The organism is Enterococcus sp. SMC-9 (genome assembly GCF_021011285.1).
Classification (GTDB): Bacteria; Bacillota; Bacilli; order Lactobacillales; family Enterococcaceae; genus Enterococcus_C; species Enterococcus_C montenegrensis.
In genome coordinates this window covers 1-40,977 of sequence record NZ_JAILYE010000009.1, presented here as the reverse complement: position 1 = coordinate 40,977, position 40,977 = coordinate 1, and the positions used below count along the sequence as shown (strand labels likewise).

Here is a 40,977-nt window from a genome sequence, read left to right as displayed (position 1 = left end):
GCACTTCACCTAGAAATCTTCCCCAAGCTGACTAAGTGTGCTACTCTTTTTATGGAGTATATTGTTGCTAACAGCATTATAGTATATTGTTATTTCAAATATTGCAAAAGATATACTGATTAATGACAAAAAAACCATATCCTTTTAAAAACAAGAATTCTAATATCACTTTATCAAAAACCATGTTAAACTAAGTATGTGGCCAATCCCGTAGTGGACTCCTTTTTTCTAACCTTGGCCATGTGCCTACTCCTTTTTGGGGTAGGTTTTTTTATTTTAAAAAAGACCTTAGCGTGGGCTAGAGGCCTTTTTTTAATTTATTTATGTTGGTCGACTAATTGTTGGGACTTGTTAGCTGTGTCTTTTACATCTTTGTTAGCTTTGTTTAATTTATCAATATAAGATTTTAAATCAGAATTTTCTTTAGTTGCATTTGCTAACTGCTGTTTAGTAGAATCGAGCTCTGCTTGTAAAGAATTTTTTTCACTGTTTAATGTGTTGATTTGGTTATTTAGTGAATCAACGGTATTTCGCAGATCATTCGCTTGATTTAATGCTTCTTGTAGTTTAGAATTCCACTCTTGATTTTTCTGATTGATCTCTTGGTTTTTTTGGTCAATTTCTTTTAATTTATCAGCTATTTCTTGTTGTTTTGCTTGAATTTCTTGCTGCTTAGATTGTAACTCTCCATTTTTACTATTTAATTGAGATTCTAAATTAGTTTTTTCTCCAGCTAGTTGATTATTTTCATTTTTTAAATTCTCTAACTGTTGCCGATAACCGTCAATATCTTTTTGAAACTGATTTAATCGATTCTGTGTACTAGTTGATTCATTGGATAATTGTGCGATTTTCTGTTCCTTGACTGATAGTGAGTTACTCAACTTGTCTAAGTTACTATTGATGGTAGAAATATTTTCTTCCCCACCCCATTTTAAAATGCTATCTGCATAATTTTTACCAGCTAAACCAAAAAATGCTAGTACAACGATGAGTGTTCCGATTACATATTTTTTCTTTTTCATTATTCAATTTTCTCCTTACATATATAAAAGCGACATAGCAGCTTTTATATAATAAAGTTTTATCTATTATTTTTCAATAGCAATGTTTATTTATAATGAAATTTTAATGTAGGCCTACATATTACAAAAAAGTTGTGTTTAAAAAATCAGTAACCGATACCGTAAAAAATACTATATAAGTGTGAGCAGATGACCATTAAAAAAGACCTTAGCTCTCGCTAGGGTCTAAATTATCATTTTAGTTTCATTACCATCACAACTAACCCACTGTTAGTTTCATAATTTTCAATAACCTCAAAACCAAAGTCACTGTAGAAATTTCTTAATTTTGGTGTATTCTCGCATTCGATCCAAACGTATCTTGCGTTGATAAGCTCTTTTGCTTTAAGCACCATATCATAAGCTAAAGTTAGTATTTGTGTGCCATTGATTGCTCTGATTCTACTTGCATGCTCGGAATAATTTTTGCCTACCTGACCTATTAAGTAGCTATTCACTCTATAGCCACCCGATTCAGTCTTAGATCCATTTTGACATAAGGCCCTCTGTTGTCTGTTATTTAAATTATTATAATTTTTCTTACTCATTGTAAGCGGCTTATTTGCCAAAGAAAAATAACCAACTAAAATATTCTTTCCATTACATGGACTAAATAACAGATACGTTGTTGACAAAGCCATTTTTTCAAAACTTATAGCTTTTTCGTGCAAGAAAAATTCCACATCATTCACTTCACCAGTAAGAGGATGTGGAATTGATTTAAAACTTAATAAAATTTTGTTCACTTCATCAATACTTGGCGAAGCCTCTATGAGGTCGCTCAAACGAATTATTTGAATAGCCATTAATTACTTTTCTCCAAAAAAGATTTCTTTTATCTTGTTTTTATCTTTTATACTTGCGACATTAGCAACTACTTGTTTTTTTGGAGATTTGTTATTGTTTAAAGCATTAATTAACGCATTAGCACTCTTGACATTGAACGAATAATCTTCAGTAAAACTTTTAGTAGCCATAAAATCACTCTTTTCTACGTAATATAAATATAGTATGCTGATTACCCCTATAGGTGGAGTGTAGCACATATTACAATATTTTGTAATGCAATTTGGCTTTTTTTAATTAAACAAAATATTCGTCTGAACCCTTTATGTACCCTCCTAAAAAAGTGCAAAAAAAAGAGAGTGCAAAGCATGGTTACCGTCCCATGCAGACCAACGCTAGGCTAACCCGCCTGCTGGGGTGCGTGAGTGCACTCTTCTCGCTTTGACTCTATTGAGCCTTAAGCTAGACAAGACGAGGAATGAGAGCTCTTTTATCCTCAGAGATAATATAACATCAGCTAATAAATTAAGCAACCAAAACCTTTGAATGAGTAATAATAAAACGAAAAACTAATTATATAACAAGCAATAATTAGCTAATAATCTCTTATATTCCATATATAAACATGTTATTAACGAAAAGTTAAATAACAATAACCTATGTACCCTGCGGGACTTGAACCTACAGCTTGATAGTTATGAACCGTCTGTTCTAACCAACTGAGCTAAGTGTACGTGGTATAATACACTTGAGGTGAACCGTGATGAAAAATTTCTTTGATAGCCTATTGTCATTTATCTTATACATTTTACTTTTTGCACTTGTCCTTGGTATTATTTTCCTTATTTTTTGGTTTTCATAAAAAAATACCACCCTCGTCAGAAGGTGGCAGATTCCCAAAAAAGGAGAAAAAATATGGTGTTGATTTTTGTCAGTAAATAAAGCATATACTAAAACTTATTTTTCAGAAACTTTAAATCTTTATTTAGAAAATAAAAAAATATACTTACAGGAATAACAGAAAGAGCTACGATAACAATATTTTGCATATCTCCCACCTTGTTATAATCAAAGATTTCACAGTCATGATAACGCAATTGAGAACTTTTATCAATTACAATTCAAAAATAACCCCGACCTCAATTAAGAAGTCGGGGATTTACTAATTAAACTTTCTTTACATATTCTAAATTAGCTGTCATAAATCCTACTGCTGTTTTGGCCACACGAATGCTACCGTATTTTGGTAATTCTCTAAAATAGATTCTGCTACCTTTCGCAAGCCGAACTCGTCGTTTTGACTTACGACCAACATCATCAAAAAGATATTCATATCCAGCTGATCCAACTTTGATTACCTCATAAGTTCCAGGTTCTGTTGCGTATTTAGCCATAGTGGTAGTTACCTCCATTCCCTTTTCAATATCTTTTGCAAATTGCGCTTTAGAAATTCCCATACTAGCTAAATAGCTATAAGGGTCTTGGTGGTCACCTTCAATATTATCTGATACCCACTTGTGAGATTTAACTCCTTTTGTACCCGCTTTCCCCGCATCGAGCGTTTTAGGAATATTATATTTGTCGCAAGCCCAACGGATTAGCCAGATATAAGCAGCATAATTCTTTCGAAACATCGTTTTATCTTTCGTATGTTGCAATTCAATTTGAACTGGCGAATACGGATTAGCGGACAACGCACCGTAAGCAACATAGCCAGGTTCCCCAATTAAATAGATAATTCCACCATCACCAATAATAAATTGCGTATATGCGTTTCGCCAATTTCGCTTCATAAATGTCGCTTCGTTGCGCCCAGTAGCGGTAGGATTTGCAGTTTCATGAGCAATTACATATAAATTTTGTGCTTTTTGACTAGAACCTTCATTCGCTGCCAAAGCAAACTCTCGATTAAATGTATATGACATATTATTTATCCTCCTTGTTGTAATGGTAGCTTGAAACTCCCATACAAGTACCCATCAATGCAGTAAAAGCGGTCCAAATCGTTAACACTGAATCAGTTAGTTCCCAACCAATGGTTTTACCTACCACACCAATAAATACGCCCAAAGCTGGCATCACAATAGATACCGCCCATTTCAAAATTGCATACTGTTCATCTGTTAATTTAAATTTTGGCATAACTATTTCTCTCCTTTACTATTAAAAAGTGTCTTGATTTGTTCACTGTGCTCTACTAAGCGCTCACTGTGATTGTCTAATCGTTGATCGTGTGCTTTTAGCTCATCATGGATAGATTGGCGGTCATTTTTAGACGATTCCAAATCTTTGTTAATCAAATCTAAGTTATGACTAATCTTCGTTAAATTCTCGGTAATTTTAGTAAAACTACTCATTACTGGTCTAATTACCAACAGAATTAACGCCAATATAGAAGAAATCCACCCCGCCCATGTTGCTAATTCACCTACGTTTACCATTTGCATTCCCTCTTTGCTTCAAAATAAAAGACAACCGGCGATAAAACCGATTGTCCCAATTACCAAATATTTTATTGCTCTGTTTCTTCTGGCTTTTTTGCATTATCCACAATTTCCTGAACATTTGAACGTAACATTGATGGTACATCTTCAATCTCTCGCTTACCTTCTAAAATATGGGTTGCAAATAACATTTCTAAATTTGAGTACATCCTCTTCGCTCCTCTCTATCTGCTTACAAGCATTTCCGCTAAATCTAAAATAGCTCCCTCGGACATCTCCAAGCGAGCTTTCAAAGTTTTGTTTTCTGTTGCCAGTTCTGCTAGCACTTTGTCTTTATCTTCGTGCCACTGCATATCAATATAATCAAACTTTGGATATTTATATTCTTCTGGCGGTGGCACAATCACCCAATCTGGCGACAAAGGAATGTCGTCGGGTACTTCAAAAATGTCATACCACTTATCGTCTTTAAATTCACTTCTTGGCAAATAAATAATCATTTTTCTCCCCCTATATGTCGTAAGTTACCATCGAAATATCAACATAATCAGTTGCAGAGCTACCAATAATTGTGCCAAAATAACCACCCGAAGTAACATATGGTCTCGACCCAGTACCAGTGCTTGCTCCACCATAAGACATAATTGTTGTCGCTGGCGCTAAACTCGAAGGTACATCAAATGGGTGTTGATCGCTACCAGCAACCATCTTACTATTGTCAGATTTCTTGAACTGTCCTCTAAAACTCAAATGTTGGGTACCATCAAGATTGTAAGTTACCCGATATTGTGGCCTGTTATTTTCGGATATTGCATATCCAGTTCTTAAATTCAAATTGATCCAAGGCGTATTGGACAACATAGAAGCCTGTATAATGCCACCAAAATTTTTAGTGTTGTCACGCATAACAATGTTATCATAATTGGCAGCTAAAATATTCCGAATAGTGGTCTTACTGCTGTCTGTATATGTTGTCAGTGTATAGCCAGTACCAGTGTATCGCGTCATAAATGGAAATGTGTTGTCAACTGTACCGGCAATAGTTAACTCACCATTTGATAAGGTTGCACTCCCAGACATTTTACTAGTTCCAGCAAATGGAACGGGTACATCTGTAAACGTTGTGATAAAGTTCGAACCATACATATCTGTACCTGTGATAGTTGAACCAGTAATTGTCACGGCATTTAAAGCAATGATATTTAGCACTGACTGCTGAATAGTTTGACCTTGCCACGAACCAGACTTATAAACGTAAAAATTGGTAACATTCCCGCTCGCGTCTGACTTCCACCACTGTTGCCCTTCTTTGGGGTTAGCTGGTTGTGTCGGCCCAATGTACGGATAGATACCTGTCATGCCTTGTATTAACGCAGGGTTAGTGTAGGTCACTGTTCCGTTAGACATTGTGGTTTTAAGTCTGCGCCAAATGTACTTGTTAGGGTCAGCGTTGTTAGGCACAGTCGTTGACCAGCTACCACCTGCTTGTGACGTCGGAGACGTAGAAACATAGTATTCTTCAACTACGGAAGATACGCTTACGCCATTACTACCGGGTTTGCCATCTGAACCCATTTTTGCGACTGTATAGGCAGTTGAGTTGGTATTATTTGTGTAAGTTGTGACTGTTTTTGTCCATAAAAATTGACCAGCTGGAACTTCAGGAATTGTTGTTGACCAAGTACCAGTTGGCGCTGTAGTTCCGCTTGTTGACGCTTGGTAAGTAATTGCAGTGGAAGCAACGCCAACACCATCTTTACCATCCTGTCCACTTTCACCTAAGATACGTGTCCACGTATAATCAGCAGGATTTTGACTGTCTTGCGCTGTGTAGTCCGTGTAAGTGCCACTATAGGTTGGATAGGCATTTTCAAAGTCATCTGTTGGAGCAGGTGTATACATTGTTGACTTATCTCTGTATTCAAGCTTAGGTGCTGAGAAAATTAAACCATCAGTTGGGTTTAGCGAGTGTAAATATACTCCAAAAGCTTTAGTTTCATCTGTGTTATAGGTCCCAGTAACAGAATAATACTTCCAGTCTCCTGTACCTATTTCATTTATTACTCTCGCGCCACCGCCAATATTGAAATAGATACGTCCAGTTGTTTTTGCATAGAAACTATACGTAAGAGTATCCCCAGCTTTTATTGGATAGTGCTGATATATTCCATTCCAAGTATTGGAAAGATAGTTTAGCTTTATACCACGTAAGCCATTATATCCCTCAACATTACTAGTATCGGAAATATTGCTATAACTCCAATTTCTTTCAAAGTTATTACTATTTTTCAGTAAATTTTCTGCAGGATACGTATCCGTGAATCTATCCGTACCGTCAGTTGACCAAGCGTAAGTATAATGGGTATACGGTGTTTTTCCATCTGGCCCAATTGGTCCAGGAATACCTTGATTACCAGGGTCTCCTTTATCTCCTTTTTTGCCATCATAAACTTTCGTCACAACACCAGAAGCACCACCGATAGATAAACCTTCTTGCAATGTTTCGTAGCTGAATGTAGCTGTATCTTCAAAATCTTCCGGTTTAACAGTTAACGTTTTCCCAAAATTCTTGTGCGCTTCATTCCATGTAGTATCCAGCGAGCCATCTTTTTTCTGTTTGATCCAGTTAAACTTGGTAAATTCATCTGTAAAATCTTGATTGTTTTTCTCGATTTTAGCAGTAAATGTTACTTCACCTTCACCATTTTTAAACATGGGAGAACCAACATTCAAAATTGAAAAAATGTAAGTTCTCGCTACTTGCTGTGCGTACTCTTTCAATTCTGCAACGATTCTATCTAACTCGTTCATATGTGATTCAAGTTCAACATAGTTACTAAATTTATATTCATTTCGTTCTTTGTCGTCATCGTTGAATTTATACTCAACAACACGAGCACCCACCATAACTGGTGGCTTCATTCGATGTGACACAATTTGAATATTATCACCAATCGTGCAATCAATATTTCCTTTTGCGGCATATTCCACAATTGCATGGTCTATTTTTTTAAGCTGTGCTAGCCCTTCTGTCCAAAGGGCGTCTTGCGTTTTAGCTTGTGACGAATAATTTCGATTAATATAGCCATCTAATTCGCCATCAGCTTTCCCAGGTAATTTTACAAAGTAATTGTTACGACCAACAACAGATAAGATATTCGGCTCATCTTTCGGCGAATAATATAGCAGATTTTCGTCAGCGTCTTTTTCTTCAAAATACTTTCCTTTCAAGGTAATCGTGTTGTTTTCACCTTCGCCTTGAGCTGTTGGTAACAAACTGGTACCTAAATCTGTGATGGAGCGTGTTCGATCAAGCTCTGTAAGCGAGTCATCTTCATCAGACAAAAGCGTCTGTGGCTCTTCATGCCCCAGACGCTTAAACACATTGAGTATTAATTTTTGCGGTGCTACACCATCAAACACAACTTCTAACTGTGCCTCTGCACTATCGAAAGCGTTCAATACAAATTGAAGCATTTCGGCATTTGTCGCATTCTGTGATTCAAATTCTAATTTACGCGTTAAATTATCAATCTCGTTAATTCCTAAAACAATTCCCGTATCATAAAAAATCTTATTAAAATACCATTCAAATGGCTTCGCTTCCGGTGCTCCAAAGGGGGGGTATTCTTCGGCAAGAATATCAATGGTGCCAGAATAAGCAGATAGCGATTTGTCGTCACCATCCAATGAATCTTTTACCTCCGAAATCGTAAACCAACGACCTCTACCACTTTTATCGACACACATAATGTAGTTACCTTCAGTCCAAAGTTCAGCCTTTGCACTTTTGACAGCAATATTAATATCCAGCGTTTCGATTATGGATCCAATATATTGACCAATTAAATAATCATCTGTCTGATAGGCATCCAGCGCTTCATAGTCTCGATTTGTCAATGTGAAAATCATACGTAAGCAGCCCTCCCAACTAATTTAACTAATGGTGGATCAGAAAAATCACTGAACGCAATAAATAAATTACTTTTACCTGGAGGAACTGTAATTAACGTACTACCAGGGTCTCGAAATTGTAACCATTGGAAATCATTTAATGTGCAGTAGATATTTTTCCCATTTGCCCCATATTTCAAACTGTCGCCAGAACCAAATTTATTGGGAATATCTTGCCAGTTATCAACATTGTGCTTCCGAACATTTAATGCTCGTAGTAGATTATTCGTCATTGGTGGATAGTCTTTGTACGCAGCAGCGAACCAAGTAACTTCACGCAATGCAACATCAGGGTTTGATAATTTAAATGTTTTTGTCACATTAAAAAAGGCTGCTCGAAATGTAATCTGCGCTCCTATTTTTTCGACAACAAACGCATACTTTCCATCACGCATATTGACGTAGAAGTTTTGCGTATCCATTTGATGCCAAACACGCTTTCCTTCCACGTAAAAAACTAAATCGGAACGTTCTTTTGCTGGATTATTATCTTCTAATACGATAGCAGCTATCACATTTCCGTTTGCATCACTAAACGTCACTGAATTATGCCCGACTTGGCGACTGTGTTCTGGCTTCCCGTCAGTATTAAAATCTGCACGGTATTCAGCTTTCCAATTTACTGGAAATTCGCCATTCTTATCTGCGGGAACATTTTTTGTGATAGAAGGCCCGTGCCACGAAGTACCTGTACCATAATTAGTTGGTTTAACATAGCCCTCGTTTGGATCAATTGGTTCAGGTTGCCAGGGGTCAACTTGATAACTAACAGTTCCCACTTGATCTCGAATAGCAGTTACTGGTGGTGTTATCCCATTATTCAACGACCACCCGCGATCTTGATTAAAATGATCGTCAAATAGTTTAACAGTAGTGTCATAGTGATAGCCGTCAACTTCCTCAACAGAACCAAATAGGGCACTTGTATTCCCATCGTCACTTTGGATACCTAAGAAGCCACAATCAGTGGTGAATGTGGCTTCTAAGTCTAAATCAATTGATTCGGTTCCGGGATTGTTAATTTCAATTAAATTAGGGTTTTGAGTATTATCAAAATTTAGTTCGTCAACGGAATAAGCGACGCCATCTGGAATCTCCCATTTGATTTGTCCTCTTGCTTCAATTCTCTCATCATCAAAATCAAGTTTATCTGAAGGTATTGCTAAATAGTATTTATCGGGTTCGTCGTTAAAAACAAGCTTACTCGGTTTATTAACAGATAAATATTCACTTAACTTTCGACGTTTATAGATTATATCTCCATACATGTAAAAATCCATTGGAATGATACTAAGAGTGGATTCTGTGCCGATCCACGTAACACCAGACATATTTTTTCGTGAAATTGTGGTATTAGTTCTGTTAAGGCCTCCATCACGTATCAAAGAAGTAACCGCAAAAAGTTCTGTCAAATCATGCCCATCAAATATAACTTTAAATTTTCCAGACATTACTTGCCCTCCCTTTTTTTAAAATTTCTTTTCTTTTCGCTTCAGCGTTTTGAAAATCAGTTACAGCTACCCCTAACACTTTATGATCAATAATGAATTTCATATTTTTCAAATCGGAACTAAATCGTCCCATTAATTTGATAATTTGGTTAAGCTGTTCCGAATAATTCTCTTGATCAATGTTTATCTCGGTTTTTGATGAACTATTTTGAGTACGAATATTTTCTAAGTTCCGTACCAATGTAGAGTTCTTAGGAACACCTACACCGTCTTTATAATGCGGCACTAATTTTTTAGTTTGACGAGCTGGAATAATTTTAGAGCCTTTTGGTAAGTTCGGAAGGAAGACATCTCGCCCTTCAGGAATAAACGGGATACCCCCTTTTGGCAATACCAACTCCTTGTAAGTTAGACCTTTCTGGTCATTTACAATCGCCGGGCCTCCCAAATGGTAATTCGTTCCTTTTTCATATTGTGACGGTCCAATGAAATTAACTTTCGCAGTTTTGGTAACTGTGTCAGGGATATTGTTCATAAAATTACGAAATGCATTATAAGCGTCATTTGCCGCTCCTGATGCTCGGTCATGACCAACAGCAGTTTTATCATTAGGAAAAACATTATTGTTATATCGATTTATTGAACTAGTAGCTCCTGATATTGCGTTCTGTAGATCTTTTCCATCTCCAAATAAAATTTTCAAAGCAGGTATAACATTTTTATTGTATGTTTCAACAGATATAGTTCCGTCTTTTACTTTTGCTAAAATGTCCTTATTGTTCCCAAGCATGTTTTTTACTGGTTCTGGTAATTCACCCCACGCTTTGAAAGATTCCGTTGATGAGAATACCTTGTCTAATAAATCAGTGTTATCAGCAAGTATTTTCTTTTGTGAATCCGGCAATGATTTCCATTGATTTAACGCCTCTTCGGACTTAATTAATTTTGAAAGGAAATCAGTGTTGTCAGCAAGTAATTTCTTGTCTGACGATGGTATCGTATTCCAAACATTCAATTTCTCTTCAGAATCTATTAATTTCCAAATAACATCGGCGTTGTCCGCACCTAAAACTTTCCTATCGGTTTTATATTCATTCCAAGCTTTTAACTCATCGATTGTATCGTATAATGCTACTTTTGCTTCGTCACCATTAACCGTTAAAAGTTTGTCAGTCATATACATTGTGTTCCATTTACCAGCCAAGCCCATGGCCACAGCAACTTCTTCTTTTGCATTAGATTCGATATCGGCATTCTTCAACATAAATTTCAGTTGCTGCCAACCTTCATCTGTTTTTGCCATATCAACTAGAGTTTCAGCCATATTCGTTTTAACTTCGCCAGTCTTTGGATCTAACGCTAAAGCGTTCCACGCCATATCAGCTTCACTAGTGCCTTTAGCAAGTAAATCTAAGTTTTCGGAAGAAGCTTTAACAGATGTGTTTACTAGTGACAGCACCTCATCCGTGGTATAGCCATACGCTTTCCACACTTCCGAAAGCTGAGAAATATCTTTACCTTGTGCTTGAAATACTTTTGCTAAGCCTGTTACTAATGTGTCAGTAGATTGCTTGTACTCTTTATTCAATTTATCCATTGAAGCTTTTAGTGCTTGTGGATTTTTAGCGTAAATTGTTTTTAGGCTTTCTACTTGTTTTTCATAGGCTGATTTTTCGTCTTTTAAGGCATTTTGTAACGTTTGCTGACGCTTGGATAAATCTTTATATTGTAATTTCGATAAATCAGCTTGATATGCTGTCTCAATTGCTAAACGTTGTTTTTTACTAAATCCAGCAGCTTTTAACTGATCCTGACTTAACAGCTTATAATTGTTTGCAATAAATTGACGTTCTTCATTTGATAGGTTCCGGTTATTTTTTGACGCATTGGTTAATACCTGATTAATTGCATCAACTTTCTTTTTAGCTTGTTCAACTTCTGCTTTATTAACAGTTTCTTGCCATTTAATATAGTTTTCAGCTTTTTTCTTTTCGGCACTATCTGTGATATTTTCAGCTGCTTTTTTCTTGCGTTCTAATTCTTTATCCAAGACCTTTTGAATAGATTCGACAATTTCTTGATTGGCTTTCTTGGCTTTTTCTGCAGAACCGACAATACCATCCGCATATTCGTTAACGTACGTGGAGGCTTTTTCGTTAAGCTCGTAGGCTTTTTTAATTACTTTATCCTGTTCTTTCGTAACTTTCGTACCCCAACGAGCGCCAGCCAACTGATTTGATTCATATGCTTTGTTTGCTGCATACAACGCAACCCCTACAGCCGCTATACCGCCTACAGCGATAGCAGCTGGAACAGCAACACCCGATAACCCTGCGGTTAAAGCAGCTATTCCACCACTGGATCCACCTACTCCAGCTGCCGTGCTAGCAGCAGTACCTACCTTGGTTACATTCATAGCTAATCCTGTTAATGCTTTTTTTTCAGCGGATTTAGCAGCTAACTCTACTAAACCTTTGGACAACAAGCCCACTCCAGTTTTAGCTTTACCAAAAATCGAAATTCCAGAGCCAATAATTTTTAAAGTAGGTCCTGCTGCCATAGCTAGCGCGCCCCATTTTATAATATTTTGTTGCGTTGCATCATCTAACTCAGAAAATTTATTGACCATATCTGTGGCTTTTTCTATCCACGGAGTTACAACTGGAAGTAGCTTTTCGCCTACGGTAATCGCTAAAACGTTCAATGACTCTTTAAAACGAGCTGCTTTGTTAGCAGGTAAATCGTTCATAGATTTTGCAATATCTTTTGTAGCTCCGCTAGCATTTTTTGTATCTTTTGTTAATCCACGCAAGGCATCTCCGCCTTGATTTACCAGGACGTTCATTGCAGATTGAGATTCCGTACCAAATGCTAATGCAATAGCCGCTGTTCGTTGGGCGTCTGTCCAACCCGAAGTATTCGTCTTAATTTTATCAAGCATATCCGGCAAAGTTAGTGTTCCGTCTTTAAAATCTTTGACAGAAATTCCTAATCGCTCGAATCCTTCAGCATTTTGTTTAGACGGTTTTAGCAAGCGCGTTAACGCTCCGCGTAGTGCTGTTCCAGCTTTTTCTCCGCCCAAACCAGCATCACTAAGCAAACCGACCGCAGATGCAGTTTCTTCAACATCCATGCCCAGACTGTTAGCGACAGGTCCGACATATCCCATAGCAAGCCCTAAATCAGAAAATCCAGCCGATGTTGCATTAGCGACATAAGTCAACGAATCTGTCACGCGCGCTGCATTTGTTAATGTTTCATTATAAGTTTTTCCCTTTAAGCCAAACTGACTAATAACTTCGGTGGTAACATTCATAACATCGTTGAAATCTTCACCGGAAGCCTTGGTTGCATCTAGAATAGATGGCATAACACCCATTGTTTGGTTAGCGTCATAACCTTTACGCACCACTTCTGCTAAACCGTTGTTAATTTCAGTTGTGGATATCCCGTACTGTTTCGCCCATTTTTTTGAGCTGTCAGACATCTGATCTAATTGTTGTCGATATTTTTCTGTTATCGCGCCACCATTTGTTAGTAATGGTCCAATTTCGCCAATCTGCGTTTGAAAATCAGCAGCTTTTTTGGTAGCTAATGTAAATCCAGTAGCCAGTGGTACTGTCAATGCTTTGGTCATCGTTGACCCAACTTTTTGCACGCCATCTCCGAATTTAGTTATTTTCTTACCGGATTCGATCCACTGGTCCCCTTTTTTATTAAGCCAGCCCGTCAACCCTTCGGTTTCTACGCGCATTCTAGCCATTTGCGCAGTAGTCGTTTTTAACTGTGCTTCATAACTAGCTAATTTTGCTTGCGCTTCATTGTACTTTTGAGCAGCTTTGGCTGTTTTAGAAGTTGCGTTCCCTTGTTCATCTAAAGTCTTTTTGTAGGCGTCTCCAAGATATTTCAATTCATTTTTCTGCGCTTGAATTACCTTGGTTAGGCCATCTTGTTTTGCCGCAAGTGCTTTTATTTTATTACCGCCAGCATCTGCTATTTTAAACCCAGCTTGCATTTCTTTTACTGCTGTCTTTGTCGCACGAGCAGCACCGGTCAAAGAATCAGAAAAAGCGGAAGAATCCAAACCAAGTTTAATGACCATATTACCTAGCGGTCTGCCGTTTTGTACCATACATTTACCTCCTTTCCTAAATTTGTCTTATGAAGTCCGCTAACGGGACTGCCTTTTCTTGTTTTGGTTGTTCTTTTTCCGTGTTAAAAAGTATTTTTTGAAGATATAAAGTATCAGTGTCTAGCACATCATTGATTGTCCAACCTGGGAAAGCAGCAATGGCTTTCTTAATTAATCCGAGCTGCAGCTCATGTAATTCAGACCAATCTAAATTTTCGCTTTTGGGTCAGGCTCCACCTCATCTTCTGCGAGTTTTTCGTAACCCAAAACGCGATACAGCACAATATCCATGATTAAGTCTTTGTTTTCGGAATCGATACCGTCGATGATCATATCGCCTGTTAAATCTTGACCTTCAAAAAGACCAGCGACGAAATCCGCGCGATATTTAGCCAAGTCAATAGCTGACGGTTCAACAGTTTCATTTCCTTGTTTCTTCCACAGCTTTGCTTCACCCTCAGAATAGTCTAAAGCCTTTCTGTATGGAACGAAATCCTGTGTATAAGTACGTTTTTTACCTTCAACCATTAAGTCCAATCTAATTTCCGTCATTTCTGTTCCTCCTTAAAATAAAAAGAGACTAGGGTTATTCCCCAGTCTCCGGTTCTGTCAATGTTATCGTGGTTGTTCCTGTAAAATTACCGTCATTTGTTTTTGCTGTAATTGTATACACCCCGGCAGGAACCGATTCATTCCACAACGCCTTACCTAATTGGTCAACACTCAACCCGTTTGTAATTGGTGAAATAGCATACGTCACTTTTTTATCAGTTGCATTAGCCGGAGTTATTGCCGTTGCAAATAATTTATCGCCTGCAGCCCCCGCAACTGCACTATACGTTTCTGGTGTTAATGTGACACCAGTTACGGGGATTGTTACTCCCCCGCTGTTGGAAACACTTGATCAGTTAACGCTTTAATAATTTCGGTTTCACTACCGATATATTTACCCATCGTTTGTCCGTTAGAATCACCATCTTTATCATCGGACATAGCCGCAAATACATAAGATTCAGCTTCCGGTTCAAACGCATCACCATTTAATGTATTTAAGTTGATGGATTCCCGAGAAAATTTGCCTTTAAAGAAACCAAGCATCGCTGTAGTCCCATCCAAGTCTTTTGATTCAAGCATAATAGCAGTGGTAGGTGGTTCTGTATTTTCACCCACATAGCTAATGCTGTTTTTTACTTCATAGCCTAAAATCGCATCGTTACATTCTTCTTCCAAGTCCAATAGACCAAGATTGACAGTTACATCGCCTGTACCTTTTTGAGAGATGTAGTATGCAATATCAGAACCATATACCTTTGTTGCTTCTTTGTTCAAACCTGTAATTTCAGCGGTAGAAGTAGCCCCTTTGTTTGCTTTCCCTTCAACTACCCATTTTTTATCGGCAGTTACTTTGCCGTCTTTATCTAAGACTGCGATCGTTAGTCGTTTAAAACCTACTAAAGTCATATATTTACCCTCTTTCTTTTATTTTCACGGTATTATATTGCCGCGTGATTACCTGCACATTCTCGTATTGGTCATGTGGACGGTCGTCTGCATAAGCTAACGTATAGCCTTCTGCTTCCAGTCCTCTGTCCAATACATCGTTAAATTCTTCGATATCGGTTTCTTCGATATCTAAAAAAGCCATGACTTGGACCCGATACGATCTAGCGCCGTATTGGTCAGAGCCATAGCTTTCATTCATTTCATTCACGCCTTCGACTTTTAAAATCGGTAGCGTTTCTAGCTTTTGATAGTTTTCTGGGATTCTATATGCAAAAACTTGCGCATCGGGAAATAGTTCCGGCAGTATCGTTGCTTTCAAATCGACAACAGGAGTCATAGGCCTAACCCCGATTTCAGCTCGGACATATAGTCTTGCATGACACTTTCTAACTCGGTTTCAGCGGTCTTCTCAACAAAGTGTTGACCAGCTTGGTATTCTGTTCCCATGTTTGGGAAATGTGCCCGATAATAAGCGCCAGAGCCATAACCCACCAGCACCTCGCCGTTTTCATCAACAGCGCCAACCGTGGTAGAAATTTCCAAACCGTGACTATCAACCGGTGTATTTGCTTCTAATTTTTCAGCAAGATTCTGCCCAGCGGTCTTGCCGGCCTTACGTCTGACAGGCCCCTCCACATCTGCAATACATTTTGCGATGTTTTTTTCTAGGTCTCCCCAATCTACAGTGACTTCCATCATTTCACCGCCTTAATAAAAATAATCAAAAACCCATCAGATTCAATGTCCGGATTTAGTTTCACAATGTCGTAATCATCGCCATTAATTCGCACTCGCCAATCAAGCTGTGGCGGTTTCTTTTGATGTTGTCGCAGAATAATCGTCTGCGTATCTTCTAAAACCCCACCGTTTTCTTCCACAATTTGATTGATTAACTTTTGCTTATAAGCAAACCAGCTCTTGAATTCAGGAACATACTCAAACTTATCTGTTCCATTAGGACCGGTTCCGACTTTTTTCTTCACCAGAAATTCAAGACGTTTATTCAACTTCCCTGTTCTGCTAATTGCCATCTACTGGCACCTCCTCAAATAAGAGGTAACTCGCTTTTAATTGCAGAATTAAGCTCGTAAATCCCAAGTCATATTCGCGTAAGGTTCCGTTAGCCGTGGAAGATTCCACAGTAGCAGAACGCGCTTTGTAATAATGGTCAGCCAATTGCAGGATTGACAGGTTAATCAGCTCAATAGTTTCGTTTTCTTGCATATAAAAAGAGGGCTTATCAGTACCGATAGCCCCCTTGACATATGCAATTGCGGCAATAACAGACCGTTTCACTTCTTGGTCGTCATCGTTTGTGTCGATTTTTAGAGCGTTTTTGATTTCTTCTAAATCCGTTTTTGGATCAAGAATCATAGAGCATCAGCTCCTATCCTTCGACTGGTGGCTCTACTGGTGTTTCGTCGGCAATAGCTGTAAATGTAGCTAATACTAACGCTTCATCATCTACCAATTGCACATCGAAACGGTCAATTACTCGAACCTTGGTAGTATCTGTTTCAAACGCACCGCCACCAATGTTAGTAGTCAACAAGCTCATGTTTTCTCGGTCATACAACGTAACGGCTTCTTTCATATCACCGACATAAAGTGGGAATTTAGCCCCTTTGTTTGGCAAGAAACGGGAAGCAATTTTTTTGATTGGTTTGCCCAAGAAAGTATATCCAGTTGCGGACGTCACATCTTTTTGTAACAAGTAAGATCCATCAGAACGTTTTACTTTATCCAAAACATTGTAGCCATCTTGGTTTGTAATAAACATAGAGGTGGCTTCAATAGCTGGATCAAGTTGAACGTTTACGATATCTTTAATGCCGTCAACATCAGTAACATCTTTCTTTTGTGCTGCTTTGATACCGTCAATAGCTGCCAAAATTTTAGTATTACGAGTAACAACGACTTTTTTCGCAATCCATTTGGATAACCAAGTCAAAATGTTTTCGGCAGTGTCTTTTAGCAAGCTATTTGTCACCGTAGAAATACCTGCATAGCGTTTGATTAAGTATTTAATCAAGTAAAGTGCTGGATCATCATTTGCTGGAATTTCACCATCTTCGGTATCTAAAGCTGTTAATGGTGTAATGTCAGACCATTTTTCATAGACGCGAGAACCACTAGCTGTAGTAACTTTTTCGACATTTACATATTCTTGCAAAGAGTCAAATTGGCGAACCAAGGTGCGGATAGTCGTTTGGACATCTACAGGAATAGTCAAGCCAATAGCATTACCAGATTCATCGGTATCGGATGTCAAAGTCGCCATGATGGCAGGGTCACCGTTGACCATTGCTTTAAAGTCCTTGATAAACTTGTTTTTCAAATCTTCGTCTTTTTTGTCCAACGGTTCTTTTTTGACATTCAAGACTTGTTCGGCTTCCATATTGGCTACTTGTTCTTTCAAGCCGTCGCGTTTTGCTCGTGCAGCTTTTACTTGCGCTTGCAAAGTGACTACATCTTCTTCGGTTTTTGCATCGTCTACTAACGCTGCATTAAGTTGTGCATTCAGGTCAGAGACTTTACTTCCGGCCTCAACCCATGCATTTTTTAGTTGTTCTAAATTCATTCGTTTTTCCCTCCGTTTAAGGCTTTCAGTTTTTTTTGTAGAAGCGTTTCTTCTTGCGGTGTTTCCGCTTTTAGAATTAAGTTTTTTAACTTGTTGACTGCGTTTTTCGGAATTAGTGGTTGTGCAGCATTTAATACCGTTACGGATTCTTCCGCAAACATGATTTCATCTGCAAACCCTTCTGCTACAGCCGTTTGTGCGTTTAACCAAGTATCTTTTGCCATCAATTCAGCGAGTTTCCCTCGGTCAAGCCCTGTTTTAATCTCGTAGGCATTGACAATGGATTCATCCACACTGTTCAGCATTTCGGCATCTGCTTTTAGGTCTTCAGCGTTTCCGCTCGTAGAAACCCATGCGTTATGGATCATAATGTGCGCTGTCGGCGAGATTCTAAGCGGTTCACAAGCGCAAGCAATCACACTGGCGGCACTTGCCGCGATACTGACCACATTTCCGGAGACTTTTCCGGGATAGGCACGGATAGCTGTATAGATTTCACTTGCCGCCAACACGTCTCCACCGTTAGACGAGATGTCTAATTCCACTTCGTCTCCTTCCGCTTCTGCAAGAGCGGCAGAAATTTTCCCTGGCGAGATACAATTAATCCCAAACCAGTCATAGAGCCAGGCACTATCGTTATCCACGACATCACCGCTTAACGTCACTTTTTTCATTTTTCCACCCCCTTTCAATGCAAAATAAAAAAGCCTAACCGTTTTCGGCTACGCTCTTAGACGTGGTTGTTTTTCTCAATGTTGGGTCCATATCAATCGGATACAAATCACCGGAAATGTGATAGTCGTCCATACCCGGTTTTTTAATTGGCTGTAAATCCTCAAAGCGACGGACATCATTGGCAGAATAGGCGCCACCTCGACGCATAATCTGATAAAACTGCCCTCTCGCTTGAGTATCAGCCCTAAGCAAACTTGCTACATTAAATTTATAACGATAGCCTTTTTGTTTTTCGACTGTCGTTAACGTCTTCTTGTTAAGCTCTGATTCATACTGATTGACAGTTGGCACAAGATTATAAGTTAAAAACTCCATGTTTAATTGTTCTTGTGACGAATAACTTGATTGGCCACTACCGATAAAGTGCTCTGGTACGTTATACACCATGGCAATGCGTGACCTAGAAACTTTATCAGTATCCAAAAGTTTACTATCCACCAATTCTCGCTGGAGGCGTTCAATTTCTATACCGTTTTCCTCTACTAGCAAGCCGCCGTTTTGGCGATAAAAGTCAGCTATATTTTTAATGACAGCTTTTTTAGACGGTTCATCCATGTTAGCTGCAAACTTAACTTTCAGCCCTTCGTTGCTCCCTTTTAGCTGATTAAGAGAGATTTTCCGGACCTCACGATCATAACCGAGTGTGTTCGTTAAAATCTTGGTTGGGTCAGCGCCCTCTAAACCGCCAAATCTCGGCTGTTTAAAATGCAACATTTCCATGTAATGCACATAAATGACTTGTTTATAGTTACCTTTATCGGTTGCTGTCACTTGGTAATAAAGTTCTCCGCTGTCCATATCAATTACAGGATGACAAGCGCCGGGTTTTACTAATGCCATATCGGCAACTTCACCATTGATATTCCGGAAAATCTGTACATATGCATTTCCTTGATAATTTCGCAAAACTTCCACATCTCGGAAAAAGTCAAACTTCGTAAAATATCTAGGTCCTTCATTTAGTAAGTTGTAAGCCGGACAGTCATTCGGTTGTTCAAATGTAACATCTATCATTTTTAGAGGAAGAGACGCAAAAACATTAGAAACTCGACTAATTACGGAAAAAATCCCTTCGGAAATTTCATCTTTTCCGACTAAATACGGAATTAAACCTGGGTCATTCAAAAAATATTCTTGTTTGCTCGCTTTTGGCTTTGCTCGTCCAAAAGAACGCAAACGGTCTAAAATACTCATTCTTCCACACCTTTCTTTACATATTCATCAAATCGGAAATAGAATAATAGGTTACTTTTCCTGTTCCAACCGGATTTACCAACATATCCAATACCTCAGCATGACTATTTAGCGTTGCTGCAAACCCATCTATTTTCCGGTTCTTAGATTGCTTGGAGGGCATCCAGTTAGAATTACGATCCTTTACAAGCTTAATGTTGGATAAATACCACATAAAGAGTTTGGAATTGTTGAAAATTACCTTTCCGTCTAATAGCATTTCTTTGAAGTTCTGCATCGGCCCGCCTAAAGACAGATGTCCTTGCCGAACCTCAACGGTCTCAAAACCAGTATTTTCCAATTCCTTGTTTAATCTCAACGCCTTGGCCCTGTCGTAATTGATTTGTACAATGTCGTAAATTTTCGAGTTTTCTACAAACCAATCAAGTACATATTCATAATTTACATAGTCGCCAGGGATAATCGTTAAATCTCCTGATTTCTCCCACACTTTTATCCGCTCCTGATTGTTGTCACGGTCATATCTAGCCTGTGGAATCCACGTGTGATGCAAGATAAACACTTCGCCGGTATCGAGCGGAAACTCCAAAACCGCTGCAGTAAAGTCTTCTGTTTCCGATAAGTCAAACCCGCCGACACATTTTTCCCCTACAAGCGTTTCGATATCAATTGTCTTATTATTTTTCTTGATTGTCGGCATATCGACAAAGGAAAGTTCGTCAATATCCGAAAACAGGTTAAATTGTTTGGTAATCCAATCGGCTTTTTCCTGCGGATTTTTCCGCTCAGTCTTCCAATCGGACACTAAATCGACAAACGACATCAAACCGATGTTCGGATTGGCCTTAATCCACATTTTCGGATTATCCGCTTCTTTGACATCATCAATTTTCGCGATATAGTAAAAAACCCGCTCGTCTAAGCCATCATCTAAATGGTCTAAACAATCGAGTGCGTTCTCGTAATATTGCATTAACGGTCCGTCTAATACGTAGCCAGCGGTCGTAATGTAATTAATCAGCGGTTGTTTTCGAGTACCACGTGATTTCTTGATAACGTTAATCAATTTAAAGTCTACAAACTCGTGGATTTCATCAAAAATGGCGAAGTGTGTATTTAAGCCGTCGAGCTTCTTACTATCAGACGCCCGGGCTTCCATTTTTGAAAAGGTCGCTTCGTCCTTAATGACGGAACGTTGTGGTTTGTACTTTTTGTCCAACCTAGGTGACTGCTTGACCATTTCCTTTGTCTTGTCAAACAAGATGGATGCTTGGTCTTTTGCATTTGCTAAAACGTACACGTTGGCCCCTTGTTCGCCGTCGTAACCTAGCATATAAGCAGAGAGCCCGCTAATTAAACTAGTCTTGCCGTTCTTACGCCCTACAAACGTTAACGCTTCCCGAAAACGCCGAATACCCGAATCTTTATGGACCCAACCAAACATCGAACCAATCACAAAATGTTGCCATGGTTGCAAGATAAATCGTTCAAAATCGCCTTCGGTTGGCTTACAGTTATCTTCGATAAAGCGAATTGGCCGGTGGCCTTTTTCCTCGTCAAAAATCCACGGGAATTCATCTGTCCCTTGGCGTTTTAAATCCATCAAATGACGCTTCGCCGTTTGGATATTTTCCTTACTTGCCGGAATACTTCCGTCGACTAACCGTTCCGCATACCACGTTGTTAATAGTTCCGGATAAGGTTCTAGCAAGATTCCACCCCAAGAAGTTTGCTCTTGCTTATAATTCTCCCACCAATCTTGTAATTCCGAATAGGATAGCTCGATTAAGTCCATTCATCATCACCGCCATCATCAGCCATTTTGATTGCTAACTTGGCTCTAGCTGCCGGGGATAATCCTAAATCACTGCCAAAAGAACGGAGATTTCGTGACGCCGTGTCCATCTGTCGAGAGAGTGGGTTTCCTATCAATTCGTTTGGATCGTTAAATGGTTTTCCTTCTGCTTCCGCTTCTCCTTTGGCAATCGCATAATTTAGCTTGTATTCACGTTGTAATTTCCGAAGCTGTTTTTCTAAAGCGACATATTGGGAGTACCAGTCAGCGTATAGCGCCATGGCGTGTACGTCTGGATTACTAACCAACTCCACAGTTAGCAGTTCTTCGGCTATAAATTCAAATGTCGCTTTTCCTAACGGGTCAAGCCATGTCGGCGGTTTGATTTTATCCGTTGCCATTTTCATTTTTTCTTCAGCAGCCGCTCTCTTGCGAAGTTCATCAGTATTTTTCTTATTCGGATTTCCGTTTAACAATTGTAGCTTTGCACTTTTTGCTGGTTGTGGCATATCACATACCTCCTTTCTTTTGGTAAGTACCAAAAAAATTAAAAAGCGGTGTTAGTGTACAGGTGAGACTGCACCGTTCTTTTCAAACCCCACTTTCACATCTTTTAGGGTAGGGGGGTAGTCTCTATCCCCCACTTTCACTCCATATACGCGTTTTTCTCCCACCACTATCTCTCGCTGTTAGCATAGAACTTAACCACACTCGACCTAGGTTTAGACTTCTTAACTCCACCACTCCGCTCTGGATGCTCTGCGTTGTGGCAAGCAGGACAGATACATTCAAGGTTATCTGCTGACCAAAACATCGTCAGGTCTTCCCTCGCTTCTACTATGTGATGGACGATGGATCCTTTTGTAGTTAGCCCTCGACGTTTACACTCTTGGCACATGCCATAGTCTCTGGATATCACTACTGCTCTTAGGTCTCGCCATCGTTTTGTTTTGTAAAGTTTATCTATCTCGTCTCTCAATCGAGGCATTCTTGATGCTCACCTCCTCAAAATAAAAAGACCACTCGCTGTGAGTGATCTAAAATAATTATATTGACGTGGCCGGATTCGAACCGGCGTTAGTCCTGATAACCATCAGCGCTTAAGCCTCTTGCATACACGTCAAGTTTGAAGGAGCTACCTTCAGCACACTTTATGAGATTGACTTGTCCTGACGGCACCTGCTAGACAAGCTCAGCACCTGATGGCTCAGAGTACCGTATCAATCCCACATTTGGGTCAGATACTCCACGCAATGCTATGAAGTCCTCCCAACGTCACTGGAGTGGCACTGCCCCACTCACGATAGTTTTGATCCGGCGTGTGGCGGCTGTCTACTATCAACCGATATGGACTTTCACCATATGTTATTGCATAAGCAATATCCCCGGACTCTCATGCGTCTTCTACTTCCGCCACAGTGACAAAAACGGGAAACCAGACGCCATCATTTAACAATTGATTTCAGGAGGAAATCTCACGTGAGTTGTGTTCCGTCTGTTTCCCGCTTCTTTTGACAATACTATTTTACCACCTTGACACACGTCAAAAGTGCAATGATAGTGCAATAGCTAATTAATTTCTCCAAGCTCTTTGCCTAACTCTTCAACGAATTCATTACGCAAAAGATGACACATTCGCTTTGAATACCCTACTTCTTGAGCAATTCCATCCCAAGTTTTTGTTCGTGGCTTTATCCAGTACCACATCCGAATGATTTTAATCGTCTCCGGTTTAGCTGCGTATACTACTTTATCTAAAGCTTTCTTTCGTTCTCGCAATAATCGCAAGTGTTTATCCGTTGCCAGTTTTAACCCTATACGCTCTGTGGTAGAAGTAGCAGAAGTAGAGCGAGAGCCACCGATATTATCATCTGATTGTTGCCATGGATATTCTATTTCCAACTCCACACGTTTAATATATCTATCCATCGTTGGATAATCTTCAATCAATCCTTCCAACATTTTGAAAGTTCCCTTTTTCAAATGCCTGCCTCCTTGTCCTTATCCCACGAAAATTCTTCCTTTTTGATACTTTTCACAATCAATACGTACACGCCTTAAAAAAGATAATGCTCCTTTGATTGTCCCCCAACCATTGGACGCTTCGTACCGATTGTATTTTTCAGGATATTTTTCTAGTTCGTTAATCCCCTTAGTAACCAGCTGTAGTACATATCCACATGGTTGTAAATGCCACAAACTAGGTCTTGCACCACAAGCCGCATCAAACATATCAGCCAGATTGTAAGTAATATTGTTTCCGTCAGTAACGCTAATCCACTCATCATAGCCTTCTAATTTGCATTCGACATATACGTCATAACTCATTTAGTGTCCTCCATGACAAACCAAGTTGTAGTCAGTAACTTTTCTACGATAGGAAATTGGTAGCCTATGTTATTGACAATATTGGATTCACCAATCTTCCACCAAAGTTTCTTATGCTCACCTTGTTTTATCATTTCTATTGCCTGTTCTGGCTTGATTTGAATTAGATTCATCGTTTTTCCTCCTGTTCCAAATTGAGATCAATAATACGTTTAAAGATTTCCCATTCTGCTTTGCTCATAGAAAAATCATGTTGCTTTATATTTTGTAAATCAGTCGTAGTAATCATGACGTAACCATCTTCTACTTGCGCTGCTAATTCATGTTCATCATTTATTAATTTTTCAATGTACAGAATTTCATTTATATTTAGACCTTTTTTACTCATTTATCGTCCCCCTGTTCCAAAGCCCACTGGCTAAAGGCTTGTAGGACTTGTGCAAAATCTTCCTGCGACAGCTCTTCATAGGCGTTAACCATTTCTTGTATTTCTTCATTTTCTAAATCGCCAATCGCTGTCATATTAACGTAAAAGTACAAATTACTAAGAACGGATTTGATATACGAATCAAAGTGTTCCCTCTTCAACCACTCCAACACGACCTGCTGATCGTCGGTGAGAGAGGGAGATTTAATTTCTTGTAGATACCGTATAGCATTGTTCAAATAAATATCATTAGCGTATTTCGGCTTATTACCAGCCAACGCACGTTCAATTTCTTCGATTGCATTATCAATTTTTAAAGTCATTCCGCTACCTCCTCAATCCCAATCACATACTTAACTGCCGGATATCGTTTCATCTCTGCAACCGCCATGCCGGGTGTTTCGGCTTGCAAAACCATTGTCCCGACCGTCCCATCATCAGATACACATGTCAGTTTGTACGTTTTCATACTTCCTCCACACTCCCATCAATCAATGTGGCTACCGCTTCTGCTGTTTTTTTATCTAGGAAAATCAATGATGGTCGTTTGTTATCACTAAAATCTATCACCTTACTATTGTGTAGATTCGATGTAATACTATTAACCCAATATCCGTCGCTCGTTTTAACTATCCACTTTGGTTCCTGCTTGACGGTGTAGCCGTCTTTCATACGAATAAGTGTTTCAAGTGGCTTATTGTCACCAATATCTATCCATTCATGAAATTCATCATAATCGTCGTTATTCCATTCAAAAATATACTTCCAAATGTTGAACTCCAAATCACCCTTGTTCACTTCATACCAGTCTGCTACAAACTGTGGTACTTCCACTTTTTCTGGCTTAGCAGGTTCATCAAGTTCTTTAGCTAAATCTACTGCAATTCCTTTCATGGTATTAAAACCATTTTTGAAACTATCACTAACAGCTAAATCACATACATGCCTCGCTTCAATTTTTTCAATCAATTCTTGTTTATTCATAATTTCCTCTTTCTGCCATTGCCCAAAATGGAAATGACCACTTAAATATTGTCTGATCAGCGTTTCGTGCACTTTCTGCAGAAAGCCTGCAGATTATCACTCGAATAACTAGTCATAATAACTTTCTAAAATTTCTCCAACTGATTCGTCATTTACGAAAACAGATAAAATACTGAAATAGTAGTCACCGTTTCCGTTATCGGCTCTCAATTGTGCTTGTGCAATAGGATTTTTGTCATGCATTACGACTAACTTTGCAAGCATCTGAGTTTCTCCCCAACTACTTTCATGTTTTTTCACATCAACTAATTGCACATCTGTAATAAGCCCATTAGTTTTAGCTGTCTCCCACACACCGTCAGCAGATGCGCAACAATCCGAATCAGTACATTCAAAATGGATAGTTGTACCATCAGCCAAAACTAGTTGATCGTGGGACAGTTCACTGACCCTTTTAAGCAAAACCTTCTCTTTTAATTTTTCAATCGTCTCTTTGTGATATTCCATTGATATCATTCCTTTCTGTATTGCTATATCTGTTTTCAGCTCATTAAATAGTCAATCCCTCAAAATCCTGCTACAATTTAGCTGTGCTTGGCGGAAAACAAGCACATTGTTCACTGTTAAAGGGGCAGCGAGTGGTCTGCTGCCTCTAATTATTTATGCGTAACCTTGTGTAATTGCATATTTTTGCCACTTGCCTTTACCATAATTATTGCACCGATATATTTCTCCTCTTAATCCTCCATCAGCGACTACGTAAATCAAACCGTCAAACGATTGATATTTTTCATAAACATCGGTTAGAGTAAAAGTTCCTGTGGTTGTTTCGGGATAGTCAGTTCGTATTAAACCCTCTTTTTGTTGTAAATAGATTGATATTCCGTCATCTTCTGAATCAAAAGATTTTCCATTTAGTGTATTAAATTCATCAGCCATTCCGCCTCACTCCTTTGCTAGACAATACTTTCACGTTCTGCTTTGAGATTTTTTAAACTGTATTCCAAACTTTCAATACGCTGATCTAAACACTCCAGTTGTCTTGTCTTATCAGGCATTGCATTCTTTTTAATAAAATAAACTGGATAACTTCTCCATCCAGAATCGCAGGCTTCGCAAAAGCGATCACTGTCTGCATAAATTTCGTAAGCATTTGGTCTTACCTGCTTCACATCTTTAAAATCAAATATAAGCTCAAAATCATTTATATTTTCATCATCAAGGAGATAGTAAATGCTGTTTTGATAGCTTTGATAATAACTATCAATCATTACCACTTCCGATTCACTTACTTGAGGAACAAACGTCCAATTTGTACAACAATAAGCATCATCGTATTTCACTTTTGTCCAATCTATTTTTCGTCTGTACAAACCGTTAGGATTAATTTTCTTTCGGTTTTTTTCTGATAACATGGGCTCACTCCTTTGCGATTACTTTGCAACTTCCTTAAGTAGCGATCTCAATTGATAAGTTGACTTATTGGTTTGGCGATAAACTAAAATTACCAATTTTTTATCTATCACTTTCAAGTCGACATATTCAAACAAATCATCCGGAAACTTCTTGCTTTCTTTTTCTAAAAAATCAGGAATGTGTACGTCGTATGGTTGAGCAGTGAATTCTTTAAATTTAATCATTCTTTTGCTCCTTCCAGCAACTCCGGATTTTCCCAAATGCTACCTAAAACTTCCATGTGCTCGGCCATCGAGCCTGCATTCTCATTCAAAACATAGCTTGGTTTGCCTTTGTATGTCATCTTGAAGCTGGCCCCGTCACGAACTATGCTTGTATATCCATAATTGGGTTCAACGTTTTCGGCAAAACTATCAGTAAACTTGTTAATGTTGGAAAATGTTTTTACTATATCCCCTTCAAAAATCTCCACGCCGTTCTTGTCTTTTAGGCCCGTGGATTGCATGAGGATTAAATCGTCAAAAGATCGCTCAACTGCACCATTCATAAACTCAACATATTCAAGCGACCAGTCAATAGCTGTCACTTCTCGGATTACTTTGTCTTTTTTATCCCACGCTCTATATTTCGGTATCATCACTCAACCTCCCCAGAACTCAACATTTTTGATTGCTTTATATCTAAATTCGCTCTGGTATCGTAAAAACGTTGAGCAGAAAGTACCAAATTCCCAGCATTCACAATTTGATTCGACACAGACACAATAGCTTTACTTCTGTTGAGTTCCATTTCTAATTCTTCTTGTGTTAAATCTGGATCATTAAGCCGCTCTAACTGTTCAAACAAATATCCGTTTAAGTCTCCTAGCGTCTGTTTTTCAAACATTCTTATCACGCTCCAGTTCTGCCGTTTTAGCCATTAGCTTTCCGGTCAATACCGCGGTTTCTCTATACACACTAGCAACATCAAGTAATTTCTTTTTATTGATTATTGCTAATTCACGCCTACTTACAAGCATTAAATTTTCTAAATCAATGTTTCTTTTATCTCCATCTTTAAATATCAAAACGTAGTTGCGAGGGATAGGTCCGTTTTCTTTTTCCCAAATAAATCTATGCTTCGGCTCCCAATGACCACGCTTTGTTTTTACATGCACTACGTCTCTAAAAACGGTCTCGCTGAACAGCGGCAAGCTATTTCGATTTTCCTTTTTTCTAGGCCCTGTTTTTTTACCGCGATTCCAACCACCCATCAAATCGCCTCCAAAACCATTCGATTTCCACGTTCTTCAGTTTGTTTTAACAAATGTCCATAGACACGTTGAATCATGTTTGTATCCGTATGTCCTAGTCGTTTAGCGATTACTTGCAAGGGAACATCTTTAGCAATTAGTAGACTAGCTTGCGTATGTCGCAATTTATGAATCGTAATCGGTTCAATCTCTAAATCTATTAGAAGTTTTGCTAGCATGGAGTTAATCGTTGAATTGTAAACATCCGCTCCAGACACGTTAAAAATAGTTTCTTCTTTCGTTTTAACATGATTCATATCAAGCCAATTAAAATACATTTTTAAAATATCTAATGTCTCTTTATCAACCAAGATTTTACGAATGCTTGCCGTATTTTTTGTTGATTTAAAACTTCCGCCGTTATGTTTTTTATAATCCCAAGACTTATCAATATTGATATATTTTTCATGAAATTCAACGTCGCTGAATGTTATTCCTAAAATCTCTCCTAACCGTGCTCCTGTTTTTAAAGCGACGAATAGCAATACATCTATGATTTGCTTCGTATGCTGACTTACTGCTTCACATTCGACCAGCAGTGATTTTTTTAAATCGAAAAGCAACGAATATTTAAATTTCATATACTCATCTACTTCTAGCCATTTTTTCTTGTCACGCATTGCCTTTTGCTCCGATATGCTTAAGCGCTGTTCTTTATGCACCAGCTGTACATTAACGGCCGGATTAGAGCTAATATGTCCGTCAATTATCGCGTCTTGAAAGGCCGAACGGATAAATTGCATATGATCGTTGACAGTCAATTTCGCGTGGTCTTTACCATACCAATCGACATATTTTTGAGCATCTTCGCGTATGATTTCTTTTAGTTTCTTTTTGCCTAACGCTTGCGAAGCAATTTGGGCTTGCGTTGAACGATACTTCATGCGTGTTTCTTCAGCGAGTTTCCCCATTCGATACGTTTGATACCAATACGTGAACCAATCCGAAAAAGTAATTGTGTCAAAATCAACTTTTAGTTGTTTTTTATCAATGCCACCGTTTTTGTGACAAACATTTGTCTTTAGATCACTAGCAAACCGTATATTATGTTCCTTTCCGTATTGAAAAATAGTCGAATTACTAAATCCCAACTTTTTTGCAACTTCGCCAACTGTCAATTCTGCTTTTGCTAATTTTAAAATTTCATCGTGAAAATCTTTTACTAACTTCTTTTTAGTAAGTTTTAAAACTCCAGCACGAGATTTCACAGCAGAAGCATCTCGCCCTAAAAATTCCGCGATTTCTTCCACGGTTTTCGAAGAATAATTTTCTTTTAGATAGTCAATTTCAGCATTCAACCACTTTTTACCTGCGCGATTCACTAACATCTACCCCCAAACGATTCAATATATCAAAGGAACTTTCGATATGATCAATTTCTGGTTCTACCCACTTTCTGATGTCTAACTCTTGTTCTACAATCATCGAATGTGGCATGATGTTAAGATTACTGAATTCCATAAAGTCGTCATTGTCGTTTTGTACAAAATACACTTGTTTTGCTTCTCTTGTTAATGCATCGCCATGAATGACGATTGCGTTCATGCCACGAATCATAAGATTAAATAGCAAGAATGGCATTGCTCTATCCGATAATTCCTCGCAATGATAAAAATACATTGATGGTTTGTAATCAAACGGCGAATGAGACAATCGATCTTCATGCCATTTTTTTATCACTAAACTTCCGGTGCCACTTGCAACATCCATTCGCATACCTGGTCTATTACCAATTATTTTAGATAGCAACAAAGCGATAGAAGCCGGTGTGAAGTCCTGGGCATATTTCAGCTTATTTGCGTGCTCTTCCTCAAAATAGACGTGAAACCAATCTTTATCTAAATTGCAATCTTTATCTAAAAAAGCTTTAAAAAGATTTTCTCGCTTGTCTTTGTCAAAAAGTATTTTAGTTAGCGCGTCGCTTGCTTGATATGATTCTTTAATGCCTAGCAAGTGATTAATTTGATCTGTTTTTATCATTCTTCCCACCTATCAATTTCGACGACGGATATATTTTTGGTAGGTTGTACATTCAAAGCACGTATATACACTTCTCCGGCTTCTAAACGTCTGGCAATCTTAGGTATAGAGCCTTCAATTCTGCGGTTGCCTTTTTGGTACCGATATTTCTTGTTTCTACGCTCATATTTATAGCCTTGTATTATTCCATTATTTTTTCGTACTTCTTTATTAAAAACACTGGCACTTTTATTCAAAAAAATAGCTGCCGCAATCATTGATTCAAAGAATCGTTCTTCTCCTGTATCGATATCTGTTAGACGTACAGACATATCTTTTGTCTTTTTAGTTTTAGGCTTATTCTGTTTCATTTCTAACTGTTTCAAACGGCTAAATTCTTTAAATAACGCAGATAGCTTGTTTTTCTTGTCATTTTCTGGCAAGTCACTATCAAGCGTCATGCACTGTTGAATTATTATTTGGCGCTTCTGTTCTTTAATCGTCATATTTATTCACCTCAAAACGGCAAATCGTCATCATTAATATCGATTGTCGTAGCTTCAAAGTCATTTATCGGGTTCACGCCTAAATTCGTCTGTGTGGCGTTTTGCTTGTTTGGAGTGTAATTGTTCGTTTGAGTGTTCGAAACGTTTGTAGCACTCGTATTTTGGCTAGAATTATTATTTTTGCTTTCTAGCAGTTGGAAATTTTCAACTACTACTTCTGTCACGTACACTCGCTGTCCTTGTTGATTTTCATAATTTCGTGTTTGGATACGGCCAGTAACACCTAGCAGAGTGCCTTTACGGGCATAATTTGCTAAGGTTTCTGCTGGTTTACGCCAGATTACGCAATTGATAAAATCTGCTTCACGATCACCATTGGCGTTTTTAAAGCTACGATTCACCGCTAAAGTAAAGCTTGCTGTTGCCGTTCCATTATTCGTATATCGCAAATCCGGCTCTTTAGTTAGACGCCCGACCAAAACTACGTTGTTAATCATTTATCTTCCTCCTCGTTATCTGTGAAGAATTCATTCATCATTTTTTCTATTTCCGCTTTTCTTGATGGATCACTTCCTGTTGATCGTGAATTCCAATTTGGCATTTCCTCAAACTTGACTGGCGATTTAGCCCAATTGTTTTGAGCGTTAACTCGTTTTACAGCCTGCTTTTGGTTTAAATAGCTTTCAAATTTCGTACCAAACAACGTCTCTGGCCGAAGATACTGTGACATATTAGCGTCGTCGAGCCATTCAGCGGTTTTGATGTCAATAACTTTCTTAAAATCATCTACCCTGAACCCCTCTGCTAATCTAGCCCTAATCTTAGTCTGTGTTGCTTTTGTGGTAGCTTTAAAATTTGACTTAGCTTTTTGATTTAAGTAGTCAACAACTTCGTTACATAATTTTGTAAAAATGGATGCACTGTCGGATTTATCCGACTTAGTATTCTCTATCTCTTTCTCTATCTCTATCTCTTTCTCTATCTCTGTGTAACTCTGGCGTAACTCTGGTGTAACATTGTTACACTCTGCTTCTATTTCTTTCTTGCCTCTGCTCTTTCTCATCCTTGATGCAGCAGCGGTTTCAGACCCAATCATCTGATGAATGTTTGATAGTTCGACTTCATCATCAGAATTAAATATCAACAATCCTTTCGTTTGAAGATAATTGAAAGTAAGTTGTACGTTTTCAGTCTCCTCGTCAATCTCTAGTGCTATTTCTTCCACCATATTTCGAGCGATCCCGTCGTAATAGACCCTTCCATCATTTTTTAAACTTAGTAGTAATATTTTTAGGTAAATTACTGTGAAAGTATCTCCACCCGCAAGTTTCCTTAACATTTTTATTTCTTTCTGATTGAAAAAATCATCTTTGAGTTTTAGCCAAAAATATTTCTTTGCCACGTTCTACCCTCCTAAATACCCAATCGCTTAATAGATTTGTCATTCAACTTCGTTGGGATAATCCCATATTTATTTATAAAATTTTGCGTTCCTATCCGATGTTCTTCTTGGTGGTGTAAACGGCACCCTGCGTAAAAATAGTGTTTAGTATGGTCTATCTTTTTCCTGTTACGTCCCATACCAACTGTGTCTATGTGACAAATATCCGCATGTTTCCCACAAATACAGCACTTTCGGCTGACTAGACATTTATAAAAGTAATATTCGGCATTTGCTGGTAGAATCTCATAACCTTTTTTAAACGGGATATCCCACTCGAAAATAAAATCTAAGATGATATCAGCCAAAAGTGTCACGTCTGTCATTGTGTTAAGTGACACATCAGCCAAACTCATTTTAAAGCCCGTAAGAGCTTCATAGACGTGGTAAAAATAATCTTTAAGACTTTCTATAGGCTCTCCAGTAAAAGCGTATATATCGCCTAATAATGCATAAACAAATCGTCGCTGTTCTGCGGTGAATCTGCGTGGGTCTGTGAATCGAAATTCAATTTCTCGGTCACCGTCGTAGTCGAAGTACATCGTCTTTAAACGCTCTAAATTTAGCTCTTCGTTTATATCGACAATTAAACGCTGATAGTCTAATTTTTTGACGATAGCTGAATAATTTTCGTTAAACATCTACATCACTTCTTGTCTTTTTTCTTCTTTTCGTAGCCGTTGACCCAACCAGTCAAAGTATTCATTACTAGACCAAAGTCATACCCGCTAAATTCTTCAGTAGTTTTTTTAGGATTAATGTTATTTGTCATTTTTGCCTGTTCTAGGAAAGCGTCTTTTGGCTGTTCAGTCATGTCTGTTAGCTTTTGAAGCTGGATATATATCGCTTCTATTTGTTCTGGTTCTGCCGGAATACGCTTTAGGATTTCTTTTTGAAAAATATCTGGATCCACGTCATCTGCTGGAATATTAAATTCCTTCATGAAGAACGTTTTTTCAGCGTAGGTCAGCGCCTGACCATAGGCATAAGAAGAATTCTCGTCGTCAGCAATTGCCGAAAACGTTACTTCTTCTCTTTCTTTTGGATTATCACCATTAATCCATGTGTATTTCATATCTAATGTGACCAAGTAACTAAAAACATCTTTTTTTGTTTTTTCATTTACTCCAATCTTTTGACGTTCAATTTCTTTGTTCAACACTTCAGTTTTTAGGTAGATATTTAAACTATTCATGTGTGTATTGAATTCCGTTAAAACTGTTTCTGAACTGATAACGGAAAATTTCATATATTGTTTCTGTTCTTTTTTGATATATGGAACTTTTTTTCTTAGCTCTATTAATTTACTAATTAGAGTACGCATCTCGCTCATGCTTCCTTTACCTCCAAATCAAATACTGTTAAAACACCTTGTGCTTCAATCTCGTCAAGTAAGACCTCTGTTAGTATTTTTTCTGTCTGCCCGTTTTTCAAAAGTTCATTTAAGAAAGTCCATTTTTCTGCTAAAGTTAGCTCTTTGACATAATCCGTAGCGTATCTCATTTCATTTGTCATTTTTAAAGGAATTCCGTTATCAGATAGATACTCCTCTTCTGCAAATATGTCTTCACCGTAAATATCAGTGAGGACTACTTTTTCTTCTTCCGGTTCTGTAGGTATTCCAAATTCGTCGTATTTCATGTTATAATCTCCTTGAGAAAACCTTTAATTTGCGACTCATTGCTTCCCGGCGGAGTCGCTTTTTTCATGCGCTCGATATTTTGACGCGTTTTAATCGTTAAGTAGTTTGCTCGCCACCATCGATCTGCGATAATTTTTCCGATTTTTAAAGCTTCGGCTCTATTCATTATCTTCACCTAGTTCTAAACTCATTTGACGTACAACGGTTTTAGTGGCTGTTGATGGTTCCCAGTCGGTGATATAGTCTAATACTGTTTGAAAATGTTTTTGTCTTAGTTGTGTTCGAGTGCTAACCCCAGTAATCTTTTTAACGCCACTATTGATATCTCTGTGAAGCTCTCCACGTTGTTTATTCGTCAACTTTCCAAAACTACGACCTACTTCTGCTACCCGTTGATTAATTCGGCGTGTAACGTAACCATAATCGCCTGCACTCAAAACGATATTTTCTTCAAGGTCTGTCACACGTTCTTCAACTTTTTCTACTTTTTCACTTGTGTTTTCTTGATATTGGAACATTAATCGCAATGCTTCTTGAGGAGACTGCGGAATTTTTAGTGATTGCTCTTTAATAACTGTTTCCATTTCATTAAATCGTTCGATGTAGGCTAAGGCGAATTGCGTACCTTTAGCTCCTGTCATTCGTGTTGAATATAATTCGCAACCTCTTTTTGTTAAAAGATAGCAGGGCAGCTCTCGACCAGATGCGTCTTCATAAGTTGATTCAATAAATAATTCACTCACCACACTTTTGTGGTCAGTAAGATGTTCAATTATTTTTTGGATATCTCGCAAAACTTGGTCGTGTCGTCTCCCAACCATTTCAGCGACTTCTATGCTTGTAATTGTTTTTTCTAAAACTTTCATTTTCATCCTCCTTGTTTGGTATAATGTGTTAAAAAAATGGTGGTGATTTTTTGGAAAATTCTCTAACGAAAATTCAACTCAAAATTTTAAAATCTTTTAGGCAATTCTCCATTGATAAAATAAACTATTCCGCGGATTTGATTTCTAGAGATACTAAGCTTTCTATTTATTTGGTTAAAGAAGAATTACCAGTTCTTCTTAATAGCGGATTAATAGATATTGATCCTTTTGAAGATGACTCAACATATTATCGAATCACTAGCAAAGGGAAAATTGTTTTAATTAATGAAAAAGAAAATCTTAAGGACAAGCTCATATGGTCAATTATCGTTCCACTGGGTACTGCGGTAATTGGTACTCTCATAACGAATCTGCTACTTCCTAATTAAAAGTGTTCCAATAATTGAAATTAATAAGGGAATCACTATGGAAAAGAAAATTCTTTCAAATTTATTATTTTTATTCATTTAGCTAGCCCCTTGCTGGCTTTTTTATTGTCTTCACGCTTAATAAATCCCTTTCTCAACATCGTCAATATGCATACGATAGCCAAGCAGAGCCGAAACGATTAATGCTGCGATAACTGCAATTACTATGAGCGTCACTGTTAAACTAATACTTGCAAACCATGCAAACATCGCCATAACTGTTGAAACAGCTATAGTGAATAGCATTAGCATTGAACATTTATGTTTTGTCATGTTTTCACCTCACTTGGTGTCGGTTTTTTCGACCGATACCGGCTAGCGTCCTTCCACCGCAGATACCAGATAAACGTGCCAATGTGGATGAATGTCACGCCTGGTCGCATAATTCCTTCTTTGAATTCTTCAATACTGTCCATCTCTTTTAAATAGTCGTAGAGTGTGGACTTTTTCAGTCCATTAAACCTTTTCATTAATTCTTCTGGACGATCCCACTCCGCAGCGACTTGTTTCGACTCAACGCTATGGATGAGTTCTTTTAGTGTTGGTTGCATGGTTAGGTCTCCTTTACTTCAGATACAATTCGCTCACGCCTAATAAATCAGCAAGGTTGACAAGCGACTCTTTGTAAAATTCTTGTAAATCCTCCACAGTTGCGATTTTTCCGTTAATTGTAATATTTTTAGCATCGCTCAATTCAAACAAATCTTTTAGAACATCAATTATGTTGTCATGTTCAGTCATTTTGATTCCTCCAATTCCAACACTTTCAAAATCCCTGGTGTTGGCTCTAAATCACGGTTACTAAAACTTACATAAGATAGGCTTTTTAAATACTCTGTGGCTTCGTCATAGTTCACACGTTCAATTGAGGTGTATCGTGCGACGTTCATTCGTTCTTTTAGTTTTGAGTGCATACGACGGACAAACAGCCCTTTCCATGCCTTAAACAGATTGTCGCTAAATGTTTCTTGCAAAACTTGCTCATGCTTGCGAGCTAACTTTCCAGCCATGCGGTGGATAAGCGACGTAATTTCACGCTGTTCTTCATATGTGATTGTCACTTGCTCGGACATCTTATCTAACAACGCTTCGGCTTCGCTAACACGCTTGTCCACTCTGTTCTCAATAGCTCTAACTTCCTTTAAAACAGCAACTAGCGCTTCGCCTTGTTTGTTTTGGCGTTCCAACGTAAAAATAAGTGGGTCACTTTTTATTAATTGATTATCCATGCTACTTCTCCTCCGATTTCTTGTTTAATATCTTTCAGCAGGTTTTCTACTCGTTTGATGCCTTCATCTAGTTTTTGCTTGGTATCTGGGCTTGCGCCAGCGATGGCTTGTGAATCGTACACAGTGACAGCTTGCTCTTTGACAAACTCATTCATGTTGAGAATAAGCTTATGGACGCTGATGTCTGCATCGCGTTGTAATCGTTTCAACTGTGCCTGTTCGAGTTCGTCATTTTCCATCTGCCGCTTGGTGTTTAACTCACGTTTCAAGCGTTCCTGTTCAGCTTTCAACTTCTCGTTTTCGGCATTAATATCGCTAATTAGTTGTGATGATTTTTGATAGTCGCCACTAACTGAGTTCAGTTCTCTTAGCAAAGCCATATTTGATGATTTTAAATCGTGGTAATCATCAGGGATTTTTTCTATCACAACTTCTTTTTCGACAACTTCGGGTTCTTGCTCCGTCAGGTTATCAATCATTTTCGCTTGCGTGGCTATTTGCTCGTCTTTTGCTTTGAGTTGTTTTTTGAGTTCTTGCAACTCACGGACGGTCATTTCATCAGGCGTTTTGATTTCGCCTTTAGAAGTGACGTGTTCTTGCGTTCGTTCTTCTTCTGGGAGTGTGGTAATGAGATAAAGTGCAGTTGTTCCTAAATTCGTCAACGTTGAAGAATATGGAATTTCTTTAGCTACTTTCATCATTCTGTTTGCTTCTGGATGATTTATCCCAACCGTTTCAAGCCATTCCCCAAATTCACCATGCGCCAAGTCGTTTTCTTTTACATAATTTAAACGTCTGCCAATTTCCCAGATTGATTGACCCGCAATCTGCTTGTAAGAATTAATTTCAGCAGTGATGACATTGATATCGCTTGATAGCGATAGTTCGTTCATTGGTTAACCTCCTCACTTAAGTTTCGTTTTCGAAACATTCGAATCAAAAAAATAGTTCGATCTTCTCGTTTAAAATTCGTGCAATTTTTATTGCTTCTTGGAAAGTGAAATCTCGACCGTTTGTTCGATTGATTTTCAAATTGAAAGTCGTTCTGTCCATTTGCATTTTTTTTGCGACTTCAACTTGAGTCATACCTTTTCGCTCAATCAGCGATTTCAAATTATAATAGGGAGACTTAAATTCTGTTGGGGTAACCATATAGACACCTTCTTTCATGTTTCGTTTTCGAAACTTTATATTTACATAATAGCATATTTAGTTTCGAAGTCAACAACTTTGCTATAAAAAAATAAACTGTTGCGTTTTCGAAACTACCCTTGTATAATATAAACATGGAAAGGGGTATTTATATGATAGGAGCTAAAATGAAGGCATTGCGGCTTGAACACCGTCTTACTTTAGAAGAACTTGCCGACACGTTAAATAAGAAATATCCGAATACAGTCAATTTTAACAAAGGTAAATTATCCAAGTGGGAAAACGGCAAAGAAGAACCAAAGTTGTCATCTATTCGAATTCTAGCAGATTTTTATAGTATAAAAATTGATGACTTTTATTCAGAAAACACTTCTTCTTCATCTATTGAAGCAATCTACAACCAACTTGTACCGCCTCGCCAAGAAAAAGTTTACAACTTTGCCAGCGAACAGTTAGAAGAACAGAAGCAAGAAAATATTTTAGATTTTCCTGAAAAAGGAAGAATTCCGACAATTCAAAACTCGGCTTCCGCTGCCAATCCGACGGAGTTGACTTACGGTGATACCGTTGTGGAGGAAGAAGAATTTGAAAGAATTCCAAGTAATGCGGATTTTGCCGTGCCTATTATAGGAGATTCGATGGAACCAGTTATCAGAAATGGCCAATTTGTATTTGTTAAGGAACAGCCAGACGTGGAAGACGGTGAGATTGCTATTGTAGAAATAGACGGCGATGGCGTGACGTGCAAAGAAGTATACAGGGATTATAAGAGTCAAACGATTATTCTGCGGTCTATAAACGGTTTATACGAAGATAGAGTCGTCTCACCGGAACAGATTAGAATAATCGGAAAAGTCGTATTCTAAAAAATACCCCTACCGGAGCCACTAACTCCGGTAAGGGTTTATGAAATATTCGTGTCCTCTAAACTATAACAAAGAAAAGAGGATTTGGAATGAAAAAGTTAGTGTTTGGCTTGATGGGTATTTTGATATTAACTGGTTGCTCCTCCAGAGAAATTGAAGGAAGTATATCCGTGGATAATGATGAAGCAATCTATGCTTATATCGAAGGCTCGGGCAAAAATATTGAATCTTTAGAGGCTAAAACAAGCGACGGTACCATTTTTAAAGGTGAGTTAGATAAAAATGACTTTCAGATTGCTATTCCCTTTTTAGGCGTTGAACAGAATGTCGTTGTGACTTTTAAAAATGAAGACGGAACATTAGACAAAGATGTAACAATCGATGCTAAAAAAGAGATTGATAGCTATGAGAATTTTTCCTACATGATGAATACTGTCATATCAAGCATTAATGCCGATGCTAAAACCTCATTCCCGGAATCAGTCGATGATGGTTTTATGGATGTGGCAAACGAGAATGGTGTGACTACTACCGTTAACGTGTACGATGGAAATATCATTGGATTGGAAATGCGTACAGAAGGTGATGTCAATCAAGAATTGCCTACAATTTTGGCAGCTTTTCAAGGAACTTATGAAGCAGAAAACAAACGTGTGGCAGAAGCTTACAACAATATTTTAGATACCAAAGAAGAAACATCGTTTACATCTAACGGTTATGTATTTAACTTTGAATATAACGGTGATACGTTGTTTGCTGATATTTATAAAAAATAATATGTGGAGGCACCGGAATGAAAAAGTTTGGAATGTCACTATTGGTATTAAGTAGTTTATTAGTTTTAGGGGCGTGTGGGGACAGCGGTGCATCTGCTGACAGCTCCGAAACTATAGCTAAATTGGAAAAGACAGTTGATAGCTTAGAATCTGAAAACAAAGTTTTAAATGACAAAATAAACGAACTGACAACCGCTGGGGACACAAAGGATGAAATTAAGTTTTCTAAGGTTGGAATCGTTGAATATACTGTCACGTCATTAAAAACAGAAGAAGTAGAAAACAAACAAGATAACTATACTAATGCCGAGTATAATTTCCAAGGAATCAATAATATGCCTGCAAAATACTTTCGGACAGTTATCTCTTATCAACTTAAAAATACTGCCGATAAAGAACTTGATTTAAGCACTTATCAGGCTACTATCATCGATGACGACAATATTGAGTATAACCGTAGTAGCAATGATAAATACTTGTTTGACGAAAACTCCAATGGTTTAGTCCAACCAGGGACCAGCACAACCGGCAGCTTTTATTTAATATCTAAAAATGCGCCAAAGATTACTAATTTTAAAATTAGCGTATCCGAACAATCGCCTCAAGATTACACTCAAGGAAAAATTGGAGATGCTGGCGTTGCTGAAATGATTAAATAAAAATAGACGCATCCCCTGACTTTGGCGAGTACAGGATGCGTCTGACAATAAACCAATAGGCTTATTTAGCTATGCCTATTATATCAAATAATAGGAGTTGATTACAATGTGGATGGAGACATTACCAGACGGCAGGTTTAAATATATTGAGCGCTATAAGGACCCGTACACGGAAAAGTACAAACGCAAGTCGATAATCTTAACCAGTGACAGCAAGCAAGCGCAGAAGAAGGCACAGAAATTATTGGATGAGAAAATTGGCAAAGCCGAAGAGACGGCCACCTTGTCCGATATCAACCTCCACAATCTTGTGGAAGAGTGGTTTAGTCACCATCAAAAAGTGCATCGGATACGGCCCTCTACTATACGTGCATACAAGGCCCAACAGAAGGTTATCTTTAAGAAAATCGACAAAGATACTTTAGCGAAAAACGCAGATACTAAACTCTTTCAAACTTTTTTTGATGGCTTAGACTACTCAAATGATTATGTATCAAGTATCAAGTCTCAACTAAATAGCGTGTTTAAATATGCGTATCGTATGGGTTATATTAAAGAAAACCCTCTTGATAAAGTACAAATTTCCTACTCAAAAAAAGATGATGCAGCTCGGGAAAAAATTGAAAATAAATACTTAGAAAAAGACGAGGCTGAAAAACTAATTAAAGAACTCTATCGCAGGCCCTCTACCTATCGTGTGGGTAGGCTTGCAGAATTTATGTATTTAACAGGATGCCGCATTGGCGAAGCAGTTATACTTACACCCACCGATTTTAATAACAATTTGACTAGCGCATCTATCACCGGAACAATAGATTACGGAAACGGATTTCGTGCAGCTAGGAAAGGCCCACCAAAAACACTGATGAGTAATCGGACAATCAACCTGACACCAAGATGTATTAAACTAGTAGAGAGATCTATCGACGAAAATAAATTAGACAGTCTGACACGCAACGGCTACTTGCCAGGTGAGTATGTATTTGTCACCAAAAACGGCACACCAATGATATACTCATCATTTAATCGTGCGCTAGTAAGAGCTGGGGAGCGTGTAGGTCTTGCACACAAAACGCTAACTTCGCACATCTTCCGCCACACGCACGTATCCCTATTAGTAGAAAACGGCATACAACTTACAGCAATCATGGAACGCGTGGGCCACGAAGATTCTGACATCACAACTAAAATCTATACTCACGTCACCAAACGGATGAAAGCAGACATTACATCCAAGCTGACAGAGATAGGGCTTTGACGAATTGCCCCTTTATTGCCCCTTTTAGATTATGTATTGATGATAAATAAAGAAGGAAGCCCGGTATTACAGGCTTCCTAAAGCTGTTTTATTTTACACAGCGTCTTTTA

58 protein-coding genes and 1 tRNA gene are annotated in these 40,977 nt (G+C 38.2%); 5 read left to right on the top strand and 54 right to left on the bottom strand.

Translation table 11 applies throughout. From position 1 onward, the window contains the following. Positions 1 to 317: 317 nt before the first annotated feature. The 48 genes from K4422_RS13125 to K4422_RS12890 form a co-directional block, all read right to left on the bottom strand. Entirely contained in the window at positions 318 to 1,025 is a 708-nt protein-coding gene (locus tag K4422_RS13125) for a DNA-directed RNA polymerase subunit omega (protein ID WP_230711492.1), read from the bottom strand. 233 nt (positions 1,026 to 1,258) lie between these two features. Continuing rightward, complete coding sequence (locus K4422_RS13120; RefSeq protein ID WP_230711491.1) at positions 1,259 to 1,870, bottom strand: GNAT family N-acetyltransferase; 612 nt, start codon at positions 1,868 to 1,870, stop codon at positions 1,259 to 1,261. 3 nt (positions 1,871 to 1,873) lie between these two features. Then, positions 1,874 to 2,041: a hypothetical protein gene (locus K4422_RS13115; RefSeq protein WP_230711490.1), complete on the bottom strand. Its 168-nt coding sequence runs from the start codon at positions 2,039 to 2,041 to the stop codon at positions 1,874 to 1,876. A gap of 975 nt (positions 2,042 to 3,016) precedes the next feature. Next, a complete protein-coding gene (locus tag K4422_RS13110; RefSeq protein ID WP_442896734.1) occupies positions 3,017 to 3,775 on the bottom strand; it encodes an N-acetylmuramoyl-L-alanine amidase in 759 nt (252 codons plus the stop codon). Between the two features lies 1 nt (position 3,776). Beyond that, on the bottom strand, positions 3,777 to 3,992 hold the full coding sequence (locus K4422_RS13105) for a phage holin (protein ID WP_230711489.1): 216 nt from the start codon (positions 3,990 to 3,992) through the stop codon (positions 3,777 to 3,779). A 2-nt stretch (positions 3,993 to 3,994) separates the two neighbouring features. After that, entirely contained in the window at positions 3,995 to 4,291 is a 297-nt protein-coding gene (locus K4422_RS13100) for a hypothetical protein (RefSeq protein WP_230711494.1), read from the bottom strand. A 71-nt stretch (positions 4,292 to 4,362) separates the two neighbouring features. After that, entirely contained in the window at positions 4,363 to 4,503 is a 141-nt protein-coding gene (locus K4422_RS13095) for a hypothetical protein (RefSeq protein ID WP_230711488.1), read from the bottom strand. Positions 4,504 to 4,518: 15 nt separating this feature from the next. Beyond that, the gene (locus K4422_RS13090; protein ID WP_230711487.1) at positions 4,519 to 4,794 is read right to left on the bottom strand and encodes a hypothetical protein; all 276 of its coding nucleotides are present in this window, start codon (positions 4,792 to 4,794) and stop codon (positions 4,519 to 4,521) included. A gap of 10 nt (positions 4,795 to 4,804) precedes the next feature. Beyond that, the gene (locus tag K4422_RS13085; RefSeq protein WP_230711486.1) at positions 4,805 to 8,206 is read right to left on the bottom strand and encodes a hypothetical protein; all 3,402 of its coding nucleotides are present in this window, start codon (positions 8,204 to 8,206) and stop codon (positions 4,805 to 4,807) included. Then, a complete protein-coding gene (locus tag K4422_RS13080; RefSeq protein ID WP_230711485.1) occupies positions 8,203 to 9,699 on the bottom strand; it encodes a distal tail protein Dit in 1,497 nt (498 codons plus the stop codon). The genes K4422_RS13085 and K4422_RS13080 overlap by 4 nt, the downstream gene beginning before the upstream one ends. Beyond that, positions 9,683 to 13,831 carry a phage tail tape measure protein gene (locus K4422_RS13075; RefSeq protein ID WP_230711484.1) on the bottom strand — a complete coding sequence of 1,383 codons (4,149 nt, stop codon included), beginning with the start codon at positions 13,829 to 13,831 and terminating at the stop codon, positions 9,683 to 9,685. The genes K4422_RS13080 and K4422_RS13075 overlap by 17 nt, the downstream gene beginning before the upstream one ends. A gap of 207 nt (positions 13,832 to 14,038) precedes the next feature. Then, complete coding sequence (gene gpG, locus K4422_RS13070; RefSeq protein WP_230711483.1) at positions 14,039 to 14,383, bottom strand: phage tail assembly chaperone G; 345 nt, start codon at positions 14,381 to 14,383, stop codon at positions 14,039 to 14,041. A gap of 34 nt (positions 14,384 to 14,417) precedes the next feature. Further along, complete coding sequence (locus K4422_RS13065) at positions 14,418 to 14,591, bottom strand: hypothetical protein (protein ID WP_230711482.1); 174 nt, start codon at positions 14,589 to 14,591, stop codon at positions 14,418 to 14,420. Between the two features lie 116 nt (positions 14,592 to 14,707). After that, entirely contained in the window at positions 14,708 to 15,292 is a 585-nt protein-coding gene (locus K4422_RS13060; protein ID WP_230711481.1) for a major tail protein, read from the bottom strand. Positions 15,293 to 15,296: 4 nt separating this feature from the next. After that, a complete protein-coding gene (locus K4422_RS13055; RefSeq protein ID WP_230711480.1) occupies positions 15,297 to 15,671 on the bottom strand; it encodes a hypothetical protein in 375 nt (124 codons plus the stop codon). After that, entirely contained in the window at positions 15,668 to 16,030 is a 363-nt protein-coding gene (locus K4422_RS13050; RefSeq protein WP_268991052.1) for an HK97-gp10 family putative phage morphogenesis protein, read from the bottom strand. Before K4422_RS13050 ends, K4422_RS13055 begins: the two co-directional genes overlap by 4 nt. Beyond that, a complete protein-coding gene (locus tag K4422_RS13045) occupies positions 16,030 to 16,365 on the bottom strand; it encodes a phage head completion protein (protein WP_230711478.1) in 336 nt (111 codons plus the stop codon). Before K4422_RS13045 ends, K4422_RS13050 begins: the two co-directional genes overlap by 1 nt. Continuing rightward, the gene (locus K4422_RS13040; protein ID WP_230711477.1) at positions 16,355 to 16,708 is read right to left on the bottom strand and encodes a head-tail connector protein; all 354 of its coding nucleotides are present in this window, start codon (positions 16,706 to 16,708) and stop codon (positions 16,355 to 16,357) included. The genes K4422_RS13045 and K4422_RS13040 overlap by 11 nt, the downstream gene beginning before the upstream one ends. Before the next feature lie 13 nt (positions 16,709 to 16,721). Next, positions 16,722 to 17,915, bottom strand: coding sequence for a phage major capsid protein (locus K4422_RS13035; protein WP_230711476.1), 1,194 nt, complete (start codon positions 17,913 to 17,915; stop codon positions 16,722 to 16,724). Continuing rightward, on the bottom strand, positions 17,912 to 18,607 hold the full coding sequence (locus K4422_RS13030; protein WP_230711475.1) for a head maturation protease, ClpP-related: 696 nt from the start codon (positions 18,605 to 18,607) through the stop codon (positions 17,912 to 17,914). The genes K4422_RS13035 and K4422_RS13030 overlap by 4 nt, the downstream gene beginning before the upstream one ends. A 16-nt stretch (positions 18,608 to 18,623) precedes the next feature. Next, positions 18,624 to 19,844, bottom strand: coding sequence for a phage portal protein (locus tag K4422_RS13025; RefSeq protein WP_230711474.1), 1,221 nt, complete (start codon positions 19,842 to 19,844; stop codon positions 18,624 to 18,626). 16 nt (positions 19,845 to 19,860) lie between these two features. Beyond that, positions 19,861 to 21,639 carry a terminase large subunit gene (locus tag K4422_RS13020; RefSeq protein WP_230711473.1) on the bottom strand — a complete coding sequence of 593 codons (1,779 nt, stop codon included), beginning with the start codon at positions 21,637 to 21,639 and terminating at the stop codon, positions 19,861 to 19,863. Continuing rightward, positions 21,630 to 22,148, bottom strand: coding sequence for a phage terminase small subunit P27 family (locus K4422_RS13015; protein WP_230711472.1), 519 nt, complete (start codon positions 22,146 to 22,148; stop codon positions 21,630 to 21,632). Before K4422_RS13015 ends, K4422_RS13020 begins: the two co-directional genes overlap by 10 nt. Positions 22,149 to 22,315: 167 nt before the next feature. Beyond that, complete coding sequence (locus K4422_RS13010; protein WP_230711493.1) at positions 22,316 to 22,537, bottom strand: HNH endonuclease; 222 nt, start codon at positions 22,535 to 22,537, stop codon at positions 22,316 to 22,318. 153 nt (positions 22,538 to 22,690) lie between these two features. Continuing rightward, positions 22,691 to 22,762 (bottom strand) — tRNA-Thr (locus tag K4422_RS13005). 446 nt (positions 22,763 to 23,208) lie between these two features. Continuing rightward, positions 23,209 to 23,622: a hypothetical protein gene (locus tag K4422_RS13000; RefSeq protein ID WP_268991051.1), complete on the bottom strand. Its 414-nt coding sequence runs from the start codon at positions 23,620 to 23,622 to the stop codon at positions 23,209 to 23,211. A gap of 18 nt (positions 23,623 to 23,640) precedes the next feature. After that, a complete protein-coding gene (locus tag K4422_RS12995; protein ID WP_230711468.1) occupies positions 23,641 to 23,967 on the bottom strand; it encodes a hypothetical protein in 327 nt (108 codons plus the stop codon). Continuing rightward, on the bottom strand, positions 23,964 to 24,140 hold the full coding sequence (locus K4422_RS12990; protein ID WP_230711466.1) for a hypothetical protein: 177 nt from the start codon (positions 24,138 to 24,140) through the stop codon (positions 23,964 to 23,966). The genes K4422_RS12995 and K4422_RS12990 overlap by 4 nt, the downstream gene beginning before the upstream one ends. Continuing rightward, complete coding sequence (locus tag K4422_RS12985; RefSeq protein ID WP_230711464.1) at positions 24,137 to 24,355, bottom strand: hypothetical protein; 219 nt, start codon at positions 24,353 to 24,355, stop codon at positions 24,137 to 24,139. Before K4422_RS12985 ends, K4422_RS12990 begins: the two co-directional genes overlap by 4 nt. Beyond that, entirely contained in the window at positions 24,352 to 24,717 is a 366-nt protein-coding gene (locus K4422_RS12980) for a hypothetical protein (protein ID WP_230711462.1), read from the bottom strand. Before K4422_RS12980 ends, K4422_RS12985 begins: the two co-directional genes overlap by 4 nt. 142 nt (positions 24,718 to 24,859) lie before the next feature. Next, positions 24,860 to 25,378, bottom strand: coding sequence for a DUF1642 domain-containing protein (locus tag K4422_RS12975; protein WP_230711457.1), 519 nt, complete (start codon positions 25,376 to 25,378; stop codon positions 24,860 to 24,862). 108 nt (positions 25,379 to 25,486) lie between these two features. After that, positions 25,487 to 25,885: a DUF7448 domain-containing protein gene (locus K4422_RS12970; protein WP_230711456.1), complete on the bottom strand. Its 399-nt coding sequence runs from the start codon at positions 25,883 to 25,885 to the stop codon at positions 25,487 to 25,489. Positions 25,886 to 26,038: 153 nt separating this feature from the next. Next, positions 26,039 to 26,317: a hypothetical protein gene (locus K4422_RS12965; RefSeq protein WP_230711455.1), complete on the bottom strand. Its 279-nt coding sequence runs from the start codon at positions 26,315 to 26,317 to the stop codon at positions 26,039 to 26,041. A gap of 17 nt (positions 26,318 to 26,334) precedes the next feature. After that, positions 26,335 to 26,793, bottom strand: a complete 459-nt coding sequence (locus K4422_RS12960) for a hypothetical protein (RefSeq protein WP_230711453.1) — start codon at positions 26,791 to 26,793, stop codon at positions 26,335 to 26,337. Between the two features lie 18 nt (positions 26,794 to 26,811). Further along, on the bottom strand, positions 26,812 to 27,018 hold the full coding sequence (locus K4422_RS12955; RefSeq protein ID WP_230711451.1) for a hypothetical protein: 207 nt from the start codon (positions 27,016 to 27,018) through the stop codon (positions 26,812 to 26,814). Further along, a complete protein-coding gene (locus K4422_RS12950; protein WP_230711450.1) occupies positions 27,015 to 27,431 on the bottom strand; it encodes a YopX family protein in 417 nt (138 codons plus the stop codon). Before K4422_RS12950 ends, K4422_RS12955 begins: the two co-directional genes overlap by 4 nt. Beyond that, positions 27,431 to 27,679, bottom strand: coding sequence for a hypothetical protein (locus K4422_RS12945; RefSeq protein WP_230711448.1), 249 nt, complete (start codon positions 27,677 to 27,679; stop codon positions 27,431 to 27,433). The genes K4422_RS12950 and K4422_RS12945 overlap by 1 nt, the downstream gene beginning before the upstream one ends. Beyond that, entirely contained in the window at positions 27,672 to 28,046 is a 375-nt protein-coding gene (locus K4422_RS12940; RefSeq protein WP_230711447.1) for an HNH endonuclease signature motif containing protein, read from the bottom strand. Before K4422_RS12940 ends, K4422_RS12945 begins: the two co-directional genes overlap by 8 nt. Next, the gene (locus tag K4422_RS12935; protein WP_230711444.1) at positions 28,046 to 29,413 is read right to left on the bottom strand and encodes a site-specific integrase; all 1,368 of its coding nucleotides are present in this window, start codon (positions 29,411 to 29,413) and stop codon (positions 28,046 to 28,048) included. Before K4422_RS12935 ends, K4422_RS12940 begins: the two co-directional genes overlap by 1 nt. After that, positions 29,391 to 30,065, bottom strand: a complete 675-nt coding sequence (locus tag K4422_RS12930; RefSeq protein ID WP_230711443.1) for an N-6 DNA methylase — start codon at positions 30,063 to 30,065, stop codon at positions 29,391 to 29,393. The genes K4422_RS12935 and K4422_RS12930 overlap by 23 nt, the downstream gene beginning before the upstream one ends. Further along, positions 30,062 to 30,550 (bottom strand): hypothetical protein, encoded by a 489-nt coding sequence (locus tag K4422_RS12925; protein WP_230711441.1) that lies wholly within the window; start codon positions 30,548 to 30,550, stop codon positions 30,062 to 30,064. The genes K4422_RS12930 and K4422_RS12925 overlap by 4 nt, the downstream gene beginning before the upstream one ends. Before the next feature lie 11 nt (positions 30,551 to 30,561). Then, positions 30,562 to 31,047, bottom strand: a complete 486-nt coding sequence (gene ssb / locus K4422_RS12920; protein ID WP_230711440.1) for a single-stranded DNA-binding protein — start codon at positions 31,045 to 31,047, stop codon at positions 30,562 to 30,564. Beyond that, entirely contained in the window at positions 31,044 to 31,952 is a 909-nt protein-coding gene (locus K4422_RS13645) for a conserved phage C-terminal domain-containing protein (RefSeq protein ID WP_230711439.1), read from the bottom strand. Before K4422_RS13645 ends, ssb begins: the two co-directional genes overlap by 4 nt. 11 nt (positions 31,953 to 31,963) lie before the next feature. Further along, positions 31,964 to 32,632: a putative HNHc nuclease gene (locus K4422_RS12910; protein ID WP_230711438.1), complete on the bottom strand. Its 669-nt coding sequence runs from the start codon at positions 32,630 to 32,632 to the stop codon at positions 31,964 to 31,966. Positions 32,633 to 32,637: 5 nt separating this feature from the next. Then, positions 32,638 to 33,324: an ERF family protein gene (locus K4422_RS12905; protein ID WP_230711436.1), complete on the bottom strand. Its 687-nt coding sequence runs from the start codon at positions 33,322 to 33,324 to the stop codon at positions 32,638 to 32,640. After that, positions 33,321 to 33,632, bottom strand: coding sequence for a hypothetical protein (locus tag K4422_RS12900; RefSeq protein ID WP_230711435.1), 312 nt, complete (start codon positions 33,630 to 33,632; stop codon positions 33,321 to 33,323). The genes K4422_RS12905 and K4422_RS12900 overlap by 4 nt, the downstream gene beginning before the upstream one ends. Beyond that, positions 33,629 to 33,799, bottom strand: coding sequence for a hypothetical protein (locus K4422_RS12895; protein ID WP_230711431.1), 171 nt, complete (start codon positions 33,797 to 33,799; stop codon positions 33,629 to 33,631). The genes K4422_RS12900 and K4422_RS12895 overlap by 4 nt, the downstream gene beginning before the upstream one ends. Beyond that, positions 33,792 to 34,499 (bottom strand): Rha family transcriptional regulator, encoded by a 708-nt coding sequence (locus K4422_RS12890; protein ID WP_230711430.1) that lies wholly within the window; start codon positions 34,497 to 34,499, stop codon positions 33,792 to 33,794. Before K4422_RS12890 ends, K4422_RS12895 begins: the two co-directional genes overlap by 8 nt. 50 nt (positions 34,500 to 34,549) lie before the next feature. Between K4422_RS12890 and K4422_RS12885 the strand changes: the two genes are divergently transcribed. After that, positions 34,550 to 34,888, top strand: coding sequence for a hypothetical protein (locus tag K4422_RS12885; protein ID WP_230711427.1), 339 nt, complete (start codon positions 34,550 to 34,552; stop codon positions 34,886 to 34,888). Between the two features lie 117 nt (positions 34,889 to 35,005). On the opposite strand, the gene K4422_RS12880 is transcribed toward K4422_RS12885, so the two are convergent. The 6 genes from K4422_RS12880 to K4422_RS12855 are packed head-to-tail and all read right to left on the bottom strand — an operon-like array spanning position 35,006 to position 37,308. After that, a complete protein-coding gene (locus tag K4422_RS12880) occupies positions 35,006 to 35,200 on the bottom strand; it encodes a hypothetical protein (protein ID WP_230711425.1) in 195 nt (64 codons plus the stop codon). After that, on the bottom strand, positions 35,197 to 35,478 hold the full coding sequence (locus tag K4422_RS12875) for a hypothetical protein (protein WP_230711423.1): 282 nt from the start codon (positions 35,476 to 35,478) through the stop codon (positions 35,197 to 35,199). The genes K4422_RS12880 and K4422_RS12875 overlap by 4 nt, the downstream gene beginning before the upstream one ends. Positions 35,479 to 35,491: 13 nt before the next feature. Beyond that, on the bottom strand, positions 35,492 to 35,668 hold the full coding sequence (locus K4422_RS12870; protein WP_230711421.1) for a hypothetical protein: 177 nt from the start codon (positions 35,666 to 35,668) through the stop codon (positions 35,492 to 35,494). Continuing rightward, positions 35,665 to 36,156 carry an ORF6C domain-containing protein gene (locus tag K4422_RS12865; RefSeq protein WP_230711419.1) on the bottom strand — a complete coding sequence of 164 codons (492 nt, stop codon included), beginning with the start codon at positions 36,154 to 36,156 and terminating at the stop codon, positions 35,665 to 35,667. Before K4422_RS12865 ends, K4422_RS12870 begins: the two co-directional genes overlap by 4 nt. Next, the gene (locus tag K4422_RS12860) at positions 36,141 to 37,049 is read right to left on the bottom strand and encodes a DUF3102 domain-containing protein (protein WP_230711417.1); all 909 of its coding nucleotides are present in this window, start codon (positions 37,047 to 37,049) and stop codon (positions 36,141 to 36,143) included. The genes K4422_RS12865 and K4422_RS12860 overlap by 16 nt, the downstream gene beginning before the upstream one ends. Positions 37,050 to 37,092: 43 nt before the next feature. Beyond that, positions 37,093 to 37,308 (bottom strand): helix-turn-helix transcriptional regulator, encoded by a 216-nt coding sequence (locus K4422_RS12855; protein ID WP_230711415.1) that lies wholly within the window; start codon positions 37,306 to 37,308, stop codon positions 37,093 to 37,095. 134 nt (positions 37,309 to 37,442) lie between these two features. Between K4422_RS12855 and K4422_RS12850 the strand changes: the two genes are divergently transcribed. The 4 genes from K4422_RS12850 to K4422_RS12835 all read left to right on the top strand — a co-directional run bounded on the left by K4422_RS12850 (position 37,443) and on the right by K4422_RS12835 (position 40,867). Then, on the top strand, positions 37,443 to 38,174 hold the full coding sequence (locus tag K4422_RS12850) for an XRE family transcriptional regulator (protein ID WP_230711413.1): 732 nt from the start codon (positions 37,443 to 37,445) through the stop codon (positions 38,172 to 38,174). A gap of 89 nt (positions 38,175 to 38,263) precedes the next feature. Then, positions 38,264 to 38,950 carry a hypothetical protein gene (locus K4422_RS12845; RefSeq protein WP_230711411.1) on the top strand — a complete coding sequence of 229 codons (687 nt, stop codon included), beginning with the start codon at positions 38,264 to 38,266 and terminating at the stop codon, positions 38,948 to 38,950. Between the two features lie 17 nt (positions 38,951 to 38,967). Continuing rightward, positions 38,968 to 39,609: a DUF4352 domain-containing protein gene (locus K4422_RS12840; protein WP_230711408.1), complete on the top strand. Its 642-nt coding sequence runs from the start codon at positions 38,968 to 38,970 to the stop codon at positions 39,607 to 39,609. A 106-nt stretch (positions 39,610 to 39,715) separates the two neighbouring features. Beyond that, positions 39,716 to 40,867, top strand: a complete 1,152-nt coding sequence (locus K4422_RS12835; protein WP_230711405.1) for a tyrosine-type recombinase/integrase — start codon at positions 39,716 to 39,718, stop codon at positions 40,865 to 40,867. Positions 40,868 to 40,977: the final 110 nt, after the last annotated feature.

Bases quoted from the DNA above. Each gene is read 5' to 3' on its own strand.
- K4422_RS13125 (WP_230711492.1), bottom strand. From the start codon at position 1,025: ATGAAAAAGAAAAAATATGTAATCGGAACACTCATCGTTGTACTAGCA.
- K4422_RS13120 (WP_230711491.1), bottom strand. From the start codon at position 1,870: ATGGCTATTCAAATAATTCGTTTGAGCGACCTCATAGAGGCTTCGCCA.
- K4422_RS13115 (WP_230711490.1), bottom strand. From the start codon at position 2,041: ATGGCTACTAAAAGTTTTACTGAAGATTATTCGTTCAATGTCAAGAGT.
- K4422_RS13110 (WP_442896734.1), bottom strand. From the start codon at position 3,775: ATGTCATATACATTTAATCGAGAGTTTGCTTTGGCAGCGAATGAAGGT.
- K4422_RS13105 (WP_230711489.1), bottom strand. From the start codon at position 3,992: ATGCCAAAATTTAAATTAACAGATGAACAGTATGCAATTTTGAAATGG.
- K4422_RS13100 (WP_230711494.1), bottom strand. From the start codon at position 4,291: ATGGTAAACGTAGGTGAATTAGCAACATGGGCGGGGTGGATTTCTTCT.
- K4422_RS13095 (WP_230711488.1), bottom strand. From the start codon at position 4,503: ATGTACTCAAATTTAGAAATGTTATTTGCAACCCATATTTTAGAAGGT.
- K4422_RS13090 (WP_230711487.1), bottom strand. From the start codon at position 4,794: ATGATTATTTATTTGCCAAGAAGTGAATTTAAAGACGATAAGTGGTAT.
- K4422_RS13085 (WP_230711486.1), bottom strand. From the start codon at position 8,206: ATGATTTTCACATTGACAAATCGAGACTATGAAGCGCTGGATGCCTAT.
- K4422_RS13080 (WP_230711485.1), bottom strand. From the start codon at position 9,699: ATGTCTGGAAAATTTAAAGTTATATTTGATGGGCATGATTTGACAGAA.
- K4422_RS13075 (WP_230711484.1), bottom strand. From the start codon at position 13,831: ATGGTACAAAACGGCAGACCGCTAGGTAATATGGTCATTAAACTTGGT.
- gpG (WP_230711483.1), bottom strand. From the start codon at position 14,383: ATGACGGAAATTAGATTGGACTTAATGGTTGAAGGTAAAAAACGTACT.
- K4422_RS13060 (WP_230711481.1), bottom strand. From the start codon at position 15,292: ATGACTTTAGTAGGTTTTAAACGACTAACGATCGCAGTCTTAGATAAA.
- K4422_RS13055 (WP_230711480.1), bottom strand. From the start codon at position 15,671: ATGACTCCTGTTGTCGATTTGAAAGCAACGATACTGCCGGAACTATTT.
- K4422_RS13050 (WP_268991052.1), bottom strand. From the start codon at position 16,030: ATGGAAGTCACTGTAGATTGGGGAGACCTAGAAAAAAACATCGCAAAA.
- K4422_RS13045 (WP_230711478.1), bottom strand. From the start codon at position 16,365: ATGGCAATTAGCAGAACAGGGAAGTTGAATAAACGTCTTGAATTTCTG.
- K4422_RS13040 (WP_230711477.1), bottom strand. From the start codon at position 16,708: ATGATTCTTGATCCAAAAACGGATTTAGAAGAAATCAAAAACGCTCTA.
- K4422_RS13035 (WP_230711476.1), bottom strand. From the start codon at position 17,915: ATGAATTTAGAACAACTAAAAAATGCATGGGTTGAGGCCGGAAGTAAA.
- K4422_RS13025 (WP_230711474.1), bottom strand. From the start codon at position 19,844: ATGAGTATTTTAGACCGTTTGCGTTCTTTTGGACGAGCAAAGCCAAAA.
- K4422_RS13020 (WP_230711473.1), bottom strand. From the start codon at position 21,639: ATGGACTTAATCGAGCTATCCTATTCGGAATTACAAGATTGGTGGGAG.
- K4422_RS13015 (WP_230711472.1), bottom strand. From the start codon at position 22,148: ATGCCACAACCAGCAAAAAGTGCAAAGCTACAATTGTTAAACGGAAAT.
- K4422_RS13010 (WP_230711493.1), bottom strand. From the start codon at position 22,537: ATGTGCCAAGAGTGTAAACGTCGAGGGCTAACTACAAAAGGATCCATC.
- K4422_RS12995 (WP_230711468.1), bottom strand. From the start codon at position 23,967: ATGAGTTATGACGTATATGTCGAATGCAAATTAGAAGGCTATGATGAG.
- K4422_RS12990 (WP_230711466.1), bottom strand. From the start codon at position 24,140: ATGAATCTAATTCAAATCAAGCCAGAACAGGCAATAGAAATGATAAAA.
- K4422_RS12985 (WP_230711464.1), bottom strand. From the start codon at position 24,355: ATGAGTAAAAAAGGTCTAAATATAAATGAAATTCTGTACATTGAAAAA.
- K4422_RS12980 (WP_230711462.1), bottom strand. From the start codon at position 24,717: ATGACTTTAAAAATTGATAATGCAATCGAAGAAATTGAACGTGCGTTG.
- K4422_RS12975 (WP_230711457.1), bottom strand. From the start codon at position 25,378: ATGAATAAACAAGAATTGATTGAAAAAATTGAAGCGAGGCATGTATGT.
- K4422_RS12970 (WP_230711456.1), bottom strand. From the start codon at position 25,885: ATGGAATATCACAAAGAGACGATTGAAAAATTAAAAGAGAAGGTTTTG.
- K4422_RS12965 (WP_230711455.1), bottom strand. From the start codon at position 26,317: ATGGCTGATGAATTTAATACACTAAATGGAAAATCTTTTGATTCAGAA.
- K4422_RS12960 (WP_230711453.1), bottom strand. From the start codon at position 26,793: ATGTTATCAGAAAAAAACCGAAAGAAAATTAATCCTAACGGTTTGTAC.
- K4422_RS12955 (WP_230711451.1), bottom strand. From the start codon at position 27,018: ATGATTAAATTTAAAGAATTCACTGCTCAACCATACGACGTACACATT.
- K4422_RS12950 (WP_230711450.1), bottom strand. From the start codon at position 27,431: ATGATACCGAAATATAGAGCGTGGGATAAAAAAGACAAAGTAATCCGA.
- K4422_RS12945 (WP_230711448.1), bottom strand. From the start codon at position 27,679: ATGTTTGAAAAACAGACGCTAGGAGACTTAAACGGATATTTGTTTGAA.
- K4422_RS12940 (WP_230711447.1), bottom strand. From the start codon at position 28,046: ATGGGTGGTTGGAATCGCGGTAAAAAAACAGGGCCTAGAAAAAAGGAA.
- K4422_RS12935 (WP_230711444.1), bottom strand. From the start codon at position 29,413: ATGTTAGTGAATCGCGCAGGTAAAAAGTGGTTGAATGCTGAAATTGAC.
- K4422_RS12930 (WP_230711443.1), bottom strand. From the start codon at position 30,065: ATGATAAAAACAGATCAAATTAATCACTTGCTAGGCATTAAAGAATCA.
- K4422_RS12925 (WP_230711441.1), bottom strand. From the start codon at position 30,550: ATGACGATTAAAGAACAGAAGCGCCAAATAATAATTCAACAGTGCATG.
- ssb (WP_230711440.1), bottom strand. From the start codon at position 31,047: ATGATTAACAACGTAGTTTTGGTCGGGCGTCTAACTAAAGAGCCGGAT.
- K4422_RS12910 (WP_230711438.1), bottom strand. From the start codon at position 32,632: ATGTTTAACGAAAATTATTCAGCTATCGTCAAAAAATTAGACTATCAG.
- K4422_RS12905 (WP_230711436.1), bottom strand. From the start codon at position 33,324: ATGAGCGAGATGCGTACTCTAATTAGTAAATTAATAGAGCTAAGAAAA.
- K4422_RS12900 (WP_230711435.1), bottom strand. From the start codon at position 33,632: ATGAAATACGACGAATTTGGAATACCTACAGAACCGGAAGAAGAAAAA.
- K4422_RS12895 (WP_230711431.1), bottom strand. From the start codon at position 33,799: ATGAATAGAGCCGAAGCTTTAAAAATCGGAAAAATTATCGCAGATCGA.
- K4422_RS12890 (WP_230711430.1), bottom strand. From the start codon at position 34,499: ATGAAAGTTTTAGAAAAAACAATTACAAGCATAGAAGTCGCTGAAATG.
- K4422_RS12880 (WP_230711425.1), bottom strand. From the start codon at position 35,200: ATGACAAAACATAAATGTTCAATGCTAATGCTATTCACTATAGCTGTT.
- K4422_RS12875 (WP_230711423.1), bottom strand. From the start codon at position 35,478: ATGCAACCAACACTAAAAGAACTCATCCATAGCGTTGAGTCGAAACAA.
- K4422_RS12870 (WP_230711421.1), bottom strand. From the start codon at position 35,668: ATGACTGAACATGACAACATAATTGATGTTCTAAAAGATTTGTTTGAA.
- K4422_RS12865 (WP_230711419.1), bottom strand. From the start codon at position 36,156: ATGGATAATCAATTAATAAAAAGTGACCCACTTATTTTTACGTTGGAA.
- K4422_RS12860 (WP_230711417.1), bottom strand. From the start codon at position 37,049: ATGAACGAACTATCGCTATCAAGCGATATCAATGTCATCACTGCTGAA.
- K4422_RS12855 (WP_230711415.1), bottom strand. From the start codon at position 37,308: ATGGTTACCCCAACAGAATTTAAGTCTCCCTATTATAATTTGAAATCG.
- K4422_RS12850 (WP_230711413.1), top strand. From the start codon at position 37,443: ATGGAAAGGGGTATTTATATGATAGGAGCTAAAATGAAGGCATTGCGG.
- K4422_RS12845 (WP_230711411.1), top strand. From the start codon at position 38,264: ATGAAAAAGTTAGTGTTTGGCTTGATGGGTATTTTGATATTAACTGGT.
- K4422_RS12840 (WP_230711408.1), top strand. From the start codon at position 38,968: ATGAAAAAGTTTGGAATGTCACTATTGGTATTAAGTAGTTTATTAGTT.
- K4422_RS12835 (WP_230711405.1), top strand. From the start codon at position 39,716: ATGTGGATGGAGACATTACCAGACGGCAGGTTTAAATATATTGAGCGC.